Source organism: Blastococcus xanthinilyticus (assembly GCF_008124835.1).
GTDB classification, from domain to species: Bacteria; Actinomycetota; Actinomycetes; order Mycobacteriales; family Geodermatophilaceae; genus Blastococcus; species Blastococcus xanthinilyticus.
Genome location: NZ_VNHW01000019.1, coordinates 1 through 51,956 on the forward strand (window position 1 = coordinate 1; position 51,956 = coordinate 51,956).

At 74.8% G+C, this 51,956-nt stretch carries 52 protein-coding genes and 2 pseudogenes; 11 read left to right on the plus strand and 43 right to left on the minus strand.

Annotated features, from left to right (window positions below):
• Positions 1–350 precede the first annotated feature (350 nt).
• The 7 genes from dapB to BD833_RS20470 all read right to left on the minus strand — a co-directional run bounded on the left by dapB (position 351) and on the right by BD833_RS20470 (position 8,074).
• Positions 351–1,145 (minus strand): 4-hydroxy-tetrahydrodipicolinate reductase, encoded by a 795-nt coding sequence (dapB, locus tag BD833_RS20440; RefSeq protein ID WP_166535009.1) that lies wholly within the window; start codon positions 1,143–1,145, stop codon positions 351–353.
• A 48-nt stretch (positions 1,146–1,193) separates the two neighbouring features.
• Complete coding sequence (locus BD833_RS20445; RefSeq protein WP_166535010.1) at positions 1,194–1,541, minus strand: VanZ family protein; 348 nt, start codon at positions 1,539–1,541, stop codon at positions 1,194–1,196.
• 7 nt (positions 1,542–1,548) lie between these two features.
• The gene (locus BD833_RS20450) at positions 1,549–2,850 is read right to left on the minus strand and encodes a M16 family metallopeptidase (RefSeq protein WP_243737850.1); all 1,302 of its coding nucleotides are present in this window, start codon (positions 2,848–2,850) and stop codon (positions 1,549–1,551) included.
• Between the two features lie 56 nt (positions 2,851–2,906).
• Entirely contained in the window at positions 2,907–5,171 is a 2,265-nt protein-coding gene (locus BD833_RS20455) for a polyribonucleotide nucleotidyltransferase (protein WP_243737851.1), read from the minus strand.
• A 273-nt stretch (positions 5,172–5,444) separates the two neighbouring features.
• Positions 5,445–5,714 (minus strand): 30S ribosomal protein S15, encoded by a 270-nt coding sequence (gene rpsO / locus BD833_RS20460; RefSeq protein WP_113812701.1) that lies wholly within the window; start codon positions 5,712–5,714, stop codon positions 5,445–5,447.
• A gap of 246 nt (positions 5,715–5,960) precedes the next feature.
• Positions 5,961–6,920 carry a bifunctional riboflavin kinase/FAD synthetase gene (locus BD833_RS20465; RefSeq protein WP_166535011.1) on the minus strand — a complete coding sequence of 320 codons (960 nt, stop codon included), beginning with the start codon at positions 6,918–6,920 and terminating at the stop codon, positions 5,961–5,963.
• Positions 6,921–6,934: 14 nt separating this feature from the next.
• The gene (locus tag BD833_RS20470; protein ID WP_208092796.1) at positions 6,935–8,074 is read right to left on the minus strand and encodes a branched-chain amino acid aminotransferase; all 1,140 of its coding nucleotides are present in this window, start codon (positions 8,072–8,074) and stop codon (positions 6,935–6,937) included.
• Positions 8,075–8,283: 209 nt separating this feature from the next.
• On the opposite strand from BD833_RS20470, the gene BD833_RS20475 reads away from it, so the two are divergent.
• Positions 8,284–9,069: a CPBP family intramembrane glutamic endopeptidase gene (locus BD833_RS20475; protein WP_166535012.1), complete on the plus strand. Its 786-nt coding sequence runs from the start codon at positions 8,284–8,286 to the stop codon at positions 9,067–9,069.
• Here the strand turns inward: BD833_RS20475 and BD833_RS20480 are convergent.
• Positions 9,047–9,385, minus strand: coding sequence for an antibiotic biosynthesis monooxygenase family protein (locus BD833_RS20480; protein ID WP_166535013.1), 339 nt, complete (start codon positions 9,383–9,385; stop codon positions 9,047–9,049). The two genes, BD833_RS20475 and BD833_RS20480, sit on opposite strands and share 23 nt — an antisense overlap.
• 57 nt (positions 9,386–9,442) lie before the next feature.
• On the opposite strand from BD833_RS20480, the gene larB reads away from it, so the two are divergent.
• Positions 9,443–10,135 carry a nickel pincer cofactor biosynthesis protein LarB gene (larB, locus tag BD833_RS20485; protein ID WP_166535014.1) on the plus strand — a complete coding sequence of 231 codons (693 nt, stop codon included), beginning with the start codon at positions 9,443–9,445 and terminating at the stop codon, positions 10,133–10,135.
• Here the strand turns inward: larB and larE are convergent.
• From larE to rimP, 12 genes and pseudogenes are all read right to left on the minus strand, one after another.
• A complete protein-coding gene (larE, locus tag BD833_RS20490) occupies positions 10,126–10,980 on the minus strand; it encodes an ATP-dependent sacrificial sulfur transferase LarE (RefSeq protein ID WP_243737852.1) in 855 nt (284 codons plus the stop codon). The two genes, larB and larE, sit on opposite strands and share 10 nt — an antisense overlap.
• A 4-nt stretch (positions 10,981–10,984) precedes the next feature.
• Positions 10,985–11,902 (minus strand): tRNA pseudouridine(55) synthase TruB, encoded by a 918-nt coding sequence (gene truB / locus BD833_RS20495; protein WP_166535015.1) that lies wholly within the window; start codon positions 11,900–11,902, stop codon positions 10,985–10,987.
• A complete protein-coding gene (locus BD833_RS20500) occupies positions 11,899–13,167 on the minus strand; it encodes an MATE family efflux transporter (protein WP_243737853.1) in 1,269 nt (422 codons plus the stop codon). Before BD833_RS20500 ends, truB begins: the two co-directional genes overlap by 4 nt.
• A gap of 499 nt (positions 13,168–13,666) precedes the next feature.
• Positions 13,667–14,686 carry a DHH family phosphoesterase gene (locus BD833_RS20505; protein ID WP_166535017.1) on the minus strand — a complete coding sequence of 340 codons (1,020 nt, stop codon included), beginning with the start codon at positions 14,684–14,686 and terminating at the stop codon, positions 13,667–13,669.
• Positions 14,683–14,925, minus strand: coding sequence for a hypothetical protein (locus BD833_RS20510; protein WP_166535018.1), 243 nt, complete (start codon positions 14,923–14,925; stop codon positions 14,683–14,685). The genes BD833_RS20505 and BD833_RS20510 overlap by 4 nt, the downstream gene beginning before the upstream one ends.
• A complete protein-coding gene (rbfA, locus tag BD833_RS20515) occupies positions 14,922–15,440 on the minus strand; it encodes a 30S ribosome-binding factor RbfA (RefSeq protein WP_166535019.1) in 519 nt (172 codons plus the stop codon). The genes BD833_RS20510 and rbfA overlap by 4 nt, the downstream gene beginning before the upstream one ends.
• A 67-nt stretch (positions 15,441–15,507) precedes the next feature.
• Complete coding sequence (locus BD833_RS20520; protein WP_243737854.1) at positions 15,508–15,810, minus strand: DUF503 domain-containing protein; 303 nt, start codon at positions 15,808–15,810, stop codon at positions 15,508–15,510.
• A 35-nt stretch (positions 15,811–15,845) separates the two neighbouring features.
• The gene (gene infB, locus BD833_RS23120; protein WP_243737857.1) at positions 15,846–17,681 is read right to left on the minus strand and encodes a translation initiation factor IF-2; all 1,836 of its coding nucleotides are present in this window, start codon (positions 17,679–17,681) and stop codon (positions 15,846–15,848) included.
• Between the two features lie 906 nt (positions 17,682–18,587).
• Positions 18,588–18,731: pseudogene (locus BD833_RS23345) on the minus strand (translation initiation factor IF-2 N-terminal domain-containing protein); the annotation flags it as partial.
• 61 nt (positions 18,732–18,792) lie between these two features.
• A complete protein-coding gene (locus BD833_RS23130) occupies positions 18,793–19,179 on the minus strand; it encodes a YlxR family protein (RefSeq protein WP_341770624.1) in 387 nt (128 codons plus the stop codon).
• A gap of 8 nt (positions 19,180–19,187) precedes the next feature.
• Positions 19,188–20,339, minus strand: coding sequence for a transcription termination factor NusA (nusA, locus tag BD833_RS20535; protein WP_166535021.1), 1,152 nt, complete (start codon positions 20,337–20,339; stop codon positions 19,188–19,190).
• A complete protein-coding gene (gene rimP, locus BD833_RS20540) occupies positions 20,336–21,004 on the minus strand; it encodes a ribosome maturation factor RimP (RefSeq protein ID WP_166535022.1) in 669 nt (222 codons plus the stop codon). The genes nusA and rimP overlap by 4 nt, the downstream gene beginning before the upstream one ends.
• Positions 21,005–21,283: 279 nt before the next feature.
• Here rimP and BD833_RS20545 point away from each other — a divergent pair, with 279 nt between their 5' ends.
• On the plus strand, positions 21,284–21,772 hold the full coding sequence (locus BD833_RS20545; protein WP_166535023.1) for a hypothetical protein: 489 nt from the start codon (positions 21,284–21,286) through the stop codon (positions 21,770–21,772).
• A 12-nt stretch (positions 21,773–21,784) separates the two neighbouring features.
• The gene (locus BD833_RS20550; RefSeq protein ID WP_166535024.1) at positions 21,785–22,237 is read left to right on the plus strand and encodes a ferritin-like domain-containing protein; all 453 of its coding nucleotides are present in this window, start codon (positions 21,785–21,787) and stop codon (positions 22,235–22,237) included.
• Positions 22,238–22,348: 111 nt separating this feature from the next.
• Here BD833_RS20550 and BD833_RS20555 read toward each other — a convergent pair whose 3' ends face one another.
• The 3 genes from BD833_RS20555 to ispG form a co-directional block, all read right to left on the minus strand.
• The gene (locus BD833_RS20555) at positions 22,349–24,238 is read right to left on the minus strand and encodes a penicillin-binding transpeptidase domain-containing protein (protein ID WP_166535025.1); all 1,890 of its coding nucleotides are present in this window, start codon (positions 24,236–24,238) and stop codon (positions 22,349–22,351) included.
• Positions 24,239–24,315: 77 nt separating this feature from the next.
• On the minus strand, positions 24,316–25,167 hold the full coding sequence (locus tag BD833_RS20560) for a GNAT family N-acetyltransferase (protein WP_166535026.1): 852 nt from the start codon (positions 25,165–25,167) through the stop codon (positions 24,316–24,318).
• Positions 25,168–25,170: 3 nt separating this feature from the next.
• On the minus strand, positions 25,171–26,331 hold the full coding sequence (gene ispG / locus BD833_RS20565; protein WP_166535027.1) for a flavodoxin-dependent (E)-4-hydroxy-3-methylbut-2-enyl-diphosphate synthase: 1,161 nt from the start codon (positions 26,329–26,331) through the stop codon (positions 25,171–25,173).
• A gap of 125 nt (positions 26,332–26,456) precedes the next feature.
• Between ispG and BD833_RS20570 the strand changes: the two genes are divergently transcribed.
• Complete coding sequence (locus BD833_RS20570; RefSeq protein WP_166535028.1) at positions 26,457–27,839, plus strand: hypothetical protein; 1,383 nt, start codon at positions 26,457–26,459, stop codon at positions 27,837–27,839.
• Here the strand turns inward: BD833_RS20570 and BD833_RS20575 are convergent.
• On the minus strand, positions 27,826–28,794 hold the full coding sequence (locus BD833_RS20575; RefSeq protein WP_166535029.1) for a LysR family transcriptional regulator: 969 nt from the start codon (positions 28,792–28,794) through the stop codon (positions 27,826–27,828). The genes BD833_RS20570 and BD833_RS20575 overlap by 14 nt on opposite strands.
• A 72-nt stretch (positions 28,795–28,866) precedes the next feature.
• Here BD833_RS20575 and BD833_RS20580 point away from each other — a divergent pair, with 72 nt between their 5' ends.
• Positions 28,867–29,772, plus strand: coding sequence for an EamA family transporter (locus tag BD833_RS20580; protein WP_166535030.1), 906 nt, complete (start codon positions 28,867–28,869; stop codon positions 29,770–29,772).
• Here BD833_RS20580 and BD833_RS20585 read toward each other — a convergent pair.
• Together BD833_RS20585 and dxr are read right to left on the minus strand one after the other, a co-directional pair.
• Positions 29,756–31,126, minus strand: a complete 1,371-nt coding sequence (locus BD833_RS20585; protein WP_341770625.1) for a M50 family metallopeptidase — start codon at positions 31,124–31,126, stop codon at positions 29,756–29,758. The two genes, BD833_RS20580 and BD833_RS20585, sit on opposite strands and share 17 nt — an antisense overlap.
• Before the next feature lie 12 nt (positions 31,127–31,138).
• Entirely contained in the window at positions 31,139–32,350 is a 1,212-nt protein-coding gene (gene dxr / locus BD833_RS20590; protein WP_166535032.1) for a 1-deoxy-D-xylulose-5-phosphate reductoisomerase, read from the minus strand.
• A 156-nt stretch (positions 32,351–32,506) separates the two neighbouring features.
• On the opposite strand from dxr, the gene BD833_RS20595 reads away from it, so the two are divergent.
• Positions 32,507–32,809, plus strand: a complete 303-nt coding sequence (locus tag BD833_RS20595) for a DUF2631 domain-containing protein (protein ID WP_166535033.1) — start codon at positions 32,507–32,509, stop codon at positions 32,807–32,809.
• Between the two features lie 34 nt (positions 32,810–32,843).
• On the opposite strand, the gene BD833_RS20600 is transcribed toward BD833_RS20595, so the two are convergent.
• Entirely contained in the window at positions 32,844–33,563 is a 720-nt protein-coding gene (locus BD833_RS20600) for a VIT1/CCC1 transporter family protein (RefSeq protein ID WP_166535034.1), read from the minus strand.
• Complete coding sequence (gene rlmN, locus BD833_RS20605; protein ID WP_166535035.1) at positions 33,560–34,744, minus strand: dual-specificity RNA methyltransferase RlmN; 1,185 nt, start codon at positions 34,742–34,744, stop codon at positions 33,560–33,562. Before rlmN ends, BD833_RS20600 begins: the two co-directional genes overlap by 4 nt.
• 94 nt (positions 34,745–34,838) lie before the next feature.
• Between rlmN and BD833_RS20610 the strand changes: the two genes are divergently transcribed.
• Both BD833_RS20610 and BD833_RS20615 read left to right on the plus strand, forming a co-directional pair.
• A complete protein-coding gene (locus BD833_RS20610) occupies positions 34,839–35,606 on the plus strand; it encodes a polyphosphate kinase 2 family protein (RefSeq protein ID WP_166535036.1) in 768 nt (255 codons plus the stop codon).
• A gap of 30 nt (positions 35,607–35,636) precedes the next feature.
• Complete coding sequence (locus tag BD833_RS20615; protein ID WP_243737855.1) at positions 35,637–36,503, plus strand: alpha/beta fold hydrolase; 867 nt, start codon at positions 35,637–35,639, stop codon at positions 36,501–36,503.
• On the opposite strand, the gene BD833_RS20620 is transcribed toward BD833_RS20615, so the two are convergent.
• A complete protein-coding gene (locus tag BD833_RS20620) occupies positions 36,500–37,141 on the minus strand; it encodes a TrmH family RNA methyltransferase (RefSeq protein ID WP_208092797.1) in 642 nt (213 codons plus the stop codon). The genes BD833_RS20615 and BD833_RS20620 overlap by 4 nt on opposite strands.
• Positions 37,138–38,094: a DUF2332 domain-containing protein gene (locus tag BD833_RS20625; RefSeq protein WP_166535037.1), complete on the minus strand. Its 957-nt coding sequence runs from the start codon at positions 38,092–38,094 to the stop codon at positions 37,138–37,140. The genes BD833_RS20620 and BD833_RS20625 overlap by 4 nt, the downstream gene beginning before the upstream one ends.
• Positions 38,095–38,111: 17 nt before the next feature.
• Here BD833_RS20625 and BD833_RS20630 point away from each other — a divergent pair, with 17 nt between their 5' ends.
• The gene (locus BD833_RS20630; RefSeq protein ID WP_166535038.1) at positions 38,112–39,224 is read left to right on the plus strand and encodes a GNAT family N-acetyltransferase; all 1,113 of its coding nucleotides are present in this window, start codon (positions 38,112–38,114) and stop codon (positions 39,222–39,224) included.
• A 3-nt stretch (positions 39,225–39,227) separates the two neighbouring features.
• Here BD833_RS20630 and BD833_RS20635 read toward each other — a convergent pair whose 3' ends face one another.
• From BD833_RS20635 to rpsB, 5 genes are all read right to left on the minus strand, one after another.
• The gene (locus BD833_RS20635; protein ID WP_243737856.1) at positions 39,228–40,205 is read right to left on the minus strand and encodes a phosphatidate cytidylyltransferase; all 978 of its coding nucleotides are present in this window, start codon (positions 40,203–40,205) and stop codon (positions 39,228–39,230) included.
• Positions 40,206–40,420: 215 nt separating this feature from the next.
• A complete protein-coding gene (gene frr / locus BD833_RS20640; RefSeq protein ID WP_166535040.1) occupies positions 40,421–40,978 on the minus strand; it encodes a ribosome recycling factor in 558 nt (185 codons plus the stop codon).
• A 79-nt stretch (positions 40,979–41,057) separates the two neighbouring features.
• Positions 41,058–41,807 (minus strand): UMP kinase, encoded by a 750-nt coding sequence (gene pyrH / locus BD833_RS20645; RefSeq protein WP_166535041.1) that lies wholly within the window; start codon positions 41,805–41,807, stop codon positions 41,058–41,060.
• 187 nt (positions 41,808–41,994) lie between these two features.
• Positions 41,995–42,810 carry a translation elongation factor Ts gene (gene tsf / locus BD833_RS20650; protein ID WP_166535042.1) on the minus strand — a complete coding sequence of 272 codons (816 nt, stop codon included), beginning with the start codon at positions 42,808–42,810 and terminating at the stop codon, positions 41,995–41,997.
• Between the two features lie 92 nt (positions 42,811–42,902).
• A complete protein-coding gene (rpsB, locus tag BD833_RS20655) occupies positions 42,903–43,838 on the minus strand; it encodes a 30S ribosomal protein S2 (RefSeq protein ID WP_166535043.1) in 936 nt (311 codons plus the stop codon).
• 292 nt (positions 43,839–44,130) lie between these two features.
• On the opposite strand from rpsB, the pseudogene BD833_RS22795 reads away from it, so the two are divergent.
• Positions 44,131–44,592 (plus strand): annotated as a pseudogene (locus BD833_RS22795) (murein hydrolase activator EnvC family protein); the annotation flags it as partial.
• A gap of 64 nt (positions 44,593–44,656) precedes the next feature.
• Here the strand turns inward: BD833_RS22795 and BD833_RS20665 are convergent.
• The 8 genes from BD833_RS20665 to BD833_RS20700 all read right to left on the minus strand — a co-directional run bounded on the left by BD833_RS20665 (position 44,657) and on the right by BD833_RS20700 (position 51,778).
• On the minus strand, positions 44,657–45,433 hold the full coding sequence (locus BD833_RS20665; protein WP_166535044.1) for a class I SAM-dependent methyltransferase: 777 nt from the start codon (positions 45,431–45,433) through the stop codon (positions 44,657–44,659).
• Between the two features lie 10 nt (positions 45,434–45,443).
• Positions 45,444–46,049: a GNAT family protein gene (locus BD833_RS20670; protein ID WP_166535045.1), complete on the minus strand. Its 606-nt coding sequence runs from the start codon at positions 46,047–46,049 to the stop codon at positions 45,444–45,446.
• Between the two features lie 42 nt (positions 46,050–46,091).
• Positions 46,092–46,892, minus strand: a complete 801-nt coding sequence (gene whiG, locus BD833_RS20675) for an RNA polymerase sigma factor WhiG (protein WP_166535046.1) — start codon at positions 46,890–46,892, stop codon at positions 46,092–46,094.
• Positions 46,893–46,984: 92 nt separating this feature from the next.
• Positions 46,985–47,923, minus strand: coding sequence for a tyrosine recombinase XerC (locus BD833_RS20680; RefSeq protein ID WP_208092798.1), 939 nt, complete (start codon positions 47,921–47,923; stop codon positions 46,985–46,987).
• Positions 47,924–47,954: 31 nt separating this feature from the next.
• A complete protein-coding gene (gene dprA, locus BD833_RS20685) occupies positions 47,955–49,202 on the minus strand; it encodes a DNA-processing protein DprA (protein WP_166535047.1) in 1,248 nt (415 codons plus the stop codon).
• Positions 49,199–49,354 carry a hypothetical protein gene (locus tag BD833_RS20690; RefSeq protein WP_166535048.1) on the minus strand — a complete coding sequence of 52 codons (156 nt, stop codon included), beginning with the start codon at positions 49,352–49,354 and terminating at the stop codon, positions 49,199–49,201. Before BD833_RS20690 ends, dprA begins: the two co-directional genes overlap by 4 nt.
• 547 nt (positions 49,355–49,901) lie before the next feature.
• A complete protein-coding gene (locus tag BD833_RS20695; protein ID WP_166535049.1) occupies positions 49,902–51,422 on the minus strand; it encodes a YifB family Mg chelatase-like AAA ATPase in 1,521 nt (506 codons plus the stop codon).
• Positions 51,419–51,778, minus strand: a complete 360-nt coding sequence (locus BD833_RS20700; protein ID WP_166535050.1) for a YraN family protein — start codon at positions 51,776–51,778, stop codon at positions 51,419–51,421. The genes BD833_RS20695 and BD833_RS20700 overlap by 4 nt, the downstream gene beginning before the upstream one ends.
• Positions 51,779–51,956 lie beyond the last annotated feature (178 nt).

Sequence of the window (51,956 nt, forward strand, 5' to 3'; positions counted from 1 at the left end):
CAACCAAAGGAATCCCTGCCACGACTGCACGAGCCATGACACGGGGTATTACTTGGCACTGACTTTCGGCACGCTGTTGAGTTCTCAAGGAGCGGACGCGCAGCAACTCGCCCTTCCGGGCTTCGTCCCTGGCTGGATGTTCAACTCTACGCCGGTTTCCAGACACCCGCTACAGGGGCTCCGGTCCGGCGGCCCTTCCGGGCCGCGCGGCGCAAAGAGAAAGTTACACGGCCCCCCACGGCCGGTCAAACCCACCCCCCGTGACGCGCGCCACCCCGGCGGGACCGCTGGACGAGGCCCACGACGGGGCCCCGTCAGAGCCCCCGAGGTAGGGGACGCGGGGTCCTCCGTCAGAGCCCGAGGAAGCTCTCGATCCCGACGGTGAGGCCCGGCCGGCGGCCGATCTCGCGCACCGCCAGCAGCACGCCGGGCATGAACGACGCCCGGTCGAAGGAGTCGTGGCGGAGGGTCAGGGTCTCCCCCGCGGCACCGAGCAGCACCTCCTGGTGCGCGACCAGCCCGCTCAGGCGGACCGCGTGCACGGGCACGCCCTCGACGTCGGCGCCCCGCGCCCCGGGCAGGCTGTCGGCGGTGGCGTCCGGCGAGGGGGGCAGCCCCGCCGCCCGCCGGGCCGCGGCCACCAGCCGCGCCGTCCGCACCGCCGTTCCCGAGGGTGCGTCCACCTTGTTCGGGTGGTGCAGCTCGACGACCTCCACGGACGGGAAGAACCGCGCCGCCTCCTGGGCGAACCGCATCAGCAGGATGGCGCCGATCCCGAAGTTCGGGGCGATGACCACCCCGACGTCCGGCTTGGCTTCCAGCCACTCCGCGATGGTGGCGAGCTTGACGTCGTCGAACCCGGTCGTCCCGACGACGCAGTGGATGTTGTTGTCGATGCAGAACCGGATGTTGTCCATGACGACGTCGGGCCGGGTGAAGTCCACGACCACCTGGGCGCCGGCGTCGGCGACGTTGAACAGCCAGTCCCCGTCGTCCACCATCGCGACCAGCTCGAGGTCGTCGGCGTCGTTCACCGCCTTGACCACCTCGGTGCCCATCCGGCCCCGGGCGCCGAGCACCCCCACCGGGATGAGGGCGGCGTCGCGGTCGGCGGTGGGCTGCTGGTCGGTCGCGCTGGAGGTCACGCGGTCAGATTTCCCGGCCCGGGCCCCGGGCGCAAGACAGCCTCCCGATCAGCGGGACCGGCGGGTCCCCCACCCCCACGCCAGGAGGCCGAGCGCGATCCCGAGCGTGTCGGCCGCCCAGTCCGCCAGGGACATGGACCTGGCCAGGGGGGTCACCCCCTGGATCACCTCGCTGAGCGCCGCGTAGGCCGTCAGCCCGAGGCCCAGGGGGACCGCGCGCAGACCGGCCCAGCGGCCGCTCGCGGCGAGCGCGGCGAAGAGCAGCAGGTGCACCACCTTGTCGGTGCCCGGCGGCGCCGTGGGGACCCCGGACGCCGGCGCGAAGAGCACGACCAGCGACAGCAGGGCGACCGCCGCGAAGGCGACGCGGGCCGGCCTCCCGCCGACGGCAGCCACCAGGGCCTCAGAGCCGGTCGAGGTCGGACTCGCGGTAGGGGCCGACGACGGCCAGGCAGGTGTCCTGCCCGAACAGCTCCGCCGCCACCGACCGCACCTGCGCCTCGTCGACCGCCTCGATCCGGCCGAGCACGTCACGGACCGGCACGTACTCGCCGTAGGACAGCTCGCTCTTGCCCAGCCGGCTCATCCGGGAGCCGGTGTCCTCCAGGCCGAGCACCAGCCCACCCTTCAGCTGGCCGCGCGCCCGGGCGACCTCCTCGGACGTCAGGCCGTCGACGGCGACCCGCCCGAGCTCCTCGCGGATCAGCCGGAGCACCTCCGGCACCCGCTTCTTCGCGCAGCCCGCGTAGACGGAGAACGCACCCGCGCCGGCATAGTGCGACAGGGCCGAGCCGACGCTGTAGACCAGCCCGCGCTTCTCGCGGATCTCCTGGAACAGCCGCGAGCTCATCCCGCCGCCCACGGCGGCGTCCAGTACCGCGGCCGCGTAGCGGCGCTCGTCCTGCCGGCCCATCGCCGGGCTGCCGATCAGCAGGTGGGTCTGCTCGGTGCGCCGCGAGATCAGCCCGGCGGGCCGCGACGGGCGCACGAGGTCGACGTCACCCGTGCGCAGCGGCGCCGGGCCCCCGCTCCCGTCCGGCCGGCTCCCGAACGCGGCGGTCACCAGGTCGAGCACCTGCTGGTGGTCGACGCGGCCGGCCGCCGTCACGACGATCGAGGGCGCCGTGTAACGCGAGCGGTACCAGCCGTCGACGTCGTCCCGCGTCAGCGCCTCGATCGACTCGACGGTCCCCAGGACCGAGCGGCCCAGCGAGGTGTCGCCGAACAGCGTCTCGGCGAACAGGTCGTGCACGGCGTCCGAGGGCTCGTCGTCGCGCATGGCGATCTCCTCGAGCACCACCGTGCGCTCGGACTCCAGATCCGCCGGGGTGTTCGTCGCCTCGGTGACCAGGTCGGCCAGCAGCGTGACTGCCAGCGGGAGGTCGGTGGCGAGCACGTTCGCGTAGTAGCAGGTGTGCTCCTTCGCGGTGAATGCGTTCATCTCGCCGCCGACGGCGTCCATGGCCGTCGCGATCTCGAGCGCGGTCCGCGAGGACGTCCCCTTGAACAGCAGGTGCTCGAGGAAGTGCGAGGCCCCGGCGACGGCGGGGCTCTCGTCGCGCGAACCGACGCCCACCCAGATGCCGAGCGTCGCCGACAGCACGCCGGGCATCGTCTCGGTGAGCACCCGCAGCCCACCGGGCAGCTCGGTGCGTTCCACCCGGCCGCCGACCTCGTCGAGGTCGAGCAGCGCGGTCTCCCCCACGGGAACCGGGGCGGGCGCATGCGCACCCGCCCCGGCCCGGATCAGCTCACTCGTGATCAGTCACCCGCAGGAGCGGCCTCGGCCGGAGCCTCGGCGGGGGCGTCGGCACCCTCGGCGGCGACCGGCGCGAGGCTGATCTTGCCGCGGGCGTCGATGTCGGTGATCTCCACCTGCATCTTGTCGCCGACGTTGGCCACGTCCTCGACCTTGCCGATGCGCTTGCCGCCACCGAGCTTGCTGATGTGCACCAGCCCGTCCTTGCCCGGGAGCAGGGAGACGAAGGCACCGAACGGCGTGGTCTTGACGACCGTGCCGAGGAAGCGCTCGCCGACCTTCGGCATCTGCGGGTTGGCGATGGCGTTGATCCGGTCCACCGCGGCCTGGGCCGAGGGGCCGTCGGAGGCGCCGACGTAGATCGTGCCGTCGTCCTCGATGGTGATGTCCGCGCCGGTCTCGTCCTGGATCGCGTTGATCATCTGGCCCTTGGGGCCGATGACCGCGCCGATCTTGTCGACCGGGATGCGCACCGTGGTCACCCGCGGGGCGTAGGGGCTCATCTCGTCGGGGCCGTCGATGGCCTCGCCCATGACGTCGAGGATGTGCAGCCGGGCCGCGCGGGCCTGGGTCAGCGCACCGGCGAGGACGTCGGAGGGGATGCCGTCGAGCTTCGTGTCCAGCTGCAGGGCCGTGACGAAGTCCTTGGTGCCGGCGACCTTGAAGTCCATGTCACCGAACGCATCCTCGGCGCCGAGGATGTCGGTCAGCGCGACGTACTCGGTCTTGCCGTCGACCTCGTCGGAGACCAGGCCCATGGCGATGCCGGCGACCGGCGCCTTCAGCGGCACACCGGCGTTGAGCAGGGCCAGCGTGGAGGCGCAGACCGAGCCCATCGAGGTGGAGCCGTTGGAGCCCAGCGCCTCCGACACCTGCCGGATCGCGTAGGGGAACTCCTCGCGGTCGGGCAGCACCGGCAGCAGCGCCCGCTCGGCGAGCGCGCCGTGGCCGATCTCGCGACGCTTGGGCGAGCCCACGCGGCCGGTCTCGCCGGTGGAGTACGGCGGGAAGTTGTAGTTGTGCATGTAGCGCTTGCGCGTCTCGGGCGAGAGCGTGTCGAGCTGCTGCTCCATGCGGAGCATGTTCAGCGTCGTGACACCCAGGATCTGGGTCTCGCCGCGCTCGAACAGCGCCGAGCCGTGCACCCGCGGGATCACCTCGACCTCGGCCGACAGCGGCCGGATGTCGGTGAGCCCACGGCCGTCGATGCGGACCTTGTCCCGGAGGATGCGCTGCCGGACGACCTTCTTGGTCAGCGCCCGGAAGGCACCGGAGATCTCCTTCTCCCGGCCCTCGAACTGGCCGGCCAGCGCGGCCTTGACCTCGTCCTTGAGGGCGTCGGTGGCGTCCTCGCGCTCGGCCTTGCCGGCGATCTGCTGCGCCTGGGCGAGCTTGTCGCCGACCTGCGCCTCGACGGCGGCGTAGACGTCGTCCTGGTAGTCCAGGAAGCGGGGGAAGTCGGCGACCGGCTTGGCGGCCTTCTCCGCGACGGCGGCCTGCGCCTCGCACAGCGCCTTGATGAACGGCTTGGCGGCCTCGAGGCCCTGGGCCACGATCTCCTCGGTCGGGGCGGGGGCACCGCCGGCGACCAGGGAGATCGTCTTCTCGGTGGCCTCGGCCTCCACCATCATGATCGCGACGTCGCCGTCGGGCAGGACGCGACCGGCCACGACCATGTCGAAGACGGCGTCCTCGAGCTCGGCGTGCGTCGGGAAGCCGACCCACTGCCCGTTGATCAGCGCGACCCGGGTGCCGCCGACGGGGCCGGAGAACGGCAGGCCCGACAGCTGGGTGGACGCCGAGGCGCCGTTGATCGCGAGCACGTCGTAGAGGTGCGTCGGGTCCAGCGACATGACCGTGATGACGACCTGGACCTCGTTGCGCAGGCCCTTGGCGAAGGTCGGGCGCAGCGGGCGGTCGATCAGGCGGCAGGTGAGGATCGCGTCCTCGGACGGGCGGCCCTCGCGGCGGAAGAACGAGCCGGGGATGCGCCCGGCGGCGTACATCCGCTCCTCGACGTCGACCGTCAGCGGGAAGAAGTCGAACTGCTCCTTGGGCTGGCGGCCGGCCGTGGTGGCCGACAGCAGCATGGTGTCGCCCATGGTGACGACGACGGAGCCGGCGGCCTGGCGGGCGAGCCGGCCGGTCTCGAAGGTGATGGAACGGCTGCCGAACGCGCCGTTGTCGATGACGGCGGTGGCCGTGGTGACCCCGTCCTCGGGGTCGAACTCGGCAGCGATGCTGCCCTGAGTGGTGGGTGCGGACATGTGTCCTTCTCTCGTCTCGTCGCTCCGGCCTCGTACCGGTTCGCGACTCCTCTTACGGCGGGCGTCCGCCGTCTGCGCCCGGGGCGACCGGTGCTCGATCGAAGCCCTCGGGTGGTGCGGTTCCCCTCGCGGGGACCGGCCACTCCTCCCGGGGGCCACTACCGAGGACCGGCCCTTCACGGGCGGCCGACGGGTGTCCCGCCTGGCCCGTGCGGCGGGTGCCGCACGAGAGAGGGGACCGTCCCGGTTACCCGGAGCGGTCCCCTCGACGTGCTATCGGCGCAGGCCGAGCCGCTCGATCAACGAGCGGTACCGGTTGATGTCGGTCTTCGCCAGGTAGTTCAGCAGCCGCCGGCGGCGGCCGACCAGCAGGAGCAGGCCCCGCCGGCTGTGGTGGTCGTGCTTGTGCATCTTGAGGTGTTCGGTCAGGTCGCTGATCCGCCGGGTCAGCATCGCGACCTGCACCTCGGGCGAACCGGTGTCCTTCTCGACCGTGGCGTAGTCGGTCATGATCTGCTGCTTCGTCGCGCTGTCCAGCGCCATGGTTCGCCTCCTGGGCGGGTCACGTGTGGCCCTCGGTCTGACTCACGAGGGCAGGTCTCACACAGCCGGGATGTCCCAGCAAGGGACCAGGCTACCAGCGGCGTGATCGAGGTTGTCCCGAGTGGGGGCCGGAGGCCTCCGCGCAGGGACGACGCAACGGCTCCGCCGAGCAGGGGAACGGCACCTGGCCGCGGTGTCGCCGGAGGACGACAGGGTCATCGCGCTGTCGTCCGGAGGACGACGACGTCACAGGCGCAGGACCTGACGGGTGTCGGCGACGTCCTTGGCCATCGCGGCGAGCAAGCCATGCACGTCGTCGAAGGCGGCCATGGGACGGAGCCGGTGGGCGAACTCCACGCCGACGTGCTCGCCGTACAGGTCGCCGTCGAAGTCCAGGACGAACGCCTCGACCGTGCGCCGGCTGCCCTGGAAGGTCGGGTTGGTGCCCACCGAGATCGCGGCAGGCAACCGCTCCTGACTCGCTCCGCTGCGCGGGTCGCGGGTGACCAGGTGCCCGGCGTAGACGCCGTCGGCGGGGATCGCGGTGTACTGCGGGCTCTCCACGTTCGCCGTCGGGTAGCCCAGGTCCCGGCCCCGGCGGTCGCCGCGGACGACGACGCCGTCGACCCGGTGCAGGCGGCCCAGCGCGCGGGCCGCCGACACCATGTCGCCGGCGGCCACGCAGGCCCGCACGTAGGTGGAGGAGATCGTCACCTCGCCGTCGTCCGAGGAGTCCTGCGCCAGGGCGACGCCCTCGACCGCGAAGCCGAACCGGCGGCCCTCCTCGGCGAGGGTGCCGACGTTCCCCGACGCCTTGTGCCCGTAGGTGAAGTTCTCCCCCACGACGACCTGCGCGGCGTGCAGCCGCTCGACGAGCACGCTGTGCGTGAAGGTCTCCCGCGTCAGCCGGCTGAACTCCGGGGTGAACGGCAGCACGCACATCGCGTCGACGCCCAGCCCCGCGACCAGCTCGGCCTTGCGGTCCAGCGAGGTCAGGATCGCCGGGTGCGAGCCGGGCCGGACGACCTCTGCCGGGTGCGGGTCGAAGGTGAGCAGCAGGCACGGCCGCCGCATGGCGCGGGCGCGGGCGACCGCGGCACCGATCAGGGTCTGGTGCCCGCGGTGCACCCCGTCGTACATGCCGACGGTGACGACCGTGCGGCCCAGATCACCCGGGGTGGACTCCAGCCCCCGCCAGCGCAGCACGCGACCGGTTCCGGTCAGGAGACCCGGTGCAGCCAGCCGTGGGTGTCGGCCACCCGCCCGTGCTGGATGTCCAGGAGCGTCTCCCGCAGCCGCATGGTGAGCGCGCCGGGCCCGCCGCCGCCCACGGTGAAGTCGCCGGTCCGCGCCTTGATCTCGCCGACCGGGGTGATGACCGCCGCCGTGCCGCAGGCGAAGGTCTCGGTGATCGAGCCGTCGAGCGCGCCGCTGCGCCACTCCTCCAGGCTCACCTTGCGCTCGGTCACCCGGTGCCCGAGCTCGCGGGCGACGGTGATCAACGAGTCGCGGGTGATGCCGGGCAGCAGCGTGCCGGAGAGCTCCGGGGTGACCAGCTCGGCGTCCTCCCCCGAGCCCTGCACGAAGAAGAGGTTCATGCCGCCGAGCTCCTCGATGTAGCGCCGCTCGACGGCGTCGAGGTAGACGACCTGGTCGCAGCCGAGCTCGCTGGCCTGCTGCTGCGGCCGCAGGCTCGCGGCGTAGTTGCCGGCGCACTTGACGTCGCCGGTGCCCCCGGGGGCGGCGCGGACGTAGTCCTCGGAGACGAAGACCGACACGGGGTGGACGCCCCGCGGGAAGTAGGGCCCGGCCGGGCTGGCGATGACGAGGAACAGGTACTCGTGCGCCGGCCGGACGCCGAGGAAGGACTCGGTGGCCAGCTGGTAGGGGCGCAGGTAGAGGGTCTGGTCGGGCAGGGTGGGCACCCAGTCGCGGTCGGCGTCGACGAGCGCGTCGACCGCGGCGAGGAACGCCTCCTCGGGCACCGGCGGCATGGCCAGGCGGTCGGCGCTGCGGACGAACCGCGCGGCGTTGGCCTCCGGCCGGAACGTGGCGACGCTGCCGTCGGGCTGGGCGTAGGCCTTGAGCCCCTCGAAGATCGACTGGGCGTAGTGCAGGGCGGCGGTGCCGGGGTCCATCGACAGCGGGCCGTACTGCGTCAGCCGCGCGTCGTACCAGCCCTGGCCCTCGCGGTAGCGGGCCACGAACATGTGGTCGGTGAAGTGCCGGCCGAACCCGGGGTCGGCCAGCACCGCCGCGCGCTCGGGCACGGACCGGCGCTGGACGTCCTCCACGACCACCGGCACGTTCTCGAGGAACATCCGCGAGGAGGTACGGCTGTCGGCGAGCGTGTCGGTCATGGCTCCCACCTGGGCGTGCGCGTTCCGGCGGATCCGGCGGTCGCCGGACCCGCGGCACCACCCTAGCCAGCCTGCCGCGGTCCGCGCGCCGACAGGGAACCGCGGGGCGGTTCCGGGCGGCGGCCACGGGGCCGACCGCTCAGCGCCTGGACGCCCCTCGGCACGGAGATGTCGCCCGGCCGACGCCGTCCTCCGCTAGGTTCCGGCGGATGTCCGACGTGGTGGCGGCAGAGGACTCCTCCGGAGCCGTGCGCGCGGTCGGCTTCGGCGCCGCCGTGCACGTGGCCCGGTTCGCGCTCATCCTGGCGACGCTGGAGCTCGCGCCGCTGGTCGGCGTCTCGGGCTGGTACCTGGGGCTGGCCGCGAACGCCGTCTGCACCGTGTTCGCCCTGGTGCTGGTCACCCGGATGCGGCTGTGGCACTCCACCGGGCTCCTGCGCCTGCTGCCCTCCCGGCTGGCGCTGATCGCCCTGGTGCCGCTCGCCGCGCAGGCCGCGCTGTGGGCCCTCCCCGGCGGGGTCGTCCCCCGGTCACCCGGCCTGGCGCTGTGGCTGCTGACGCTGCTGCTGGTGGGGGTGAACGAGGAGCTGATCAGCCGGGGCGTGGTGCTCTCCCGTCTCCGTTGCGACCTGCGGCCACGGCCCGCCGTCGTCGTCACCGCCGTCCTCTTCGGGCTGCAGCACTTCTCGCTCCTGGCCACCGGCGACCGCGCGCTCGGGGACGTCGCCCTCACCGTGCTGATGACGGGGGTCTACGGCTTCGCCCTGGCCGCCTTCCAGCTCCGGTTCGCCTGGCTGTGGCCGCTGGTGCTCGTGCACGCCGCGGGCAACCTCACCTCGGTGCTCGGGGAGGAGGCCCCGGACGGCTGGTACGTGGCCGCGCACGTCGGCTTGCTGGCCTACGGCCTCGTCCTCCTGCGCGGCCGGCCGGCCGGCCCGCCCCCGGGCCGGCCGGCGACCGCACCGGCCTCGGTCAGGCCTGCTTCTCCTGGTTGACCCTCGGCCCCGCGTACTCGAGCACCTCGTAGGTCCAGACGTGCGCCGAGTGCGGAGCCGCCGAGGCGAGCGTGTCGCCCCCGCCGTCGTGGGCGCGGTCGAAGTCCTGGCTGGACTGCCAGGCCTCGTAGGCCTCGTGGCTGCTCCACCGGGTGTAGACCAGGTACTGGTCGGTGCCCTCCAGGGGCCGGAGGAGCTCGAACCACTCGAATCCCGGCGTGCTCTCCACGGCTCCGGCGCGCCCGCGGAAACGCTCCTCGAAGCGGTCCTGCTTGTCCTTCGGCACGGTGATCGCGTTGATCTTGACGACGCTCATGGCTCTCCCCTTCCCGGCCCGCGCGACGGTCAACCGCCGGTGCGGCACGCTGGACGGGTGACCTCCGACCGCACCGTCGACCTCGGGTTCGCCCGCCTGGACGCCGACCGCGCCGTCCGCACCGGCACCCCGGAGGTGGTCTTCGCGGCCGGCAAGACCCCGGCCGAGACGGTGGCCTGCCTCGCCGGGCTGCTCGCCGCCGGCGTCCGGCCCGCCTGGGCGACCCGGGTCGACGACACCACGGCCGCGGCGATCCGGGAGCGCTGGCCGGAGGCGGTGGTCGGCGGGCAGGCGCGGTGCGCGGTCGTGGGGCCGCTGCCCGACCCGGTGGGCGAGGTGCTCGTGCTCACCGCCGGGACGTCGGACGGCCCGGTGGCCGCCGAGGTGGTGGCCACCCTCGCCGCCTGCGGCGTCGGTGCCCGGCGGGTGGACGACGTGGGCGTCGCCGGCATCCACCGGGTGCTCGCCGTCGTCCCCGACCTCGCCGCCGCCGACGCCGTGGTGGTGGTCGCCGGGATGGACGGCGCGCTGCCCAGCGTGGTGGCGGGGCTGACCGACCGGCTGGTGGTCGCGGTGCCGACGTCGGTCGGCTACGGCGCCGCGTTCGAGGGGCTGGCCGCGCTGCTGACCATGCTCACCGCCTGCGCACCCGGCGTCCTCGTGGTGAACATCGACAACGGCTTCGGCGCAGGGGTCGCGGCGGCCCGGATCGTCCGCTCCTCCTCCGGCGGGCCGCCGGCTCAGCGGTAGCGGACGGGGTCGGGCAGGAGCTCGTTCATCGACCCGGACCGGAAGCCGCGGGGGTCCAGCTCGACGGCCGTGAAGCCACCGACGGCGCCGAGCAGCCCGGGGCGGGCGGCCACCGCCGCCACCAGCGCCGGATCGACCTCCACCCGGGCGACGTCCTCCCCCATGTCCCGCACCCGCAGGTCGCGCACCGGCAGGCCGGCGTCGGACAGCGCGGTGCGGAGGGCCGCCTCCGCGCGCTCCACCCGGCCGAGCGCCGCGGCGGACACCGGGACGCCGTAGGCGATCCGGCTGGCCAGGCAGGCGGCGGCCGGCTTGTCGGCGAGGGGCAGCTCCCAGCGGCGGGCCGCGGCCCGGACGTCGTCCTTGGTCAGGCCGGCGCGCGCCAGCGGCGCCCAGGCCCCGCGCTCGGCGGCGGCGCGGATGCCGGGCCGGAATCCGGCGCGCAGGTCGTCGGCGTTGGTGCCCGTGACGACGTCGGCGATGCCGAGGGACGCGGCCAGCGGCGTCAGCACCTCGACCAGCTCGGTCTTGCAGAAGGCGCACCGGTTCCCGGCGTTGGCCCGGTAGCCGGCCCGGGACAGCTCGTCGGTGCGCGGGTGCTCGTGCCGCACTCCGAGGGAGGCGGCGAACCGGGCGGCGCCGGCCAGCTCGGCGACCGGGAGGCTGGGCGAGACGGCGGTGGCCGCCACCACGGCGTCCGGCCCCAGCGCGCGGACGGCGGCGGCGAGCAGCAGGCCGCTGTCCACGCCCCCGGAGAAGGCCACGAGCACCCCCGGCAGCCCGGACAGCTCGGCGTCCAGCGCCGCCAGGCGCGCATCGAGGCTCATCCCCTCGAAGGCTGCCACCAGCTCAGCCCGGCGGGAAGCCCACCGCGACGCGGGTGGCCCGGCCGGCGTCCTCGATCAGCGCCACGAGCCGGCCGTCGGGGTCCACGGCGGCGTGCGTCCCGGCCGCGCCGGTCGCGGGGATGCGCTGGCCGTAGCCGAGCGCCCGCGCCTCCTCCGCCGTCAGCGACCGCTCGGGGAAGAGCAGCCGGGCGGCATCGGTCAGGGGCAGGAAGCCCGGTCCGCCACCGGCGACCAGCGCGGCGGCCGACTCCTCGACCGTGCCGGCCTCGGCCACGGTGAAGGAGCCCGAGGTGGTCCGCCGCAGCGCGGTGAGGTGGCCGCCCACGCCGAGCGCGGCGCCGGCGTCCCGCGCGATGGCGCGGATGTAGGTGCCGGCGGTGCACTCGACGGTCACGTCGACGTCGACCAGGTCGGGGCTCGGCCGGTCGATGCGGCGCACCTCGAGCCGGTGGACGGTGACCGACCGGGCGGCCAGTTCGACGGCCTCGCCGGCGCGCACCCGGTCGTAGGAGCGGCGGCCGTCGACCTTCACCGCGCTGACCGCCGAGGGCACCTGCTGGAGCGGGCCGGTCTGGGCGGCGAACGCCGCCCGGACCGCGGCGTCGTCCAGGCCCGCCGTGGAGGTGGTGGTCACGACGTCGCCCTCGCGGTCGTCGGTGACGGTCGCCTGGCCGAGCCGGACGGTCGCCTCGTAGGTCTTGCCGGAGCCGCCGACGTAGCCCAGCAGCCGCGTCGCCGCGCCCACCCCGAGGATGAGCAGGCCGGTGGCCATCGGGTCGAGGGTGCCGGCGTGGCCGACCTTGCGCACCGACAGCGCCCGCCGGGCGCGGGCCACGACGTCGTGGGAGGTCATGCCGCCGGGCTTGTCGACCAGCATCAGGCCGGGCGGGACATCGGCGTCGGGGCGGCGTGGGCTCACCTGCTCACCGTCTCAGGCGCGCCCAGCCACCGGTCACCCGCCACCCTGGCGAGCACGGCGACCAGCCGGAGGGCGATGAACAGCGTCAGCCCGGTCCAGACGCCGGCCAGCCCGAGGTCGAGCGGGCCGGCGAGCAGGGACAGCGGGAGGAAGCCGACCAGCGCGGCGGCGATGGTGACGGTCCGCAGGTAGCCGACGTCCCCCGCCCCCATCAGCACGCCGTCCAGCGCGAAGACCACCCCGGCCAGCGGCTGGAAGCCGGCGAGGAACCACCAGACGACGGCGGCCTGGGCGAGCACCGCGGGGTCGTCGGTGAACAGCGGCGGCACCACGTCGCGCAGCGCCAGCAGCAGGGCCGCCACGAGGCAGCCGGTGCCCAGCCCCCAGGCCGTGACCCGGCGGGCGGTCGCACGGGCGTCGCCGGGGCGGCCGCCGCCGAGCGCTTGCCCGACGAGGGTCTGGGCGGCGATGGCGTAGGCGTCGAGCACCAGCGCCAGGAAGAAGAACAGCTGCAGGGCGATCTGGTGGGCGCCCAGCGCGGCGGTCCCCGCGCGCGCGGCCACACCGGCGGCGACCAGGAACGACAGCTGCAGGACCGCCGCGCGGAGCAGCAGGTCCCGCCCGATGACCAGCTGGTGCACCAGTGCGCCGGGGCGCACCCGCCAGGTCGCGCCCTCGCGCCGCAGCGCCTGCACGAAGAGCGCGGCGGTGAGCGCCTGGCCGGTGACGTTGGCGACCGCGGAGCCGACCAGCCCCAGCCCGGCCGGGTGCACCAGGAGGGGGCACAGGACGAGGCTCACCAGACTGCCGGCGAGGACGAACCGCACCGGACGCCGCAGCTCCTGCACGCCGCGCAGCCAGCCGTTGCCGGCCAGCGAGACGAGCAGCAGCGGAGCACCGAGCGCCGCGATCCGCAGCCACTCCTCGCCGGCGTGGGCGACCGGGCCGGCCCCGCCGGCGAGCAGCCGGGTCAGCGGGCCGGCGAGGAGCTGGAAGAGGACGACGACGAGCAGCCCCAGCGCGAGGGCCAGCCAGGTCGCCTGGACGCCCTCCTCGACGGCGCCCGCCCGGTCACCGCCGCCGGCCCGGCGGGCGGCCCGCGCGGTGGTCCCGTAGGCGAGGAAGTTCAGCAGCGCGGCGGCCCAGGCCAGCAGCCCGCCGCCGACGGCGAGCCCGCCGAGCGCCACCGTGCCGAGGTTTCCGATGACCGCGGTGTCGACCAGCAGGTACAGCGGCTCCGCGGCCAGGACCACCAGCGCCGGCAAGGCAAGAGCGAGGACACCGGGCCGCGGAGGGCGGAGCCCTCCCGGCGCGGTGGCCTGGACGGGCTCTCCACCGCCGGGGGACGGCACGTGGTCGCGGTGCTGCCCGGAGGGTGGCGACGTCATGGCCGGAGCCCTCCCGGCGCGGTGGCCTGGACGGGCTCTCCACCGCCGGGGGACGGCACGTGGTCGCGGTGCTGCCCGGAGGGTGGCGACGTCATGGCCGGAGCCCTCCCGGCGCGGTGGCATGGACGGGCTCAGCGCCCGTCGGGGACGGCACGTGGTCGCGGTGCTGCCCGGAGGGTGGCGACGTCATGGCCGGAGCCCTCCCGGCGCGGTGGCATGGACGGGCTCACCGCCCGTCGGGGACGGCACGTGGTCGCGGTGCTGCCCGGAGGGTGGCGACGTCATGGCCGGAGCCCTCCCGGCGCGGTGGCGTGGACGGGCTCACCGCGAGTCGGGGACGCTCGGTGGCCGCGGTGCGGTCCGGAGGACCGCCGTGTCATCGCGTGCAGAGCTGGGCGCGCAGCGCCGCGACCGTGCCCTCGCGGTCGGCGGAGGAGGTGTAGCCCGCCGCCGCGCGGTGACCGCCACCGCCGAGGGCCATGGCCACCCGCGCGACGTCGGTGGCCCCCCGCGACCGCAGGGAGACCGACCACGACCCGTCGTCCTGGCCCTTCAGGACGCAGGCGACGTCGGCCTCCTCCGCGGAACGGACGACGTCGACGAGGGCTTCCAGTTGCTCCCCCGGCAGCCCGTGCTCGGCCGCCTCGGCGGTGCTGGACCAGGTCCAGACCAGACCGGCGCCGACCTCGGGCTCCAGCGCCGCCCGGCCGGCCACCACCGACAGGAGGCCGAGCCAGCCGAAGGGCGCGGTGTCGAACAGCCGGCGGCTGATGGCCGCGTGGTCGATCCCGGTGCCGAGCAGCCGGGCCGCGAACTCGTGGGTCTCCGGCCGAGTGCTGCCGAAGCGGAAGGAGCCCGTGTCGGCCGCGAGGCCGGCGTAGAGGCAGGTGGCCAGCTGCCGGTCGAGGGTCACGCCCAGCCCGTCGAGCAGGTCGGCGACCAGGGTGACGGTCGCGGGCGCCGTCGGATCGACCAGGCGCACCTGCCCGAAGCCGGGGTTGCTCGCGTGGTGGTCGACGACGACCGACGTCATCGCCCGGTCGAGCAGGCCGGCCAGCTCCCCCAGCCGGCCCGGTGACGCCGCGTCCAGGCTGACGAAGACGTCCGGGGACGACGGCACCGCGTCCGCCGGCACGAGACCGTCGGCACCGGGGATCCATCCCAGCGAGGCGGGCAGCGTGAACGGACCTGGGAAGGTGGCGAGCACGCGGGCGCCCCGCCGTCGCAGGCCCTCGGCGAGCGCCAGGGTGCTGCCCAGCGCATCGGCATCGGGCTGCACGTGACCGGAGAGCACGACGGTCGCGCGGGACTGCGCGGCCTCGGCCAGCACGGCGGCCGCCGATCGGGTGGCGGCCGCCAGATCGGCGGCCGGGCGCCCGTCGGAGGCGGGGCTCACGCGCCCGCGTCGGGGTCGGCCACCCGGCCGCCCTGGTGCTCGGTGATGTCGCCCCCGCCGACCGGGTAGCCGGGGCCACCGTCGTCGGGCTCGTCGGCGGCGATGCTGGGCACCTCCCCGATCTGACCGCGCTTGCCGCCGTCGGTCGGGTCGCCGGTGGCGGGCACGCGCCGCCCGCCCAGCACCGCCTCGCCCTGGCCCTCGTCGGGCTCGAACGGGTCGGGGTCGTTCTCGGTCACGGTGCGCTCCTCGTGGCGGCGGTGTCCTCGGAGGCGTCATCGGCGGGGTCGGACCCCGTCGTGTCGTCCTCGTCCTCGTCCTCGTCCTCGTCGTCCTCCGCCGGCTTCCGGTACGGGTCGGCCTCGCCGGCGTAGCTGGCACCCTCCCGGGCCCGGGCCAGCTCGGCGTCGGCGTGCCGGGCGCGCTCGAGCGCCTCCTCCAGCTCCCGGGCGGTGTCCGGGACGATGTCGGCCACGAACGTGAGCGACGGCACGAACTTGATGCCGGTCTGCCGGCCGACGGTGGAGCGCAGCACCCCGGTGGCGCTGGTCAGCGCCTTCGCCGAGTCGGCGATCTGGATGTCGTCCCCGTAGACCGTGTAGAAGACCGTGGCCTCCCGCAGGTCACTGGTCACCCGGGCGTCGGTGACCGTCACCATGCCCAGGCGGGGGTCCTTGATCTGGGACTCGATCGCGGCGGAGACGATCTGTCGGATGCGCACCGCGAGCTTGCGAGCGCGAGCCGGATCGGCCATCGGACCTCCAAGGTTCGTGGGTGGAGCGGCCCCGCTCCGGCGAGCGGGACGGGGGCGAGCGGTCCTCTTACTGGTCCTCGTCGCCGAAGAGCTGACGGTGGGTCGACAGCAGCGTCACCTCTGGCCGGTCGGCCAGCAACCGCTCGCACGCGTCGAGCACGTCGGTCACCTGTGCGGCCTCCCCCGCCACGGTTGCGACCCCGACCTGCACCCGGCGGTGCAGGTCCTGGTCGCCGACCTCGGCGGCGGCGACGGCGAAGCGGCGCCGCAGCTCGGCCACGATCGGGCGGACGATGGCGCGCTTGCCCTTGAGCGAGTGCACGTCGCCCAGCAGCAGGTCGGCGGTGAGCGTGCCGGTGAACACGCTCACCGCCTCCCTGCTGGATGGTGCTGGAACGGGTCCGGTCAGTCGCGCGGCTTCTCGCGCATCTCGAAGGTCTCGATCACGTCGTCGACCTTGATGTCGTTGAACGACCCCAGGCCGATACCGCACTCGTAGCCCTCGCGGACCTCGGTCGCGTCGTCCTTGAACCGGCGGAGGGACTCCACCGACAGGTTGTCGGCGACCACGGCACCGTCGCGGATGAGACGGGCCTTCGAGTTGCGGACGATCGTGCCGCTGCGGACCAGCGAACCGGCGACGTTGCCGATCTTCGGCACCCGGAAGACCTCGCGGACCTCCGCCGTGCCGAGCTGGACCTCCTCGTAGATGGGCTTGAGCATGCCCTTGAGCGCGGCCTCGATCTCGTCGATCGCCTGGTAGATGACCGTGTAGTACCGGACGTCCACCCCTTCGCGGTTGGCGAGCTCGGTGGCCTGGCCCTCGGCCCGGACGTTGAAGCCCAGGACGATGACGTCGTCGGCCAGCGCCAGGTCGATGTCGCTCTTGGTGATGCCACCGACGCCGCGGTGGATGACCCGGAGCGAGATCTCGTCGTCGACCTCGATCTTCATGAGCGCCTCTTCGAGCGCCTCGACGGTGCCCGAGTTGTCGCCCTTGATGATCAGGTTGAGCTGACGGGTCTCCTTGAGCGCCGCGTCGAGGTCCTCGAGGCTGATCCGCTTGCGCATCGAGGCGTTCTGCGCGTTGCGGATGCGGGCCTGACGACGATCGGCGATCTGCCGGGCGACGCGGTCCTCGTCGACGACGAGGAAGGTGTCGCCGGCACGCGGCACCGAGGTGAGGCCCACGACCTGCACGGGGCGGGCCGGCAGGGCCTCCTTCAGCTTGTTGCCGTGCTCGTCGAGCAGCGACCGGACGCGACCGTAGGCGTCGCCGGCCACGATCGAGTCGCCCTGGCGCAGCGTGCCGCGCTGGACGAGCACCGTGGCGACGGGCCCGCGGCCCTTGTCCAGCTTGCCTTCGATGACCACACCCTGCGGGTCCTGCTCGGTGTTCGCGCGCAGGTCGAGGGAGGCGTCGGCGGTCAGCAGCACCGCCGCGAGCAGGTCGTCGAGACCCTGCCGCGTGATGGCCGAGACGTCGACGAACATTGTCTCGCCGCCGTACTCCTCGGCGACCAGGCCGTACTCGGTGAGCTGCTGGCGGATCTTGGCGGGGTTGGCCCCCTCCTTGTCCACCTTGTTCACCGCGACCACGATCGGGACCTCGGCGGCCTGGGCGTGGTTGAGCGCCTCGACGGTCTGCGGCATGACGCCGTCGTCCGCCGCGACCACCAGGATGACGATGTCGGTGACCTTCGCACCGCGGGCACGCATCGCGGTGAACGACTCGTGACCCGGGGTGTCGATGAAGGTGACCGGACGCTCGTTGCCGTCCAGCTCGGTGACGACCTGGTAGGCGCCGATGTGCTGGGTGATGCCGCCGGCCTCGCGGGCCACGACGTTGGCGTCGCGGATCGCGTCGAGGAGCTTGGTCTTTCCGTGGTCGACGTGACCCATGACGGTCACGACCGGCGGACGGGCCGACCAGTCCTCCTCGTCGCCCTCCTCGTCACCGAAGGTGAGGTCGAAGGTCTCGAGGAGCTCGCGGTCCTCGTCCTCGGGGCTGACGACCTGGATGACCCAGCCGATCTCGGCGCCGAGCAGCTGCAGCGTCTCGTCGTTGACCGACTGCGTCGCGGTGACCATCTCGCCCAGGTGGAAGAGGGCGGTGACCAGCGCGGCCGGCTGGGCGTTGATCCGCTCGGCCAGGTCGGTCAGCGAGGCGCCACGGGGCAGCCGGACGGTCTGCCCGTTGCCACGCGGCAGGCTGACGCCGCCCATGCTTGGCGCCGCCATGGAGTCGAACTCCTGACGCCGCTGCTTCTTGCTCTTGCGGCCACGGACCGGCCCACGACCGCCGGGACGGCCGAAGGCACCGGCGGTGCCGGCACCCGAACCGCCACGGCCGCGACCACGGCCACCGCCGCCACCGCGGAAGCCACCACCGGCGGGCGCGCCGGCACCGGGGGCACCGCCGCCGCCACCGGGACGGAAGCCACCGCCACCGCCACCGCCGGGACCACCCGGACGGCCGCGGCCACCGGGACCACCGGGACCGCCACCGGGGCGACCGCCACCGGCGGGCCGGCCGGGCATCATGCCCGGGGACGGGCGCTGCGGCATCATGCCCGGGTTCGGGCGCGGGCCACCGGGGCCCGCGGCCGGACGCGGGCCACCGGCACCGGGACCGGGACGGGGACCACCGGGTCCGGCCGGACGGGGACCACCGGCGCCGGGCGCCGGGCGGGGACCGCCGGTACCGGGCGCGGGACGGCCACCCGCCGCCGGACCGGGACGCGGGCCACCGGCCGCGGGGGCCGGCCGGGGGGCGCTGCTGAAGGGGTTGTTACCGGGTCGCGGCGCCGGCCGCGGGCCGGGACGCGGACCACCGGGCGCACCACCGCCGGCCGGGCCCGGACGGGGACCGGCCGGACGCGGAGCGGCCGGCTGCTGCGGCGGAGCCGCCGGGGCCTGTGCGGCCGGGGCGACGGGAGCCGGAGCCTCCGGAGCGGCAGCCGGCTGCCGGGGACCCGGGCGCGGCCCGGGAGCCGCGGGGCGGGCCGGTGCCGACGGAGCGGCGGCGGCTGGTGCGGAGGGCGCGGCGGGAGCCGCCGGAGCCGCGGGCTTCGGGGCGGGCGCACTGGGACGGGGGGCGGCCGGCGCGGCGGCGCCGTTCCCGCCCGTCGCGGCGCCGAGTGCCTCACGGAGCCGCCGGGCCACGGGGGCCTCGACGGTGGAGGACGCGGACTTCACGAACTCGCCCTGCTCCTTGAGCGTGGCGAGCACGGTCTTGCTGTCGACACCGAACTCCTTGGCGAGTTCGTGTACGCGGGCTTTGCCTGGCACGGGTCTCCTCTTTGTGAGGCCGGCGGCTTGCCCGCTCGACCTCGTCGTTAGTGGCGCATGGTCATCGTGAGAACTTCACGGCTGAGTCATCCGACGGTGTCCTGTCGACGTGCGGACCGGCCTGGTGCCGGCCCGACTGGGAACTGCTGGTGTTGCCCGATCCGGTTCCCTCCCCCGGCACCTCCGGGGAGGCGTCGAGCACGAAGGCCCGGAGCGGACCGACCTCCACGGGGGCGCTGGTGCGCAGCGCCCGCGGGAAGGCCCGGCGTCGCTCCGCTGCGCGCAGGCACTCCGCGGTGGGGTGCAGGGACGCACCCCGCCCGGGGAGCCGCCGGCGTGGATCGGGGACCAGGTCCCCGGCCACGACGACGACGCGCAGCAGATCGCTGACCGACGCCCGCTTCCGGCACCCCACGCAGGTGCGGACCGGATCCGACGTTTCGGCCACCCGCAACTCTAGCGCGTGGCCGGTCCGCGTTGTTCCGCGCGCCGTGGCCCGGACCGGGATCCACCCCCGGACGGGGCCGGTCGGCCCGCCTGGGCGCCGCCGCGCCCCCCGCCCGGGTGAGCCGGCAGGCCCGAGCGCAGCGGCGGACGGCCCACCCCCGGGGAGGGGGTTGCGTCGGCGTCGTCGGCCTGCGCATCGCTGCGGATGTCGATCCGGCAGCCGGTGAGCCGGGCCGCGAGGCGGGCGTTCTGCCCCTCCTTGCCGATCGCGAGCGACAGCTGGTAGTCCGGGACCACGACCCGCACGGCCTTGGCCTGGGGGTCGACGAGCTGCGCGCCGGAGACGCGGGCCGGGCTCAGCGCCGAGGCCACGAAGGACGCCGGGTCGTCGGACCAGTCGACGATGTCGATCTTCTCGCCGTGCAGCTCGCTCATCACGTTGCGCACCCGCTGGCCCATCGGCCCGATGCACGAGCCCTTGGCGTTCAGCCCGGGCACCGAGGTGCGGACGGCGATCTTCGAGCGGTGGCCCGCCTCGCGGGCGACCGCCACGATCTCGACGCTGCCGTCGGCGATCTCCGGGACCTCGAGGGCGAACAGCTTGCGCACCAGGTTGGGATGCGTGCGGGAGACGGTCACCTGCGGACCCCGGAACGTGCGGGACACCGCCACCACGTAGGCCTTGATCCGGCTGCCGTGGGCGTAGCTCTCACCGGGCACCTGCTCCGCCGACGGGAGCACCGCCTCGACCTTGCCGATGTCGATCATCACGATGCCGCTGGCGTTGCGCCGCTGGTCGGCCTGGACGATCCCGCTGACGATGTCGCCCTCCTTGCCGACGTACTCGCCGAAGGTCTGCTCGTGCTCGGCGTCGCGCAGCCGCTGGACGATGACCTGCTTGGCGGTGCTCGCGGCGATCCGGCCGAAGTCGGTGGGGGTGTCGTCCCACTCCCGCACGACCTCGCCGTCCGGGCCGAGCTCCTGGGCGAGGACGGCGACCTCCCCGCTCTTGCGGTCCACGTGCACCCGCACGTGCTTGGCCGCGCCGTCCGCGTGCCGGTAGGCGGTCACCAGCGCGGTCTCGAGGGCCTCGATCACCGTGTCGACCGGGATGCCCTTCTCCCGCTCGACCGCCTTCAGCGCGGTGACGTCGATGTTCACGTGTCTCCTCCGTCGTCGTCCGCGAGCCCGGCCCGGTCGGGGCCGTCGTGCTCGGCGGCGTCGTCCTCTGCGCCGTCCTGCTCTGCGCTGTCGTCCAGTGCGCTGTCGTCCACTGCGCTGTCGTCGTCGGCCGGGTCGCCGGCCCGGGCGAACTCCACCTGCACCCGGCCCGCCCCGAGCTCGGCCCAGGGGACGAGGCGTGGCTGCGGCGGGCGCTTCTTCGCTCCCGGCTTCCCCTTCGCCTCGACGGCGAGGGTCACCCCCTGACCGTCCACCGCGGTCACCCGCCCGGTCAGCTGCTCGCTGGCGCCGGCAGGGCCGACGGCCACGACCACCAGGCGGCCGGTGTTGCGCCGCCAGTGGCGCTCGTCGGTGAGCGGCCGGTCCACTCCCGGGCTGGTCACCTCGAGCACGTACGGCGTCCGTCCCATGCCGTCGTCGTTGCGGTCCAGGACCTCCGAGACAGCGCGGCTGACCTCGGCGATGCCGTCCAGGGTCACGCCCTCGTCGCGGTCGACCACCACGCGCACGACGCTCCGCCGGCCGGCGGGGGTGACGACGAGCTCCTCCAGGTCGTACCCGGCCCCGGTCACCGCGGGCTCGATCCAGCCGGTCAGACGGGCCGTCGCCGGATCGCTGCGCTGGGTTCCGCGAGAGGCGGACACGCTTGCCTCCTCAGGCTCGGTCGGCCGCACGATGCGTGCGCACACCCCTGCGACCCGGCGCCGTGAACCTGCGTCGCGAACCGGACCCGGGATCGAGGGGAAGTGCCCAGGCTACCGTCCGCGCGGGCGGGCCGGCCCGGCGCGTGGCTCCCGGCGCACGGCCCGGCCGCCGGGGCAGGTGGGGCGCGTGTGGCGCCGCCGCTCACGTGCGGCGGCTCGGCACGCCCGACCCGCCGCGCGACCGGCTGGGGACGCCCTCGGCTGCGAGGATGGAGCGCGATGTCCTCTCCCCCGCTCCCCGGTCCGCGGACCTTCAGCCGCCGGACGCTGCTCGCGGTCTCCGCGGCCGGCCTCGCCGCCGCCGCGGCCGGGTGCACGTCCTCCCCACCGGAGGACGAGCGGAACGCGGTCACCAGCGAGCAGGCCGACGAGCTCGCCGCGCAGGTCGCCGTGCAGGAGACGCTGGTCCGGGCGTACGAGCTCGCCCTCGAGGCCGACCCGGCGCTGGCCGCGGCGACACCCGAGCTGGCCGACCAGGCCCGTGAGCAGCTCGACCGGCTGCAGGCCGCCGCCCCGGGCAGCACGCCCGAGGCCACCCCACCCCCGGACCTCCCCCCGCCCGGCCAGGGCCAGGCCTGGCTGCGGGCCCAGGTCGCCGTCGCCGCCACCTCGCACGCGACCGCGGCCCTGGCCCAGACCGGTGGCCGGGCCGCCCTGCTGGGCTCCGTCGCGGCCGGCCTGCGCGGTCACGAGGCCCGACTGGCATGAGGGAGAACGGTCATGGCTGACGACGGGACCACCTCCCTCGCCGACGAGAACACCGCGCTGGACGAGGCGCTGGCCGCCGAGCACGCCGCCGTCTGGGGGTACGGCGTGGTGGGCGCCGCGCTGCCGCCGGGCGAGCGCGCCGCCGCGGCCGCAGCGGAGGCCGTCCACCGCGACCTCCGGGACCGGCTCATCGCCCTGCTCGCCGAGCGGGGCGCGGAGCCGGCGCTGCCCGAGGCCGGCTACGCGCTGCCGTTCCCCGTCCTCTCCCCGGTCGATGCGGCCTCCCTGGCCGCCACCGTGGAGGAGGGCGGCGTCGCGGCGTGGCTGCGCGTCCTGGACCGCGCCGCGGAGCGGTCCAGCCGGGCGCTGGCGATGGAGGTGCTCGGCGCCGCCGAGGTCCGCGCGGTGGGCTGGCGGACCGCGGCCGGGCAGACCCCGGTCACCCGGGCCCTGCCCGGGCTGTGACATCGCCGCCCTCCGGGCGGCACCGCGGCCGGGCAGCGCCCCCGTCGGACGCTGAGCCCATCGGTCGACGCGTCGGGGAACCCTCCGGGTCCCCGCTCCGCGCCGACGGCGCTATGCGAGCGCGCCGAGGAAGGCGTCGGTCACGGCCACGGCGGCGCTGCTGGACTGGCCGCCCTCCACGAGGGTGGCGAAGGCGATGTCCCCCTGGGGCCCGCCCACCTGGTAGCCCATGAACCAGCCGTGGGAGTCCGGCGGCGTGTTGGTGCCGTACTCCGCCGTGCCGGTCTTGCCGTACACCTCGCCCCGGTCGGCCAGGGCGGTCGCGGTCCCCGACAGCACGACCTCGCGCATCATCGGCCGGAGCGCGTCGAGCACGCCCGCCGCGGGGCCGGCGGGCGCCGGTCCGGCGGGCTCACCGCCCACGACCTCGACCGGCGCGGCCGGCGTGCCGCTGGCGATACCGGCCGCCACGAGGGCGAGCTGGGCCGGGCTCATGAGGACCTGCCCCTGGCCGATGGCGTTCGCCGCCTTCGTCGTCCCGGTGCTGTCCCGGGGGACGCTGCCGCTGAAGACGTCGACGGGCAGGTTCCAGTCGGTGCCCACGCCGTAGGCGGCCGCCGCGTCGGCGAGCGCCGCGTCGGGCAGCTGCAGGCCCTGCTGGATGAAGGTGGTGTTGCACGACTGGGCGAAGGCCTCGGTGAAGGGCACCGTGCCGAGGTCGAACTGGTCCTGGTTCTCGAACTCCCGGCCCTCCACCGTCGTCGTCGCCGGGCAGGGGACGGCGGTCGACGGGGTGAGCCCGCCGGCGAGCAGGGCGGTCGCCGTCATGGTCTTCATGCTGGAACCGGGCGGGTACTGCCCGCGCAGCGCGTTGCCCGGGTCGGCGGCCTCGTTCGAGGCGACGGCGAGCAGCTCACCGGTGCCGGGCCGGACGACCACCAGGTGCGTGGGCCGCGTCTCGCCGGCCACGGCCGCGTCGGCGGCGTTCTGGATCGCCGGCACCAGCGGGGTCTGCACCGGCCGGCCGGCGACCGGCTCGACGGCGGCGATCTCCTGCCCGGTGTCGCCGGTGGCCGCGTCGGCGCTCACCGCCGACACCGTGTAGCCGGGGGTGCCGGTGAGCTGGTCCTGGTAGGCGCGCTGGAGCCCCGACAGCCCGAGCTGGTCGCCGGCGGCGTACCGGGGCTGCCCGTCCTCGGCGGTCTCCTCGATCAGCTCCGCCGTCGCCGGGCCGACCCGCCCCAGCAGCGCGGAGGCGAAGTCCGCCGTGGGTGCCAGCAGCCGCGTCTCGGTGGGGAACACCGCGCCGGGCAGGTCGTACACCTGGGCGCGGATCGCCTCGAAGGCGGGCCGGCGCAGGGTGATCACCGGCACGAACTGCCCGGCCGGAGCGGCCTGGACGTCGGCGACGATCGTCTGCGGGTCGACGCCCGTCGCCGCCCCCAGGGCCGCCGCGAGCGCCGGCAGGTCGGTGACCTGCCCGGTGTCGACCCCCACGTTGACCACCTCGGTCGGGGTGAACAGCGGCGCGCCGGCGGCGTCGGTGATCGGAGCCCGTTCCGGGAGGACGCGGGTGAGCTCGAGCCGCTGCCCCTCCGCCAGCTCCGGGTGGACCATCGCGGGCTCGGCGACGACCTCCCACGTGTCCTCCCCCTCCTGCAGCCGCAGCGTGCCCGGGTAGCTCCACTCCGGGGCCGCCGGGAGGTCCCAGCGGGCGGTCCAGCCGACGGTGGCGGCCTCGTCCTCGACGGTGACCTCGCCCAGGTCCGCGTCCAGGACGGCGCCGGGGAGGTCGGTGGCCGTCTGCTCGAGCAGCGCGGTGGCCGCGGCCGGGTCCGTGGTGGCCCCGGCGGCGGCCGCGGTCTCGCCCGCGGCCCAGTCGGCGAGGAATCCCTCCGCGGCGGCCCGGACGTCGTCCTCGCTGCTGCCCGAGCAGCCGGCCAGCAGGACCGGTGCGGTCAGGAGGAGGGAGGTCAGGAGAGCAGGGCCACGGGTCCGCACGCGCCCAGGTTCTCAGATCGGGGATCGGTTTCCCGGCATCCCCCGCGGTGCCGCGCGCGAGCCCCCGGGCGGGTCCCTCAGAACAGCACGCTGGCGAACTCGCCGACCTCCCGGAAACCGACGCGGCGGTACGCGGTGCGGGCACGGGTGTTGTAGTCGTTGACGTACAGGCTGACCACGGGGGCGATGACCGCGCGGGCGTACTCGACGACCGCGGCGGTGCAGGCGGTGCCGATGCCCCGGCCGCGCAGCGCGGGCGCCACCCAGACGCCCTGCACCTGGCAGGCACCGCGGCTGACCGCACCGATCTCGGCCTTGAACAGCACCCGGCCGTCCTCGATCCAGGCCAGCGACTGGCCGGCCCGCACCAGCTCGTCCACCCGCGCCCGGTAGCCGGCGCCGCCGTCGATGCGCAGCGGGCTGACGCCGACCTCCTCGGTGAACATGGCCACCGCGGCCGGCAGGAGCACCTCCAGCTGGTCCGGGGACACCGGACGCACCCGCGGCTCGGGCGCGACGGCCGGCGGGCCGTCGATGGCCATCAGCGGCTGCCGCGGCCGGTGGTCGCGGCAGGGACCCCAGGCCGGGGCGAGCAGCTCCCACAGCGGCCCGACGACGGCCGAGGGCCCCACGATCGTGGAGCAGCGCCGGCCGGCCCGTCGCGCCCGCTCGGCAAAGGCGACCGCGGCCGCCCGCTCGGCGCCGGGCGCGGCGAACGGGATGAGGTTCGCCCCGGCGAGGCAGACGGCGTCGAGCCGGTCGCCGTCGCCGACGCCCCACAGCGGTGCGCCGAGGGAGACCGGCGCCGTGCCCGCGACCTCGACCCGCCCGGCGATCACGCAGGCGCCGACCGGATCGGCGGCCAGCAGCCGCTGCACGGCCGGCTCGTCGGCCTCGTCCAGGATGCGGGCGGCCGGAGTGCGGAGCACGGGTCAGCTGACGGTGACGACCGGCGGCCCGGAGGGCTCACCGGCGGCCACCTGCTCACCCGCGATCTTCAGGGCCTCCTCGATCAGGGTCTCCACGATCTGCGACTCGGGCACGGTCTTGATGACCTCGCCCTTGACGAAGATCTGGCCCTTGCCGTTGCCGGAGGCGACGCCCAGGTCGGCCTCGCGGGCCTCCCCCGGGCCGTTGACGACGCAGCCCATGACGGCGACGCGCAGCGGCACCTCCATGCCCTCGAGCCCGGCGGTGACCTCGTCGGCGAGCTTGTAGACGTCGACCTGCGCCCGCCCGCAGGACGGGCAGCTGACGATCTCCAGGCCGCGCTGGCGCAGGTTCAGCGACTCCAGGATCTGGTTGCCGACCTTGACCTCCTCCGCCGGGGGGGCCGACAGGGAGACGCGGATGGTGTCGCCGATGCCCTGGGAGAGCAGGGCACCGAAGGCGACGGCGGACTTGATCGTGCCCTGGAACGCGGGGCCCGCCTCGGTGACGCCGAGGTGCAGCGGGTAGTCGCACTGGGCGGCCAGCAGCTCGTAGGCGCGCACCATGACCACCGGGTCGTTGTGCTTGACCGAGATCTTGATGTCGCGGAAGTCGTGCTCCTCGAACAGCGAGCACTCCCACAGCGCCGACTCGACCAGCGCCTCCGGCGTCGCCTTGCCGTACTTGGCCAGCAGGCGCTTGTCCAGCGAGCCGGCGTTGACGCCGATCCGGATCGGGATGCCGGCACCCTTGGCCGCCCGGGCGATCTCGCCCACCTTGTCGTCGAACTTCTTGATGTTGCCCGGGTTCACCCGCACGGCGGCGCAGCCGGCGTCGATCGCGGCGAAGACGTACCGGGGCTGGAAGTGGATGTCCGCGATCACCGGGATCTGCGACTTCTTCGCGATGATCGGCAGCGCCTCGGCGTCGTCGGTGTCGGGCACCGCGACCCGCACGATCTGGCAGCCGGACGCGGTCAGCTCGGCGATCTGCTGCAGCGTCGCGTTGATGTCCGCGGTCTTGGTCGTGCACATGGACTGCACGCTGACGGGGAAGTCGCTGCCGACTCCGACGCCGCCCACGTCCAGCTGACGGGTCTTCCGTCGCGGAGCGAGCACGGGCGGGGGCGCAGCGGGCATGCCGAGGCCGACGGGGATCGCCATGAGCCCAGTATCCCCCGCGGGACGACCGGTGCGGCTGACACGGCTGTGACGTGGGCGTCGTCCCGCTCGGCGTGTCCCCTGCTCACGGAGTCCGCGACCCCTGCGCGGCCCTACCGTCCCGCGCCATGAGCCTGGACCCCACCGGCGCGAACGTCGCGACGACCGCTCTCGTCGTCGTGCTGCTCTTCGCCGTCATGTACGTCATCGCCGGTAGCGGCCTGGGCCGCCTGATCGGCATCCGGCCCGAGTACCCGTTCCTGTTCAACCCGACGGGCATCCGGGCCATCAGCGTCGTGGTCGCCTACCCGGCGCTGCTGGTCGCCGTCTGGGGGCTGACGTTCGGGCTGGTCGCGCCGCACGTGGAGAGCGCCGGGCTGCCGTCGCAGGCCGGCTTCGCCGCCGCCGGCGGTGTCCTGGTGCTCACCGGAGCCCGCTTCGCCCGGTTCGTCACATTCCTGATCGGCGGCCGCACCGCCGTCGAGGGCGAGCTGCGGCCCGACGAGATCGTCCCCGTGGACGAGATCGGCGACGACGTCGACCTCGCGGCGGCCGCCGACGCCGCGCGCCGCGGCGAGTGGCAGCCCGCCGCCGCGCTCCTGGGCGCGACCGGGGACGTCGACGTCCGCAGCGACCGGATCCGCACGCTGACCGGGCTGTCCGTCCACGACGGCCAGTGGGTCGAGGAGTGGTTCGCCGCACGGCCGCAGGACCCGCAGGCCACCGCCGTCCGGGCCGAGCTCGCCGTCCAGCGGGCCTGGGCGGCGCGCGGGGCCGCCGACGCGGCACACACGCCGGACGACGCGGTCCGCGCGTTCTTCACCGGCCTGGACCAGGCGCAGCGGCTGGCCGAGAAGGCCATCGAGATGGCCCCGGACGACCCGATGCCGTGGGCCACCCTGGTCCAGATCGCCCGCGGGCAGCAGGTGCCGCAGGAGGAGTTCGAGCGCCGGGTGGACGGGTTGTTCGAGCGTGCTCCGTTCCACGTGTACGGGTCGCAGGTGGCCCTGCAGACGGTCTGCGCGAAGTGGCTCGGCGACACCGAGACCATGTTCGCCATGGCCCGCGACCTCGGCACCGGCGCCCCGGCCGGGTCGGCGACCTGCCTGCTCCCCCTGATCGCCCACATCGAGCGCCACCTCGAACTGGAGGCCGGGCGCGGCGGCCCCTCGCAGGCGCAGCGGCACATGACCGCCGGTGCGACCCGCACCGAGCTGCGGACGTGCGTGCAGCGGTGGCTGTCCGGGCCCGACGGCGGGCCGCGCCCGGGCGGTCGGCTGGAGGGGCACAACCTGGCCGCCTACGCCTTCTGGCTGGCCGACGACGCGGACTCGGCGCGTCCGCACCTCGAGGCGATCGGCCGCTCCGTCACCGAGTGGCCCTGGGGCTACTCGGGCGAACCGGGCGAAGTCCTCGGCGTCGCGCGGCGCTGGGCCGGGCTGCCCGTCGTGGCGCCCGTGGGCGCGTGGACGGCACGGCCGCGCGACCCCGAGCCGTTCAGCCCGGCCTGACCGGTCCTGGCCCGGCTCCCGCCCGGTCCCGGTAGGGCCCGGCCTCCTCCAGCAGCGCGGCGAGCACCACCTGCACCGCGCGCCGGGCGGCCTTGTCGGGGCGCGCGAGCGCCTCGACGATCCGCCCGGCGCGCAGGTCGGCCAGCGGCACCAGCGCCAGCCGCCCGGCGGCGCGGTCGCGGGTCGTGTGCCGTGGCAGCAGCGCGACGCCGTGCCCGCCGGCGACCAGCTTCTCCATCAACGGCAGGTGCGTGGTCCGTCGCACGACCCGCACCGGCTCCCCGGCCCGGGCGGCGATCGCCGTCAGCACCCGGTCGATGGGGAACCCCGCCGGCGGGGCGATCCACTGCTCGCCGATCACGTCGAGCGGGCGCACCCGGTCCCGCCGGGCCAGCGGGTGGTCCAGCGGCAGGGCGACGTCCAGCGGTTCCCGCAGCAGCGTCCGGACCTCGATCCCACCCCGGTCCGGGGGCAGCACGTCGTCGGACCGGTGCGCGACCACGATGTCGTAGCCCGCGGTGAGGGCCGCGAAGTCGTCCTGCGAGACGTCCTCGTCGTAGGTCTCGAGGGTGATCTGCGGAGCCGTGGCCAGCCGGTCGAGCAGCCCGGGGACCAGCAGCTCGCCGGCGGAGTGGAAGACCGCCAGACGCACGGTCCCGCCGGCCCCGCCGCGGTAACCCGCCCAGTCCGTCTCGGCCACGGCCAGGGCCGTCGCGACGCCGGCGGCGATGCCGGCGAGCGCCCGGCCGGCATCGGTCAGGCGGACGCCCCGGCCGGCCCGCTCGACCAGCGGCACCCCCACCCGCCGCTGCAGGACCTTCAGCTGCTGGGAGACCGCGGACGGCGTCCGTCCGGTGGCCCGGGCGGCGGCGGTCACGGACCCGTGCTCGGCGAGCTCCCGCAGCAGCAGGAGCTGCGCGGGGTCGACCCGCTCCCACAGCCCGGGGACGTCCATGCAGCGAACCTACAGAGACGATTCACGACATCGCGCTTGTCCTTCACGGACGGGGGGCCCAGGCTTCCCCGCGTGCCTCTGCGCGACCGCCTCCTCGCCTGCGTCGTCGCGGTGTGCTGGGGGCTCAACTTCCCGGCCACCGCGCTGGCGCTCGAGCAGTTCCCGCCGCTGTTCATGGTCGCCCTGCGGTTCGCCCTCGTGGGGCTGCCCGCGGTCCTGCTCATCCCCCGGCCGCCGGTACCCCTGCGCTGGCTGATCGGGGTGGGAACGGGCATCGGGATCCTGCAGTTCGCCTTCCTCTACGCCGGGATGGCCGCCGGCATGCCGAGCGGGCTGGCCTCCCTGGTGCTGCAGGCCTCGGCTCCGTTCACCGTGCTCATCGCCGGGTTCTGGCTGCACGAACGGCTGTCGGCGCGGCAGCTCGCCGGGGTCGGCCTGGCCGTCCTGGGCCTGGCCGCGATCGCGGTCCACCGGGCGCAGACCGCGGCCTGGCTGCCCGTCGTGCTCACCCTCTGCGGCGCCCTGGGCTGGGCGATCGGCAACGTCTGCAGCCGGCGGGCCCAGCCACCGAACGCCTTCCACCTGACGCTCTGGACGGCGGCGATCCCGCCGGTGCCGATGCTGGTGCTGGCGCTGGTGGTCGAGGGCCCGGACCGCATCGGGCGCTCGCTGTCGACCGCGTTCACGACGGCCGCGCTGCCGTCGGTGCTCGGCCTGCTCTACGTCGTCGTCGTCGCGACCCTGCTCGGCTACGGGATCTGGAACACGCTGCTGTCCCGCAACCCGTCGAACGTGGTGGCGCCGTTCTCCATGCTCGTGCCGGTGGTCGGCGTCCTCGCGTCGTGGCTGGCCTTCGGCGAGACGCTCGACCCGGTGGAGCTCGTCGCCGGTGGGTTCGTGGTGAGCGGCGTCCTCGTCGCCTCCCGGCCGGCCCGCCGCACATCGGCGCCGGCCGTGCCGGTCACCCAGCCAGCCTGACCGGGTTGACGACGTCCGCGATCAGCAGGAGCAGCGACAGCGCCAGGAACAACCCGGCCACGGCATAGGCCACCGGCATCAGCCGGGCGATGTCGAACGGACCCGGATCGGGCCGACCGCGCAGCCGGGCGACCGTGGAGCGGGCCTTCTCGTACAGGGCGCCGGCGACGTGCCCGCCGTCGAGGGGGTAGATCGGCAGCAGGTTGAACAGGAACAGGACCAGGTTCATCCCCGCGAGCAGCTGGATGAAGTAGCCGATCTTCTGCCCGGCGGAGAAGTCCTGGTACGCGAAGACCTCCCCGGAGATCCGGCTGACGCCGACCACGCCGATCGGGCCCAGCGGGTCCCGCTCCTCGCCGAGGAACGCGGCGCGGAACAGCTGCGGGACCCGCTCGGGGATCTCGACCAGCCGGTCGACGGAGCGGACGACGATGGTGCCGAGGTAGCCGGGCACCTCGGTCAGCGACTGGCGCACGTCCGGGGTGGCGGGCTGGATGCCGACGAAACCCACGGTCGTCGTCCGGGTGCCCTCCTCGTCCGCGTAGACCTGGTTCTCCGTCGGGGTGACGATGAGCTCGCGCTGCTGGCCGTCGCGCTCGACCCGGAAGACGACCGGCTCGCCGGCGCTGGTCCGGATCGTCTCCTGCACCTGCTCCCAGCCGACGTTCGTCTCCTGGGACACCGGCTCGCCGTCCAGGGCCAGGATCGTGTCGCCCGGTAGCAGCCCCGCCTGGGCTGCCGGGCTGCGCGCCGGCAGCGCACAGCCCGCGGTCCCGGCCTCGCAGCGCTGGCCCTCGGGCGTGATGGGGATGCCGCAGGCACCCTCCACGTCCGCCGTCGCCGCGCCGGCCGGCAGCACGCAGTCGGGCACCTGGGAGATCCGGGTGCTGATCTCCGGGACACCGAACCCCACGAGCACGACGGTGAAGAAGACCACCGCCAGCACCAGGTTGTGGAAGGGGCCGGCGAACATCACGATGACCCGCTGCCACCAGGGCTTCTTGTAGAAGACCCGGTCGGCGTCGGAGGGCAGCACGTCGTTCAGGGCCTGGCCGCGGACCTCGGCGATGAAGCTGCGCATGCGGGTCGCGCGCTTGCTCTCGCCCTCCTCGGCCGGCGGGATCATCCCGACGATGCGGATGTAGCCGCCGAGCGGGATCGCCTTGACGCCGTACTCGGTCTCGCCATGGCGCCGGGAGAAGACGGTCGGCCCGAAGCCCACCATGAACTGCGGCACCCGCATGCCGAACTTCCGCGCCCACCAGAAGTGGCCGGCCTCGTGGAAGGCGATGGAGAACATCAGGCCGAGGGCGAACAGGACGATCCCCAGGACCGTCAGCAGGATCCCGCTCAGCTCAGGCCTCCATCACGTGGTGCGGGCGATGACTCCCCGGGCGTGCTCCCGGGCCCACTTCTCCGCCGCCAGGACGTCCTCGACGCAGGTGGGGGCGCCGAGGTCCGGCGCGGCGTCGAGCGTACGCGCGACGAGCTGGACGATCCCTGGGAACGAGAGGCGACCCGCCGTGAAGGCGGCCACCGCCTCCTCGTTCGCGGCGTTGTACATCGCCGGCACCACGCCCCCCGCCTCCCCCGCCGCGCGGGCCAGCCGCACGGCGGGGAACGCCTCGGAGTCCAGCGGCAGGAACTCCCAGGTGCTCGCGCATCCCCAGTCCAGGGCCGGCTGCACCTGCGCGAGCCGGTCGGGCCAGGCCAGCCCGAGGGCGATCGGGAGGCGCATGTCCGGCGGGCTGGCCTGCGCGATCGTCGCGCCGTCGGCGAAGGTGACCATCGAGTGGACGATCGACTGCGGGTGCACCACGACGTCGATGTCGGCGTAGGGGACGCCGAACAGCAGGTGCGCCTCGATCAGCTCGAGCCCCTTGTTGACCAGCGTCGCCGAGTTGATCGTGACGACCGGGCCCATGGCCCACGTCGGGTGCGCGAGCGCCTGCTCGACGGTGACGGTCTCGAGCTCGGCGGCGGACCGGCCGCGGAACGGCCCGCCGCTGGCGGTGAGCACCAGCCGGGCGACCTCCTCCCGCGCGCCCCCACGAAGGCACTGCGCCAGCGCCGAGTGCTCGGAGTCCACCGGCACCAGCTGGCCGGGAGCCGCCGCCGCGAGGACGAGCTCCCCTCCGGCGACCAGCGACTCCTTGTTCGCCAGCGCGACGGTGCGACCGGCCTCCAGCGCGGACAGCGTCGGGCCCAGCCCGATGGAGCCGGTGATGCCGTTGAGGACGACGTCGGCCGGGCGGGCGGCCAGCTCCTCGGCGGCGCGCGGGCCGGCCAGGATCTCCGGCAGCGCGAACTCGCCCTTCGACCAGCCGCGCTGCGAGGCGGCGGCGTAGAACGCCAGCTGCAGGTCCTGGGCGGCGGTGGCCCGGGCGACGGCGACGGTGCGCACGCCCAGAGCCAGCGCCTGCTCGGCGAGCCGCCCGACGTCCCCGCCCCCGGCCGCCAGGCCGGTGATCCGCAGCCGGTCGGGGTTCTGCTGGGCCACGTCGATCGCCTGCCGGCCGATGGAGCCGGTCGAGCCGAGGACGGTGACCTCACGGGGTGGACCGGCGGGTGCGCTCACGACGGCACCGGCTCGCTCCCGCGGGACGCTCCGCTCCTCACTCGTTCCTCGCTGCGATGCTCACGTCCCTGTCCGCTCACGCCCGCATCCTCCCCGACCCGCCGGGCCGGTCCACCTCGGAGGGTGTCCTGCTGGCACTCCTGCCAGAATGGTCGGGTGACCGAGGCATTCCACTCCCCGTCGACCCAGCGGGTCAACCAGCCCGGACGTGAAGAGGGCGTCGTCCGCGCCGGTGAGCACCCCGTCGAGCACGAGCAGCCCGAGGACTGGGGCTGGCACGGCGAGACCGGCAAGTGGGCCCAGATCGGTGGCTGGTTCAGCGTCGCGGTCATCCTGCTGTACACGGTCGGCAACCACGAGGGCCGCGTGGAGGACATCTACCTCGCCGTCTTCGCCGGCCTCATGGCGCTCGTCCTCATCTGGGACATCCGGCGCAAGAAGACCGCCTGGCGCCGCTGACGCGGACCGGCCCCCGCCCGCGCAGGCGGGGGCGTCAGGTGACGGCGACGCCGATCGCCGCGCCGATCAGGTAGGTCACGCCCGCTGCCGCGGCCCCGAACGCCAGCTGCCGGAGCCCGGCGAACCACCACGGCCGCGGGGTGAAGCGCGCGGACAGCGCGCCGGCGGCGAACAGCCCGACGGCTCCGCACAGCACGGCGACCCACAGCAGCGGGACGCCGAGGAAGTAGGGCACGAGCGGCAGCGCCGCCCCCGTGCCGAAGGTGAGGAACGAGGAGACCGCCGCCACCCGAGGCGAGGGCCGCTCCTCGGGGTTCACGCCGAGCTCGGCGAGGACGTGCAGGCGCAGGGCCATCTCCGGGTCCGCCGACAGCTGGACGGCGACCTGCCGGGCGAGGCGGGCATCGACGCCGCGCGCCTGCAGCATGTCGGTGAGCTCGGCCAGCTCACCCACGGGATTGCGCTCCAGCTCCCGGCGCTCCTTGGCCACCTCGAGGTCGAGCTGCTCGTTCTGCGTCTTCACCGACGTGTACTCGCCCAGCGCCATCGAGATCGCGCCGGCGACCAGGCTCGCCGTGCCGGCCAGCACGATCGCCCGCGGTGCCGCCCCGCCACCCCCGACGCCGGCGACCAGCGCGGTGTTGGTCACCAGGCCGTCCATGGCCCCGAACACCGCCGCGCGCAGCCAGCCGCCGGAGACGTCGGCGTGGGTGTGCTCGTGCGCCTCCGCGTCGGCCAGCTCGCCGGCGGTCACCCCTGGTCGGCCTCGGCGCCCAGCGGGACCGGGGGCTCGGCGGGCTCGACCGACGGGGTCGGGAGGGCGACGCTGGGCACTCCCACCTGGTCGGCGGCGGCCAGCTGCCCGCACGCGCCGTCGATGTCCTGGCCGCGGGTGTCGCGCACCGTCGTCGCCACCCCCGCCGCGCGGAGGCGGGCGACGAACTCCCGCTGCGCCGGCAGCGGGCTGGCGTCCCACCTGCTGCCCGGGGTGGGGTTGAGCGGGATGAGGTTGACGTGCGCGAGCTTGCCCGCGAGCAGCCGGCCGAGGAGGTCGGCGCGGAAGGGCTGGTCGTTGACGTCGCGGATCAGCGCGTACTCGATGGAGTAGCGGCGCCCGGTCTTCGTCGCGTAGGCGTCGGCGGCGTCGATGACCTCGCCGACCTTCCAGCGGGTGTTGATCGGCACGAGGGTGTCGCGCAGCTCGTCGTCGGGCGCGTGCAGGCTGACCGCGAGGGTGACGTTGCGCCCCTCCTCGGTGAGCCGGCGGATGGCGGGCACCAGACCGACCGTGGAGACGGTCACCGAGCGCTGCGAGAGGCCCAGCCCGAAGGGGGCCGGGGCCAGCAGGGCCTCGAGGGTCGCCCGGACGCGGGCGTAGTTGGCCAGCGGCTCCCCCATGCCCATGAAGACCACGTTGGACAGCCGGCCCGGCCCGCCCTCGATCTCGCCGTTCGCCATCGCCGAGGCGGCGGCGACCGCCTGGCCGATGATCTCGGCGGCGGAGAGGTTGCGGGTGAGCCCCTGCTGGCCGGTCGCGCAGAACGGGCAGGCCATGCCGCAGCCGGCCTGGCTGGAGATGCACACGGTGGCCCGGTCGGGATAGCGCATGAGGACGCTCTCCACGAGCGCCCCGTCGTGCAGCCGCCACAGGGTCTTGCGGGTGCGCCCGTCGTCGGCCGTCTGGTGCCGCACCACCGTGAGCAGCCCGGGGAGCAGCGCGTCGCGCAGTGTCTCGCGGGCGGCGGCCGGGATGTCGGTCATCAGTGCGGTGTCGGTGACGCCGCGGTAGAAGTGCCGGGCCAGCTGGTCGGCGCGGAACGCCGGCTGGCCCAGCTCCGCGACGGCAGCCCGGGCCTCCTCGCGGGTGAGATCGGCGAGGTGGCGAGGCGGCTTGCCGCGGCGGGGGGCGTCGAAGACCAGGGGGAGAGCAGTCATGGCACCGCCCATCGTCCCACTCCCCCGCTGCCCGGTCCCGGTCCGGAGACCGAACTCACGCCGGGAAGGCCGATCCCTGGCAGGGTCTGCAGGCATGAGCCGGCTGGACGACGTCGACCTGACCCTCACCCTGGACAAGAAGGAGGCCAAGAAGCAGCTGGCCGCCGCGCAGGAGCGACTGGTCCACCTCCGGCTCCTGCTGGGCGGGCAGATCGGCCCGGGTGAGCTCGGCCCGCCGCTGCTGGTGCTCTTCGAGGGCTGGGACGCCTCGGGCAAGGGCGGGGCGATCCAGCGGCTGGTCGGCGAGCTGGATTCCCGGCACGTGCGCGTGGCGCAGTTCGCCGCCCCCACCCGCGACGAGAAGCGGCACCACTTCCTGTGGCGGTTCTGGCCGGTGCTGCCCGGCTGGGGCGGCATGGCCGTGCTGGACCGGTCCTGGTACGGCCGGGTGCTCGTCGAGCGGGTGGAGGGCTTCGCCCCGGAGGAGGCCTGGCGCCGGGCCTACCAGGAGATCGTCGACCTGGAGACGACGCTGGCCGCCGAGGGCGCGGTGCTGGTCAAGTTCTGGATGCACGTCTCCCCCGAGGAGCAGCTGCGCCGCTTCGAGGCCCGTCGCGCCGACCCGTACAAGGCGTGGAAGCTCACCGAGGAGGACTGGCGCAATCGGGAGAAGCGCGGGGAGTACGAGGCGGCGGTCGAGGAGATGCTCGAGCGCACCGACACCCCCGTCGCGCCGTGGCACGTCGTCCCCGCCGACGACAAGCGGTGGGCGCGGGTCGCCGTCGTCCGCGCGGTCTGCGAGGCGGTGGAGGCGGCGCTGCACGCCCGCGGCATCGACCCCGACCCGGCCCTGGACCGATGAGTTCGCGGCGGAGCCGCCGTCTGCAAGGGCATGACCACCAGCATGTCGACGCGCACCCTCCAGGCGCCGGGAGCCGCCCTGGCCTATGACGTCCGCGGGCCGCTGCCGCCCGGCGACGGGCGCCCGCCGCTCCTCATGGTCGGCCAGCCGATGGACGCAGCAGGCTTCGGGACGCTGGCCTCTTTCTTCGAGGACCGGACCGTCGTCACCTACGACCCCCGCGGTCTGGGACGCAGCGCGCGCAGCGACGGGCGGACCGACCACGACCCGGTCCGGCAGGCCGAGGACCTGCACCTGCTCGTCGAGGCGATCGGCGCGCGGCCGGTCGAGGTCTTCGCCAGCAGCGGCGGCGCGGTCACCGCGCTGGCCTGGGTGGCCGCCCACCCCGGCGACGTGACCACCCTGGTGGCGCACGAGCCCCCGCTCGTGGGCGTCCTCCCCGACGCCGAGCAGGCCCTGGCGGCCACGCGGAAGGTGGATGCGGCGTACGCCGAGAAGGGGTGGGGCGCGGCGATGGCCGGGTTCCTCGCACTCACCTCGTGGCAGGGCGAGTTCACCGCGGACTTCACGCTCCCCGACCCCGCCGCCCTCGGACTGCCCACCGAGGACGACGGATCGCGCGACGACCCGCTGTTCTCCGGCGCGTCCGCCCCGGTCACGGCCTACCGCCCGGACGGAGCGGCACTGCGGAACGCGTCGACCCGGATCGTGATCGCCGCCGGGACCGAGTCGCGGGGGACGCTGACCTGGCGCACCTCCGAGGCCACCGCCGAGCTGCTCGGGACGCAGCTCGTGGTGTTCCCGAGCCACCACGGCGGCTTCCTGGGCGGCGAGCACGGCTACGCGGGCGAGCCGGAGTCGTTCGCGGCCCGACTGCGGGAGGTGCTCGCCGGCTAGCTGATCGCGGCGTGCTGGCGGACCCAGCTGTGCATGGCGATGCCGGCTGCCACGCCGGCGTTGATCGACCGGGTCGAGCCGAACTGGGCGATCGAGACGGTCGTGGTCGCCCCCGTGCGGGCCTCGTCCGTGAGCCCCGGACCCTCCTGGCCGAACAGGAGCACGCAGCGCTCAGGGAGCCGTGCGGTCTCGATCGGCACCGCGCCGGGGCCGTTGTCGACGGCGACCACGGCGAGCTCCCGCTCGGCGGCGAAGGCCAGCAGCCCGTCCACGTCGGCGTGGTGGCGCAGGTGCTGGTACCGGTCGGTGACCATCGCGCCGCGGCGGTTCCAGCGCCGCCGCCCGACGACGTGCACCTCCGCGGCGAGGAACGCGTTGGCGGTGCGCACGACCGTGCCGATGTTCAGGTCGTGGCCGAAGTTCTCGATCGCGACGTGGAACGGGTGCCGCCGTGCGTCGAGATCGGCGACGATCGCCTCGAGCGTCCAGTAGCGGTACCGGTCGACGACGTTGCGCCGGTCGCCGCCGGCGAGCAGCTCCGGGTCGTAGCGCGGGTCGTCCGGCCACGGCCCCGTCCACGGCCCGACGCCGACGCTCTCGCCCCATTCGGTGGGGCCGACCGCGGGATCGACGGTCACAGCCAGCCGATCCGGCCGCCGTGCGGCGCGGTGACGGCGAGGGCACGACCGTCGACCGACAGGACGAACGAGTCCGGGCGCGCGAGGTCGCGGGGGACGCCGGGGACGATGCCCGCGGCCTCCTGCGCGACCCAGCGCACGCCCAGCGAACGCACCAGGGCGGCGAACTCCTCGCGCCGGTCCCGCTCGAGGTACACGAGCACGGCGGTGTGGAAGACCACGGGCGTGCAGTCGGCCGGGAGCAGGTCCAGCGCCTCGCCGAGCCGGTCGACGAGGTCACCGGTCAGCACCGTCGCCGGCTCCCGGGCCGCGAGGGCGGCCGCCGCGTCCAGCCGCTCGAGCCGGGATGCCGCGTTCGGCCCGGGCCACACCAGGGCGCGCAGCCACGCCCGGTCGTCGGGATCGGACGGGTCGAGCGGGTTCTGGTCGATCCCGACCCGTCCGACCACCTCGGGCAGCCCCGCGGGCACCGGGACCGGCCCGGACGTCGTGCAGGTCAGGTGGACGGCGCTGCGGGGCCCGACCGGCCGGCCGTCGAACTCGTAGCTGTACCGGTCGGGGTACAGGCAGAGGCCCGCCGACGAGCCGACCTCGACGAGGCCGACCGGGCCCCTCAGGTCGCCGATCGCCGTAAGCACCGCTGCGCAGCGCGCGGGCTCGTTGGTCTGGGTGAACCGGGTACGCATCGTCTCGCGGATCCGGTCGCCGTCGTCGCGGATCACCGCGCGCAGCTCGTCCGCATCGGCCGGGGGTGCGCCGAGGAAGGCGATCGCGCCGAAGAGCAGCATGGGCTGCTGCTTGTCGGTCGGCAGGTCGAGCAGGAGATCGAGGGCGCGGTCGTCCTCGGCCACGGCCGCGGCGAGCTCCACGTACAGCGGGGAGCCCGCACCCGCCGCGGCCTCGGTGAAGCTGCGGAACTCCCGCGCGATGCGGGTCCGGTCGGCGTCGCCCATGCAGGCAGGATCGCAGGGTGCCTCCCGACCTCCTCGTGCACCTCGTCGAGCCGGCCACCTGGCGGGCCGCGCTGAGCGACGGGGTGCTGCGACCGCCCTCCCTGGAGTCGGTGGGGTTCGTCCACCTGTCGCCGCCCGACCAGGTGCACGTGCCCGCGCAGGCGCTGTTCCCCGGCCGCCGCGACCTGGTCCTGCTCGTCGTCGACCCCGCGCGGCTGCGCGACCCGGTGCGGTTCGAGCCGGGGCAGCCCGCCGATCCGGCCGGCCGGCTCTTCCCCCACCTGTACGGACCGCTGCCGACCCGCGCGGTGATCGCGGTGGTGCCCTACCGCCCGCCGGCACCGGTCGTGCTGCCGGCCCCGGACGACGCCCTCGGCCGGGCCCTGGCGCTGTACACCTCGCTGCCCCTCCGCCGGGCCGTGGGCATCGGGGACGTCCCGGGCGGCGTGGCGGTGCTGGACCCGGATCTCCCGCTCTCCCACGACAACAACCGGCTGCTGCTGACCGCGCCGGTCGACGCGGCGACCGTGGACGCCGCGGCGGAGGAGGTCGGCGGCAACGCCGGCTGGCCGCAGCGCGCCGCGCTGCTGGCGTGGCCGGACGCGGGCGCCGTGGCCGGGGAGCTGGCCGCCCGCGGGTGGCGCACCGAGGAGCTCGTGCTCATGGCCCGCCGCGGCGACCGGCCCGTGCGCGGCTCCGGCACACGCGCCGAGGTGGTCGACCAGCGGGAGGTCCACGACCTGTGGGCGCGCTCCTGGCGGCAGGGGCTGGCCTTCCTGGGCGACCGGCTGGACCCGGCGGTGGCGCAGCTCGTCGGCCGGGAGCGGCTGAACGACCGCGTGGTCGCCGTCACCGACGTCGTGGTCCGGGACGCCGGCCGCGTGGTGGCCGCCGGGCAGCTGCGGATCGACGGGGCGACGGCGGCGGTGGAGTCGGTGCTCACCGACCCCGCCGCCCGCGGCCGGGGGTACGGCGACGCGGTGCTGACCCGGATCCTGGAGCTGGCCGCGGATGCGGGGTGCGACCTCGTCGTGCTCGAGGCCGCCGCGGACGACTGGCCGCGGCACTGGTACGCCCGGCGCGGGTTCGAGGCGGTCGGTTCGACCTGGTCGGCGGACCGGCCGGCCTGACGATCAGGCCGGGGCGACGAGCGCCAGCAGCAGGTAGGCGGTGGCCGCCGACGGCAGCAGCGAGTCGAGCCGGTCCATGATCCCGCCGTGCCCGGGGAGCAAGTCGCCCATGTCCTTGATCCCGAGGTCGCGCTTGATCAGCGACTCGGCGAGGTCACCGACGGTCGACGACACCGCCAGCGCGGCACCGAACGCCAGCCCGCCCCACCAGGGGGCCTCCAGCGCGAACACGAGGATCGGCGTCGCCACCAGCATGCAGGCGAGCACCGACCCGGCCATGCCCTCCCACGACTTCTTGGGGCTGATCGACTTCGCCATCGCGTGCTTGCCGAACATGACCCCGGCCGCGTAGCCGCCGACGTCGCTGGCGATCACGGTGGTGATGAACGCGAGCACCCGGAAGGCCCCGTCCGCGGGGACGAGCAGCAGGACCGCGAAGCCGGCGAGGAAGGGCACGTAGAGCGCGGTGAGGATGCCGGCGGCGGCGTCCCTCCGGTAGCCCACCGGGCCGCCGGCCAGCCGCCACAGCAGGACGGCGACGGCGGTGAGGAAGAAACCGGTGATGAGTCCGGTGGGGCCACGGCTCCAGGCGAGCGCCTCCATGGCCAGCACCCCGACGAGCAGCGGCACCAGGGGGGCGTGGAACCCGCCCTTGGTCAGCGCACGGGTCAGCTCCACGACGGCGACCAGGATGGCGGCGACGAGCACGCCGAGGAACGCCGGGCGCCAGATCAGCAGCGACGCGATGATGACGGCGACCAGGCCGACCCCGACGCCGATCGCCGCCCGGAGGTTCCGCCCGGCCCGGCTCACCGGCTGCTCGGTCGTCGGCAGCTGGGCGACCTCCTGCGCCGGCGGCACCGCGGTGGCTCCGTGCGGGTCCGCCGGCGGCACGGCCGCCGTCCCCGCCGGCTCGTCGTCCACCGGCACCGGCGCCCGGGAGGGCAGCGGCGGGAGCGGGCGCGAGCCGGTCCGGTGCACCGGGCCGGTGTCGCCGTCCCCCCGGCCGGGTCGCGGTGCCCCGCCACCGGCGGGCGCTCGCTCGCCGGACCCGGGGGCTCCGCCACCGGGCCGAGCCGCTCCGCCACCGGGCCGAGCCGTACCACCGCCGGGCCGCGGGAACGGCTCGGCGGCCGCGTGCAGGGAGCCCGGACGGTCGGCGGAGGGAGAGGTCATGGCAGGTGGCCGCGCGGAGGTCAGACCTCGAGCAGCTCGGTCTCCTTGTTCTTCACCGCGTCGTCGATGCCGGCGGTGTGCTTGGCGGTGAGGTCGTCGAGCTCCTTCTCCGCGCGGCGGACCTCGTCCTCGCCGGCCTCGCCGTCCTTGACGATGCGGTCGAGCTCTTCCTTCGCGCGGCGCCGGATGTTGCGGATGGCGACCTTGGCGTCCTCACCCTTCGAACGGGCCATCTTGACCAGGTCGCGGCGGCGCTCCTCGGTCAGCTGCGGGAAGACCACGCGCAGCAGCTGACCGTCGTTGGTCGGGTTCACGCCCAGGTCGCTGTCGCGGATGGCCCGCTCGATCGCCTGCATCTGGCTGCTGTCGTAGGGCTTGATGACCGCCATGCGGGCCTCGGGCACGGTGATGGATGCCATCTGCGGCACCGGGGTGAAGGCGCCGTAGTAATCCACCACGATCTTGTTGAACATCGAGGGGGCCGCGCGCCCGGTGCGGACCGAGCCCAGGTCCTCCCGCGCCACCGAGAGCGCCTTGTCCATCCGCTCCTCGGCGTCGAGCAGGGTGTCGTCGATCACGGGTTGTCCCTCCTGCGGCCTGCCCCTCCGGATGGGGAGCTCGTCGGGCCGTCGTCCTCGTCGATGCCGATCGCGCCGGTCAGGCCGGCTGGCTGATCAGCGTGCCGATCCTCTCACCTGCCACCGCTCGCGCGATGTTGCCGTCCTCCAGCAGGTTGAACACCACGATGGGCATCCGGTTCTCCATCGAGAGGCTGATCGCGGTCGCGTCGGCGACCTTCAGCTCGTCGGCGAGGACGGTGGCGTAGTCCAGGTCCGTGTACATGGTGGCGGCCGGGTTGTGCCGCGGGTCGTCGTCGTAGACGCCGTCGACCCCGTTCTTCGCCATGAGCAGCACCTGGCAGCCGATCTCCAGGGCGCGCTGCGCGGCGACGGTGTCGGTGGAGAAGTACGGCATCCCGGCGCCGGCGCCGAAGATGACCAGGCGCCCCTTCTCCAGGTGCCGGACGGCCTTCCGCGGGATGTAGGGCTCGGCGACCTGCCCCATGGTGATCGCCGTCTGCACCCGGGTCTCCAGGCCGACCTGCTCGCAGAACGCCTGCAGGGCCAGCGCGTTCATGACCGTGCCGAGCATGCCCATGTAGTCGGCGTGCCGGCGGTCCATACCGGCCTGCGCCAGCTCCGCGCCGCGGAAGAAGTTGCCGCCGCCGACGACGATGGCCACCTGCGTCCCGCCGTGCACGACGTCGGCCAGCTGCTGGGCGATGCTGTGCACGATGCCCGAGTCGACGCCCACCTTCCCCCCGCCGAAAGCCTCACCGGACAGCTTCAGCAGCACCCGCTGGTAGCCGCTGCCTTCGGCCGGCTGGAACGCGCTGGGTGCGGACAAGGGGGTGGTCGTGTCGGTCAACGGGTCAACATCCCTGGGGTCGTGGCGGTGACTGCCGGTTCGGTGGATCCTGCCGCATCGCGCCGTCCGGCTCCTGCCGGAGGACGGGATGCGGGCTGCGCCGGACAGACGACCGGCCCCGTCCCACGGCGGGGAACGGGGCCGGTCATCAGTACCGGGGTGCGACTCAGGCCTGGCCGACCTCGAAGCGCGCGAAGCGCTCGACGGTCAGGCCGGCCTCGTCGACGATCTGCTTGACCGTGCGCTTGGGCTCGGTGATCGACGGCTGCTCGAGCAGGACGAAGTCCTTGTAGTAGGCGTTGACCCGACCCTCGACGATCTTGGTGATCGCCTGCTCGGGCTTGCCCTCCTCCTTGGCGGTCTGCTCGGCCACCCGGCGCTCGGTCTCGACCGCCTCGGCCGGGACCTCCTCGCGGGTGAGGTAGCGCGGCCGCGCGGCCGCGATGTGCATCGCCAGGCTGCGGGCGGCGTCCTCGCTGCCACCGGAGTACTGCACCGCGACGCCGATGGCCGGGGGCAGGTCGGTGGCGCGCTTGTGCAGGTAGACGGCGGTGCTGCCGTCGAAGGCGACGAAGCGCGAGAGGACCAGCTTCTCGCCGATGCGGGCGGACTCGCCCTCGACGAGCTTCTCGACGGTCTGGCCGTCGACCTCGGTGGCCAGCAGCGCGGCGGCGTCGGCCGGCGTGGACTGCAGGCCGATCTCGAGCAGCCGCTCGGCGAGCTTCATGAAGTCCGCGTTCTTGGCGACGAAGTCGGTCTCGCAGTCGAGCTCGAGCAGTGCGCCGTCGCGGCTGACGACGATGCCGTTGGTCGTCGATCGCTCGAGGCGCTTGCCGACGTCCTTGGCGCCCTTGACCCGGAGCAGCTCGATGGCCTTGTCGTACTCGCCGTCGGCCTCGGTCAGGGCCTTCTTGGCGTCCATCATGCCGGCGCCGGTGGCGTCGCGGAGACGCTTGACGTCGGCTGCGGTGAAGGCAGGCATGTCTCTTCCCTCTGGTCAGGTGGTGCGTGCTGTGGATCGGCCGCGCGGCGGCGCCGTCCCCCCGCCCTCAGCGGGGGGACGGCGCCGGACCGTCAGACGGCGTTGGGCTCCTTGCCACCGGTGGTGGCGGGGACGTCCTCGACCGGGGCGACCTCGCCCGCGGTGACGTCGGCCGGCTGCGCGGGGGTCTCGGGCAGCGGGGTGACGGTCGCGTCGTCCGCGGCCGGAGCGGCCTCGGCGGTGCCACCGGTGAGCAGCTCGCGCTCCCAGTCGGCCAGCGGCTCGCCGGCGGCCACGGCCGGCTCCCCGCCGTCCTCGCGGCCGGCGTTGGCCTGCGCGGCCGAGCGGGCCATGAGGCCCTCGGCGACGGCGTCGGCGATGACGCGGGTCAGCACGGCGATGCTGCGGATCGCGTCGTCGTTGCCCGGGATCTTGTAGTCGACCTCGTCGGGGTCGCAGTTGGTGTCGAGGATCGCGACCACCGGGATGTTCAGCTTGCGGGCCTCGCCGACGGCGATGTGCTCCTTCTTGGTGTCCACGATCCAGATGGCGCTGGGCACCTTCTTCATGTCGCGGATACCGCCGAGGGAGCGCTCGAGCTTGCCCTTCTCGCGGCTGAGGACCAGCTGCTCCTTCTTGGACAGGCTGACCAGCACGCCGGTCTGCTCCATGTCCTCGAGCTCCTTGAGGCGCTCGAGCCGCTTGTAGACGGTCTGGAAGTTGGTGAGCATGCCGCCCAGCCAGCGCTGGTTGACGTAGGGCATGCCGACGCGGGTGGCCTGCTCGGCGACGACCTCCTGCGCCTGGCGCTTGGTGCCGACGAAGAGGATCGACCCGCCGTGCGCGACCGTCTGCTTGACGAACTCGTAGGCGTTGTCGATGTACCCGAGCGTCTGCTGCAGGTCGATGATGTAGATGCCGTTGCGCTCGGTGAAGATGAAGCGCTTCATCTTCGGGTTCCAGCGACGGGTCTGGTGCCCGAAGTGGACGCCGCTGTCGAGCAGCTGCTTCATGCTGACGACTGCCATATCGCAGCCTCTCTGCTTCCGCGCGCGGCCGGAGCCGCGCGGATTCGGTTGTCGCGGGCACCGGGTGGCGCCCGCCCTGGCGTCCTGCGGCACCACTCCCCCGGCTGGGCCGGGACCGAGGTGGCGACTGCCCCGCCGATCGGCGGGAGAAGGACGCGCGAAGTCGACCCGTCGGACGGGCCGCACCGGACAGCATACGCGAGCGCCGGAGCGCGTTTCCCCAGCTGCCCGGGGGATCCACAGATGCCGCGGGCTCCTGCCGTCCCGCGCCGCTGGCGCCCAGGCTGGCGGCATGCGATCCGCGTCGGCCCTCGTCGTCACGGTCCTCGCGCTGAGCGCCCTCGGGCCGGCCGTGGCCCTGGCCGGCCCGGAGAACCGGGCGGCGGTGCAGACGCGTCCGGGCGGAGGCTGGTCGGCCCCGCTGCCCGGCGAGCTGACGGTGACCCGTCCGTTCGATCCGCCGCCGCACCGCTACGGGCCCGGACACCGTGGCGCCGACCTCGCCGGAGCGACGGGCGCCCCGGTGCTGGCGGCCGGTGACGGCGTCGTCGTGTTCGCCGGAATGGTGGCCGGCCGCCCGGTGGTGAGCGTGGACCATGCCGGCGGTCTGCGGACGACGTACGAGCCGGTGGAGCCGGCGGTCGGCGCGGGTGCCCTCGTCGCACGCGGCTCGCGGCTCGGCGTGCTGGCCGCCGGGCACGAGGGCTGCCCCGCGTCGGCCTGCCTGCACTGGGGGCTGCGCCGGGGCGAGGACTACCGGGACCCGCTCCTGCTGCTCGTGGTGCGGGTCCGGCTGCTGCCGTTCGGCGGCGACGCGCTCAGCCCGGCGACCGTCCGGTCCAGATCGTCCAGCGGTCGGCCTCCACCAGCGGCCCCTCGGGTAGCCGGTGGCGCAGCTGGTCGACCAGGTGGCCCAGCTCGTCGTCGCCGAGCTCGTGCAGGATCGAACGGCCGGTGCGCTGCCCGACCTCGGCGAGGTAGTCCTCGCGGTCGCGGTACCGGCGGCGGGTCTCCCAGAGCGACGTGCTGCCGATGTCGTCGAGCCCCGCCGCCCGGAACGCCTCGGCGACGGCGCTGCTGGTCGGCCGTCGGGCGACCTCGACCGCCAGGAGTCGGGGAAAGACCTCGAACAGCCAGCCGCGCGGGTGCGTCGGGGAGCCCGGGAGGGCGACGTCCTCGGGCGTGCGGTCCTGCACGAGGTACGTGCCACCAGGGCGGAGGAGTCGGGCCGCCTCACGCGCCACGGCGGTCAGGTCGGGCACGTGGTGCACCAGCGCACGGGCGAAGACGACGTCCGCGGCACCCGCCGGCAGGCCGGTCGCGGCCGCGTCACCCGGGTGGAACTCGACCCCGGGCAGGTCCCCGTGGGAGTCCCGCGCCGCATCGAGGATCGGCGCGCTCGAGTCCACCCCGACGACCCGGGCCGCGCCGAGGTCGTGCCAGGCCCGGGTGTAGGTGCCGCCGCCGCACCCGACGTCGACCACGACCGCGCCGGCCGGGTCGACCAGCCCCGGCATGGCGTGGGCCCACGAAGGGTCCGCGGTCCGCCCGGAGTAGGTGCGTCGGTTCGCGGCGTCGTGGAAGTCGATCGGCACGGAGCCCTTCCTACGTCGGGCCGGCGACCGCGGGAGCGGCCGGCTCCGGCTGCACCGCCCGGGTGACGACCCAGCGGTGCTTCCCGATCTGCCGGCTGCGCTCGAACCCGTGCGCCTCGAACAGGGACACCGTCCCGTTGTGCAGGAAGGAGGCCGAGACCTTCCGGGCGGCGGCGTCCTCCGGGTAGCTCTCGACCACTCCGCCACCGTGACGGGCGATCTCGTTCAGCGCACCGCCCAGCGCAGCGGCGGAGACGCCCCGCCGCCGGTGCCCGCGGTCGACGAAGAAGCAGGTGATCCGCCAGTCCGGCAGGGCTGCCAGTCCGTCGGTGTAGGCCCGCTGGTGCTTGATCCGGGGCAGCTCGTCCGTGCTGCCGAACTGGCACCACCCGACGCAGTCCGCGCCGTCGTACACCAGCGCGGCGTGCGCCTCGCCGCGCCACACGAGGGCTTCCTTGTCCCGCCGGTTCTCAGCGGGCCCCTTCGGGCCACCCGGACGGCGCGCGTGGAAGGCCATGCACCAGCAGCCACCCCAGACGCCGTCGTGCCGCTCGACGAGCCGCGCGAAATCGCCCCACGTGGCCCCGTCGAGAGCTTTCGTCGCCAGTGCGGTCATCTGCGCCCTCGATCCGGTTAGGCCGGTGCCGGGTCGCCGGGATCAGGCGATGTCGGCGAGCTTGGTGCGCAGGTGCAGCACGGCCTTGGTGTGCAGCTGGCAGATCCGGCTCTCGGTGACCCCGAGGACGCGGCCGATGTCGGCGAGCGTGAGGCCCTCGAAGTAGTAGAGGGACACCACGACCTTCTCCCGCTCGGGCAGCTGCTCGACGGCGCGGGCGAGCAACTGGCGGGCCTCGCCGTGCTCGGCCATCGCCTGGGGGTCCAGCGCGGTGGGGTCCTGGAGGGTGTCACCGAGCCGCGGCGAGCCGCCGTCGTCGTCGGTGAGCAGCTCGTCGAGGGCGACGACGTTGACCAGGGACAGCTGACCGAGGAACTTGCGGATGTCCTCGACGTCCATGTCCATGGCGGCGGCGACCTCTTCGTCGCTCGGCGTCCGGTGCAGCTTGCTCTCCAGCTCGGCGACGGCACGCTCGAAGGCGCGCGCCTTGACCCGCACCGACCGCGGGATCCAGTCGGTGTTGCGCAGCTCGTCGATGATCGCGCCGCGGATCCGGGCCATCGCGTAGCTCTCGAACTTGACCTCCCGGGTCGGCTCGTAGCGCGTGATCGCGTCGATCAGCCCGAAGGTGCCGTAGGAGATCAGGTCCGCCTGCTCGACGTGCGCGGGCAGACCGCTGCCCACCCGGCCGGCGACGTACTTCACCAAGGGCGCGTAGTGCAGGATCAGCCGGTCGCGCAGGGCCGCGTCCCGGCCGTCGACGTACCGCCGCCACAGGTCGGCCAGCAGGGCGTCGGCGTCCTCACCGGACTCGTCGATCCGGCGGATGGTTGCCTCAGACACGGTCGCGCTCCTCGGTGGTGCTGCAGGGGCCCCGTCCGTGGGCCCGCCTGGTGATGACTTCCGCCGTCCGCGCACTACCCGGCCGCCGGGCCTCAGGCACGTGGATGCGCCTGGGCATGGACGGCACGGAGCCGTTCGACCGTCACGTGCGTGTAGATCTGCGTCGTCGCGAGGCTAGCGTGGCCGAGCAACTCCTGGACGGAACGCAGGTCCGCGCCGCCCTCGAGCACGTGGGTGGCGGCGGAGTGCCGCAGCCCGTGCGGACCGATGTCCGGCGCGCCCGGCACGCCCGCCGTCGCGGCGTGCACGGTGCGCCGGGCCTCCCGGGCGTCGAGCCGCCGCCCGCGCAGCCCGAGCAGCAGGGCCGGGCCGGAGTCGGGCGTCGCCAGGACCGGGCGGCCGCGGGTCAGCCAGGCGCCCAGCGCCCGCTCGGCGGGCACCCCGTAGGGGACGCTGCGCTCCTTGCGGCCCTTGCCCAGGACGCGCAGCAGCCGGCGGCCGCGGTCCACGTCGTCGACGTCGAGCCCGACGAGCTCGCTCACGCGGATGCCGCTGGCGTACAGCAGCTCCAGGACGACGGCGTCGCGCAGCTGCACCGGCTCGTCGGCGCCGGCGGCGGTCTCGACCAGCGCGCGGGCCTGGTCGGGAGCGAGCACGTCCGGCAACGTGCGGTGGGCCTTGGGGCTCACCAGCCGCTGGCCGACGTCCTCGGGGGTCAGGGCGGCGCGGTGCAGCCACGCGGTGAAGGAGCGGGCGGCCGAGGCGTGCCGGGCGGTGGTCGACCGGCCGTGGCCGCGCGTGCGCCCCTGCGCCAGCCAGCTGCGCAGGGTGGCCAGGTCGAGCTCGTGGGGCTGGGTGCCGCTGCGCCGGGCCAGGTGGTCCAGCAGCCGGGCGACGTCACCGACGTAGCCGCGCACCGTGTTCCCCGAGAGGTCCCGCTGGGCGCTCAGGTGCTCCTCGTACCCGGCGAGCGCCTCGGCCAGCGCCGGGGGCAGCCCGGCGCGGACCTCGGCGGTGCTGGGGGTGGCCACGGGGGCACGGTCCGTCGGCGTCCGCCGCCGGTCAAGGCGCCGCGCCGTGCGGCTTCGGGGGCGGGGCCAGCCGCCAGCCGGTGCCGGTCCACTGCACGAGGTCGGCGAGCTCGAGCGACGGCAGCACCCGCAGCACGTCGAGGACGGTGCAGCCGGCGGTGCTCGCCAGCCGTTCGGCACTCACCCCGATCCGCACCGGGCAGGCGTCAAGGACGCGGGCCGCCAGCTCCGGGAGCTCGTCGCGCGGGGAGGTCGGCCGCTCGGGCGGCGGGGCGAGATCGGTGCCGATGCCACCGACGGCCTCGATGACGTGCGCCGCCGAGGCGACCAGCACCGCACCGCCCGCGGAGTCGCGGAGCAGCTCGTGGCAGCCGACCGACAGGGCGCTCGTGACGGGGCCGGGGACCACCATCAGCGCCCGGCCGAGATCGCGGGCGCGGTTCGCCGTCGCCTGGGCGCCGGAGCGCGCGGCCGCCTCCACGACCACCGTGCCGCGGGTCAGGGCGGCGATCAGCCGGTTGCGGACCAGGAAGCGGTGCCGCAGCGGGGCGCACCCCGGTGGCCACTCGCTCACCAGCATCCCGGTCTCGGCGATCCGCGCGAGGAGCGCGCTGTTCGCCGCCGGGTAGACCCGGTCCACCCCGCAGGCCAGGACGGCGATCGTCGGGGCCTCGGCGGCGAGCGCACCGCGGTGGGCGGCGGCGTCGATGCCGAACGCTCCGCCCGACACCACGGTCCAGCCGCGCTCGCCGAGCTGGTGGCCGAGCTCGGCGGCGACGTGCTCGCCGTAGGCGGTCGAGGCGCGGGAACCGACGACGGCCACCGATCGATCGACGAGGAGGTCGAGCCGGCCGGCTCCGCGGACCCACAGCCCGATGGGCGGCACGAGTGCCCTGGTGCGATCTGACTGGTCGCGGTGGGCGAGCGGCTCGTCGGCCACGGCGACGGTCAGGGCGTGCAGCGGGTACGCCGGCCACTCGGGATCCTCCGGGACCACGAAGCGGGCGCCGCAGCGCTCGGCGCGGGTGAGGTCGGCCAGGGTGGCGTCCTGCCGCGCCCGGGCCCCGACCAGCCCGCGGATCCGCTCCGGCGCCGTCCCGGCCCGCACCCGCCGGACCGCCTCGACCGGCCCCACGTCCTCGACGTAGCGGTGCACGTCGACGGTGCCCGGCTCGACCGCCCGGCTCAGCCACACCCGCGCCCGCCGCACCCCGGGGTGCACGACCCCTGGCACCGGGACGGCCGTGCGCGCGTCCTCCAGGTCCTCGTCGAGGCTCATGCCGCGCTCCGCTGCGGGCCCATGCCGATGGCCTCTGAGACGTCGTCGGCGGTCCGCACCGTCCAGCCCGCGAGGTCGGCCATCGTCCGGACCACCCGGAGCACGGCTTGGCAGAGGTCGAGGCGAGGCGACTCCACCTTCCGGCGGCTCACTACGGTCGCAGCGTGGGCATCTTCTCCAGGTGGCGGACCCGGGCCCGCTTCTACGGCACCTGCCCTGCCTGCAGTCATGACTGGCGTGAACACCCGGGCGGCGTCTTCGAACCGGACGCGACTACCTGCGGTGAGTGCGACTACGAGATCGGACACGAACAGCGAGAACCGGACAGCGGCCCGCCTTGTCGACAGCGAGCTCCGGCCCCACCCTTCGGGTAGGGCGATGGACACGCGCTCAACCGAGCGCCAGCTCGTCCGTGCGCCCGTGTGCCGGCTCATGCCGCGCTCCGCTGCAGGCGCATGCCGAGGGCCTCGGCGACCTCATCGGGACCGGGAACCGTGCGCCCTCCCAAGTCGCTCAACGTCCAGGCGACCCGGAGGACAACGGTCTGGCGAAACTGGTCGCGCGTGGGCCGCCAACGCCGGGAAGGGCGGACGGCCCGACCCCTCACGGGGAGACGCGGGGGCCGGTTCCCCTCAGCGTCGGACCGAGCCGTCCGCACGGAGGAAGCTAGGTCACGCGCCACCCCGCCGCACTCGGCTTTCATGCCGCCACCCGCTGCAGGCGCATGCCGAGCGCCTCGGCGACGTCGTCGGCGGTCGGCACCGTCCGGCCCGCGAGGTCGGCCATCGTCCAGGCCACGCGCTGCACCCGGTCGAAGCCGCGCACCGACAACCCACCGCGTTCCAGGGCACGCTCGGCCAGCCGGAGCGACGGGCGCGGAACGGCGAACCGCTCGCGGAGCATGCGCCCGGGCACCTGGCTGTTGAGCGCCAGCCCCGTGCCGGCGAGCCGCTCCGCGGCGACCGCGCGGGCCCGGGCCACCCGGCCGGCGACGACCTCGGTCGACTCCGGTGCCTCCAGCCCGTCGAGCCAGGCGGCACGCGTGACCGGCGGGAGATCCACGCGCAGGTCCACCCGATCGAGCAACGGGCCGGACAGCCGGGACTGGTAGCGCCGCCGCTCCAGCGGGCTGCACGTGCAGGCGGTGTCACCGGCGGCACTGGCGCACGGGCACGGGTTGGCCGCCAGCACCAGCTGCGCGCGGCACGGGAAGGTCGCCGACCCCGATGCCCGCTGGATGGTCACCTGCCCCCGCTCGAGCGGCTGGCGGAGGGTGTCGAGCACCGCGCGCGGGAACTCCGGCGCCTCGTCCATGAACAGCACGCCGCGGTGCGCCCGGCACAGGGCGCCCGGTCGGATCTGGCCGGAGCCGCCACCGATCAGCGCCGCCATGGTCGCCGAGTGGTGCGGCGCCTCGAACGTGGGCCGGGTGACCAGCGGCGCCTCCGGCGGCAGCGTGCCGGCGATCGAGTGGATCGCCGTCACCTCCAGCGCGGCCTGCTCGTCAAGGGCCGGGAGCAGGCCGGGCAGCCGCTCGGCGAGCATCGTCTTGCCCGCACCGGGCGGGCCGGTCAGGAACAGGTGGTGCCCTCCGGCCGCCGCCACCTCGACCGCGCGCCGCCCGGCCGCCTGCCCGACCACGTCACCGAGGTCCGGCACCGGTGGGTCGGCGGGTAGCGGACCGCGTTCGTACGGGGTCAGGGGCGCTGAGCCCTTCAGGTGCTCGACCAGCCGGCCGAGGCTCTCCACGGGGAGGACCTCGACCCGCTCGACCAGGGCCGCCTCGGCCGCGTTGGCCAGGGGGACGACGACCTGGCGGTGCCCGGCCCGGGCGGCGGCGAGGACGGCAGGGAGGACGCCGCGGATGCCGCGCACCGACCCGTCCAGCCCCAGCTCACCGAGCAGCACCAGGTGCTCCACCGCCCGGCGGCGGACCGTGCCCGCGGCCGCCAGCACCGCAGCGGCCAGCGCCAGGTCGAAGCCGCTGCCCTGCTTGGGCATGGCGGCCGGCGACAGCCCGATGGTGATCCGCCGGGCCGGGAACTCGCCTCCGGCGTTGGCGACCGCCGCCCGCACCCGGTCCACCGACTGCCGCACCACGGCGTCGGGCAGGCCGACCAGCACGACCCCGGGCAGCCCCGCGGCGATGTCCACCTCGACCTCGACCATCGCCCCCTGGACACCGGCGAGCCCGACCGACCAGGTGCGCGCCAGCGTCACGAGAACGCCGCCGGCAGGTGGGTGACGACGGCCGGCCGCTCGGGGCGCACCAGGACGCCCACGACGTCGAACCGCACCTCGGGCGCGTGCTCGTCGTGCTCGGCGAGCCACCGCTGCGCGAGCACCCGCAGCCGGCGCTGCTTGACCGGGGTGACCGCCTCGACGGGCCGGCCGTAGCCCGTGCCCCGCCGGGTCTTGACCTCGCAGAAGACCAGCGCGTCCCCGTCGCGGGCGACGAGGTCGAGCTCGCCCTCGCGGCACCGCCAGTTGCGGTCGAGGACCCGCAGGCCGGCATCGGTCAAGTAGGCGACGGCGATGCGTTCACCGCGGGCGCCGAGATCAGTCGTGGGAGGCACTCCCCGACCGTGCCGCGCGGCCGCGGCGGGACCCAGCGCCGGCGACGATCTGTGGACAGCGCCGGGCCTGTGGACGGGCTAGGTGTAGTAGTTCATGACGTTGCTCACACGCCGCCGAGGTCGTCGAAGATCGACATCTGATCCGTGGTGACCTCCGGCAGGTCTGGCGTCTGAGCCT

Coding starts and splice junctions, on each gene's coding strand:
- ispG (WP_166535027.1), bottom strand. CDS start 26,331: ATGGCGATCCCCGTCGGCCTCGGCATGCCCGCTGCGCCCCCGCCCGTG.
- BD833_RS20455 (WP_243737851.1), bottom strand. CDS start 5,171: ATGTCCGCACCCACCACTCAGGGCAGCATCGCTGCCGAGTTCGACCCC.
- rbfA (WP_166535019.1), bottom strand. CDS start 15,440: ATGGCCGATCCGGCTCGCGCTCGCAAGCTCGCGGTGCGCATCCGACAG.
- BD833_RS20610 (WP_166535036.1), top strand. CDS start 34,839: ATGAGCCGGCTGGACGACGTCGACCTGACCCTCACCCTGGACAAGAAG.
- dprA (WP_166535047.1), bottom strand. CDS start 49,202: ATGAGCCTCGACGAGGACCTGGAGGACGCGCGCACGGCCGTCCCGGTG.
- BD833_RS20570 (WP_166535028.1), top strand. CDS start 26,457: ATGAGCCTGGACCCCACCGGCGCGAACGTCGCGACGACCGCTCTCGTC.
- BD833_RS20475 (WP_166535012.1), top strand. CDS start 8,284: ATGTCCGACGTGGTGGCGGCAGAGGACTCCTCCGGAGCCGTGCGCGCG.
- BD833_RS20615 (WP_243737855.1), top strand. CDS start 35,637: ATGACCACCAGCATGTCGACGCGCACCCTCCAGGCGCCGGGAGCCGCC.
- BD833_RS20470 (WP_208092796.1), bottom strand. CDS start 8,074: ATGACCGACACGCTCGCCGACAGCCGTACCTCCTCGCGGATGTTCCTC.
- rpsO (WP_113812701.1), bottom strand. CDS start 5,714: ATGGCGCTGGACAGCGCGACGAAGCAGCAGATCATGACCGACTACGCC.
- rlmN (WP_166535035.1), bottom strand. CDS start 34,744: ATGACTGCTCTCCCCCTGGTCTTCGACGCCCCCCGCCGCGGCAAGCCG.
- BD833_RS20480 (WP_166535013.1), bottom strand. CDS start 9,385: ATGAGCGTCGTCAAGATCAACGCGATCACCGTGCCGAAGGACAAGCAG.
- BD833_RS20575 (WP_166535029.1), bottom strand. CDS start 28,794: ATGGACGTCCCCGGGCTGTGGGAGCGGGTCGACCCCGCGCAGCTCCTG.
- BD833_RS20625 (WP_166535037.1), bottom strand. CDS start 38,094: ATGGGCGACGCCGACCGGACCCGCATCGCGCGGGAGTTCCGCAGCTTC.
- BD833_RS20670 (WP_166535045.1), bottom strand. CDS start 46,049: ATGACCGCACTGGCGACGAAAGCTCTCGACGGGGCCACGTGGGGCGAT.
- tsf (WP_166535042.1), bottom strand. CDS start 42,810: ATGCCTGCCTTCACCGCAGCCGACGTCAAGCGTCTCCGCGACGCCACC.
- infB (WP_243737857.1), bottom strand. CDS start 17,681: ATGGCGGCGCCAAGCATGGGCGGCGTCAGCCTGCCGCGTGGCAACGGG.
- BD833_RS20545 (WP_166535023.1), top strand. CDS start 21,284: ATGTCCTCTCCCCCGCTCCCCGGTCCGCGGACCTTCAGCCGCCGGACG.
- rpsB (WP_166535043.1), bottom strand. CDS start 43,838: ATGGCAGTCGTCAGCATGAAGCAGCTGCTCGACAGCGGCGTCCACTTC.
- BD833_RS20550 (WP_166535024.1), top strand. CDS start 21,785: ATGGCTGACGACGGGACCACCTCCCTCGCCGACGAGAACACCGCGCTG.